Source organism: Streptosporangium fragile (genome assembly GCF_039534445.1).
In the GTDB taxonomy this organism is placed as follows: Bacteria; Actinomycetota; Actinomycetes; order Streptosporangiales; family Streptosporangiaceae; genus Streptosporangium; species Streptosporangium fragile.
The window spans coordinates 1-51316 of the sequence record NZ_BAAAVI010000012.1; the positions used below are offsets into that span (position 1 = coordinate 1).

The window sequence follows — 51316 nt, forward strand, 5'->3', positions numbered from 1 at the left end:
GCCGCCTCGGCGTACGCCCTGGGCCCGGCCTCGACCGCGTGGTGGGCGATGACGGTCACGTCGGTGCCGGGCCGGGCCGACAGGGCGGCCATGACGTCGCGGTGGACGGCCGCCCTGCGCAGCGGCGGGATGTCGCGCACGAGGGTCTCGCGGATCAGGTCGTGGGCGAAGGCCATCCGGTCGGTGTGGGCGACGGCCAGCCCGGCCCGCACGGCCCGGTCCAGCAGGTCGTAGACCTCGCCCCCGCCGATCTCGGCGACCTCGGCGACGACCGCGGGGTCGAACTCCCGGCCGATCACCGCGGCGATCCCGAGCACCTCGCCGGTCCGCGCCCCGAGCGCGCCGACCCGCTGGCGGATCAGCTTCGCGACCGCGTCGGGCACCGCGTCCAGGGGGCGGCCCTGGGCGAGCAGGCGGACGCTCTCCCGGACGAAGAACGGGTTCCCGCCGGTACGCGCGGTGAGCGTGTGGGCCGTCGGCTCGTCCAGGTCCATGTCCATCTCGCCCGCGATGGCTCGCACCTCGCGGGCGTCCAGGCCGGTGAGGCTCAGGCGGAGCAGGTCGTAGCCGGCCAGGCGGCCGAGCAGCTCGTCCGCCGACAGCCCGGCCACGCCACCGTGGACCACGTCCGGGGGAACGGCCCCGTGCCGGAACACCATGTCGCGGAAGGCGGTGACCAGGGTGAGAGAGGGGCCGTCCAGCGGCCCGCCGAGGAGGACGATCAGGTCTCTGAGCAGTTCCAGCGAGGCGGGGTCGGCCCAGTGCAGGTCGTCCAGGATGATGACCAGGGGCTGGTCCCGCGCCGCCTCGACCAACCATTGGGCGACGGCCTGGTTCCGGCGGAGCAGCGCGCCCTCGGTCGCCTCGGAGGATGCCCGGTCGTCCAGCAGACCGGCCAGGGCTTTCCGGTCGGGCGGCGGGAAACGCTGGGCGAGTGCGCAGAGTACCTGCGTCCACGGCCACAGCGGGGGCGCTCCCTGGGTGTCGTGGCATCGCCCCCAGAGCACCAGGTTTCCCCGGTCGGTGCAGTGATCGCGGAACGTCTCCAGCAGGAAGGTCTTGCCCATGCCCGGCTCGCCGCTGACCGCGGCGACGGCCATGCCGCTCATCGCCGCTCGGGCCGACAGCCTGCTCAACTCCGTGAGTTCCCTCTCCCTGCCGTGCAGAGCCCGCTGCGGAGCGGAGAGCGTCTGGGACACGAGAGCAGCGGCGACGTTGACAGGTTCGAGCGAATCGACCTGCCGGAGGATGTCGTCTTTCAGCGTCTGCAGTTCGGGACCGGGATCCAGCCCGAGCTGGTCGGCCAGGAGGTCGCCGGCGTCGCGTAGCACGGCGAGCGCGTCGGCCTGGCGGCCGGTGCGGTACAGGGCGAGCGCGAGCAGGCACCACAGCCGCTCGCGGAGCGGGTTGGCGGTCGTTTCGACCTCCAGTTGCGGGATCACCGCCTGCGGGCGGCCGAGGGACAGGAGGGCCTGGGCGCGCCGCTCGATCGCGACCAGGCGCAGCTCGTACAGACGGTTGATCTCGGTGATCGCCCATGTCTCGTCGCCGAACTCGCCGTAGGGCACCCCGCGCCAGAGGCGTAACGCCTCGTCCAGGCAGGTGAGCGCCTCCCCCGGCGGGCGGAGCTCCGAGCGGTTCACCAGTTCGGTGAAGCGGATCGCGTCGACGTCCGTGGCGGCCAGCAGGTAGCCGGGTGGCTGCCCGATGAGCAGCCGGGGCGGCGTCCGCGGGCTCCGGCCGGGCTCGATGACCCGGCGCAGGTTGGAGATGTACGACTGCAGCGTCGGCAGAGCGGACACCGGCGGCGCGCCGCCGTACAGATCGTCGATCAACGTGTCGGTGGAGACCACCGCCCCTTGAGCGACCAGAAGCCGTGCCAGCACGGTACGCGGACGCCGTCCGCCGAGATCGATAACGGTTCCATCATCATCGTGTACTTCCAGAGGGCCGAGAACCCGGAACTTCACCGGACCACCTAAACTCGGCACAACCGCAAGATCGTCACTGAAGACCATCCCCCGGCCGTGTGGCAGATACTGTCAGTAACGCGGTGAAGGGTGATCTTCCTGGGGTTTTCCCTAAGATCACCCCTGCAACCGAGACGATAGGTGTCCGTCATTTCCAGGCTCGTCCGCCGCCCGGGGGATATCGGGGCACATAAAATCACCCTTACGGGTGATGCGCTCCCTGTTTGAGGGAGTTCCTCAACCTCGGAAAGAGGCACTGAGTGCCGGAAGTGGCCTTTGTGAACCGTGGGACGTCCGGCCGGCGCTCCGGCGCCGGCCGGACAGGAGGTGACGGCGGCCGCACCGGTGAGGTTCGCCCGCGGGAATCCGCGCGTCCCGGCGCCGGCGGCGCGGGGATCGGCCGCATGCCCGACGGATGCCGGGGATGGCGGACTGCGACGGAGCCCTCCGGGGCTCGGGGCCTGCCGTGTGCCGCTTCACCTCACGCGGCGTGCTCCCCGACGAGGTGCAGGGCGGCCAGCCGCGCGGCCTCGCAGATGGCGACGGGCGTGTAGAGGTCCTTGTCCTGCCACAGGGCCGGGTGCCGGCCGGCGTCCTGCCTGCGGAGGAAGGCGCCGCCCCGGGCCGCGGCTCGCCGGGCTTCCGCGTCGGCCCGTCCATGCCGGGTGCGCAGCAGGATGTGAACGGCGTATGCGGTCTCCTCGCCGGTGCCACCCCATATCCCCCAGGAGCCGTCGGCGTTCTGGGTGGCGAGGACCCAGTCGATGGCCCGCAGCACCGCGCTGTCGGCGTGACCGCCCGCCATCCGGTCCAGGGCCAGAGCACAGTGGGAGGTCGCGTAGTAGGGGGAGGCGTGCCACTTGTCCGTCCAGGAGCCGTCCGGGTGCTGAACTCCGACCAGCCACGAGGAGACCTTGTCCATCGCGGCGCGGTGGCGGTCGGCATGGCCGGGTGCCCGCCTGGCGTGCTCCCCGAACGCCTCGAGGACGTGGGCGTTCGCCGTCGGCGACGGGGTCCGCTCCCCGAGCCAGCAGCAGAAGTGGTCGTCCAACTCGAACTCCCACAGGCAGTCCGGGCTGCGCGGACGGCCGACCCGGGACAGGAGGGCCAGCGCCGCGCTCGTGGTGTCGGCGTCCGGGGGCAGGCCCGGTGCCCCTCCCAGCGCGCCTGCGTCCAAGCGGTCTTCCAGGCCCGCGATGAGGGACGGCGGAACGCGCACGTCGATACCGGCTCCGATCAGGGTCCCCACGGTCCAGATCCGTTCGAAGGCCGTGACCGGCAGGACACTCGGCACCGCTCCCCCGTGGGGAGCCGCCGCGGCGTGGAGATAGGCGATGGAGGGGCCGAACCTCAGGGTGTCCGGCTGGGGGCCGAGCCATGCCGCCGTGGCGGCCGGGGAGCAGCAGACGGCACCGGCGACGGGCCGGACCGACCCGGCGGCGCCCGCCAGGCCACCCAGGACCTCCAGGGAGTGCCACAGCTTCGCCGGGATGTCCCCGCCCCCGCGCAGGTGCGCCCGAACCCGGCCCAGCGTCTCGGGGTCCGCGGTCCTCGGCGAAGACAGGCGGGCACCGGAGCCCCGCGCGTCGAGACCGGCGATCGGATCGTGCGTGAGGCGATCGAGATGCGCGTTCACCTCCGCCACCAGCGCCGGCGCGATGAGTTCCGCCGCCACCGTGTCCGGGAGGGGTACGGAGCCGCCCCGGTCCGGCAGCGCCAGCAGGGCGGACAGGCCCCGGCCGGCGGCGGCCGCCAACTTCCCGTACTCGACGCCCGAGGGGTCGGGAAGCGCCCGCGACTGCCATCGGCGCAGGGTGGTCAGCAACGCCTCCGTCGCGCTCAGCGTCGGGATGAGGGCGTACCCGCCGGGGGCGCCCCACGTGCCGTCGGGGTGCTGGGCGCGGAGAAGGAAGCCGAGCCTGCCGCCGAGACCCGGGAGCCAGGGAGCCAGCGTGGTGACACGGCTGGTTTCGTATACCGAAGGCGATATCTGTCCCCGGGGGTGGGCCGTCAACCCGGCCACCACGTCGTCCGCGGCGGACGGCGCGACGTGTGTCGCGAGGGGGGAGGATACCTCATCCATCATGCATGTCCTTCGTCGTATGAGCGCGTCGTGAGATGCGCGATCACGGCGGGCATGTTCAGCCGGTGTGACCCGCGGCGAACCGCTGGTACATGCGGACGCCCCAGACCAGGTGCCGCTCCAGGGCCAGGGCGGGACCGGGACGGTCCGGATCCAGCGACCGGAGCCGCGCCCGGCAGCGGTTCAGGTGCTCCGTCAGCAGCCCGGTGAGATCCCGGGGAGACAGCCCCAGGGCGAAGGCGTCGAGAATGCCCTCGGCCTGCTCGCGCTCGTGCCCGCGCGCGTCGTTGGCCAGCCGGAGGGCGATCGAGGCGTCCTGCAACGGCTGCCGTAGGGCCGGGAGCCGGGCGGGAAGGTCCGGTTCGTCCATGGCCGACCACGCCGCCGCAACGATCATCCCCAGGCCGATACTGCCGCCGGCGTGGCGCAGATACTCCTCGAACGACGGCGGCGTCCCCCCGTTCGCGACGGCGTCGGCGGCCTGCCGTTCGAAGCGTGTGCCCACCAGGGAGGCGACGGCGGCCTGCTGCCACCAGGGGTACACGGCGGCGGACGACGGCCCGCCGTGGACACGGTCGCGGATCTCGGCGAGCGCGAGCGCCAGCGGGTCATCGGTCTCGGGCGCCTCGCCCTGGACGATCGCCAGGTAGCGTGCCACGCCGTCCGCCACGGTGGCCGAATCACTGCCGGGACCGTCCGACCAGGCATCGAGCGCGAGCAGCCAGGCCGCCGTCTGAGCGACCGGGTAGCAGGCGGACGCGGACAGCCAGGGCGTGCCGTTGGCGGCGGTCAGACAACACAGCGGCGCCGTGCCCGGGTCGAACGGGGCACCCAGCCGCTCGGCCCATCCGCGCATGCGGCCGATCAGCTGGACGGTCACGACCCCCGTGTCCGCCGCCGCCACAATCTCCAGCGACCGGTGTGCCTCCGCCGGATCGGCAGCGGTCACCTCCAGGCCGAACCACCGCGTGTCCACCGGGCCGACGGCGGGAACCGGCCTCGCCCGGGTGACCCCGCTCACATCAGTGGTCACGGTGTACCGCCCAGGACGCGAACAGGCGGAGATCCTCGCACCGGGCGGGTGCCAACCCGGCCCGGTCCAGGCAGGCCAGGGCCATGCCGACCTGGCGCTCCGCCTCGGCGTCGACCGCGGTCCGGCCGCCGGCCTGCTCGATCAGATCGGCCATCAGCGCGCATTCCCGCTCGGCCGGCCGGTCCGCCCGGCGGTACATCTCGGCCAGGCGCCGGCCCGCGTCCCCGGGATCGGCCAGGGCCGCGAGAACGGGGAACGTCTTCTTGCGTGCCGCCACATCGCTCCCCACCGGTTTGCCGGTGCGCTCCGGGCGGCCCCAGATCCCCAGCACGTCGTCGGCGCACTGGAACGCGATCCCGAGGTGCCGGCCGAACAGCTCCAACTGCCCGGCCTGATCCGGCGACGCACCACCCAGGAGCGCCCCGAGCGCGCAGGCGCCCCCGAGCAGCGCCCCGGTCTTGTCCTCGGCCATCGACCGGTACTCGTCGACGGTGACGTCGTTGCGGCTTTCGAACGCCACATCCTCGCTCTGCCCGCGCATCAGATCCGCCATGGTGCGGATCAGCGTGCCGAGCGCGGTCGCGTTGCCGGCCTGGCCCAGCACCTGCAGCGCCAGCGCCCACAGCGCGTCCCCGGCCAGCACGGCCGCGCCCGTCCCGAACCGCACCCAGGCCGCGGGCCGGTGCCGCCGCATCCGGTCGCCGTCGATCACGTCGTCGTGCAACAGGGAGAAGTCGTGCACCAACTCCACGGCCACGGCCCCCGGAACCGCATGGCGCACGTCCCCGCCGACCGCGCGGGCCGCGGCGAGCACCAGCGCCGACCGCAACGCCTTGCCCCCGCCCGCGGAGCCGCTCGACCAGCCGGAGTGGTACTCCACCACCCGGCGCACCCCGTCGGGAAGCCCCGACACCGCCTGACGGATCGCCGGTCGTACCAGTTCGTCCACCTCACGCGCGGTGACGAGGGACGGAAACCGGACGCCGGATCGCAGGTCACGCGCTCGCGGGTCCGGTATCTCGCCCAGAACATCGGAGGATAGGGTTCTGCCTGGCTGAGGTGACATCGGCGGTCTCCTTCAGGAGCGGCCCCGTCTGGCGCGGAACCGGGTGAGTCAGACCCGGTCACGCTGACTTACCGTCCTTGTCAACCACTTGGGCCACCTGTGAATGATCAGTCTCGGCCCCTCCGGCGGGCGCGGTGACCGGCCGTGCGGCGTACGTCACCACGTCACCGGCCGTCCCGGGGCCGGAGACCCCCGGGACGGCCGGACCCCTTCCCCGATCACCGGGCGATCCGGTTCCCACACCCTCAGATGATCATCGGCAACTGCCTTCAATCAGGTCACAAGTGGTGGGAGCGAGCGTGGGCGGACCCGAATCGCTCACCTTCGCGGTCCGGGCGGGACGCCTCACCCGCGGGCGTCCCCGCCGGCGGGGAGGGAGCTGAAAGGAAGACATGCGATCGTGTTGGCCGATATTCGTTCACCTCGCGACCTGAAGGATCTGACACCCGAGCAGCTCGTCCCGCTGAGCGCGGAGATCCGTTCGTTCCTGGTGGAGGCGGTCTCGCGCACCGGCGGCCATCTGGGGCCGAATCTCGGCGTGGTCGAGCTCACCCTGGCACTGCACCGGGTCTTCGACTCCCCACGGGATCACATCCTGTGGGACACCGGCCACCAGGCATACGTGCACAAGCTGCTCACCGGCCGACAGGACTTCTCCCGATTACGGCGCCGGGACGGCCTGTCGGGCTATCCCAGCCGGGCCGAGTCCGCGCACGACCTCATCGAGAACTCCCACGCCTCCACCGCGCTGTCCTACGCCGACGGCCTGGCCCGGGCCTACCGGCTGCGCGGCCAGAGCGACCGCGCGGTGGTCGCGGTCATCGGGGACGGCGCGCTGACCGGCGGCATGGCCTGGGAGGCGCTGAACAACCTCGCCGCGGCCCGCGACCGGCCGGTGGTCATCGTGATCAACGACAACGGGCGCTCGTACACGCCGACCGTCGGAGGGCTCGCCGAGCATCTGGCCGCGCTGCGGGCCGGCGGCGAGCGCCGGGCGCCGTCGCTGTTCGAGAACCTGGGTCTGGCCTACCTCGGCCCCGTCGACGGCCACGACATCGCCGCGCTGGAGGCGGCGCTGCGCGCGGCCCGCGCGGCGGGCGGTCCGGTCGTCGTGCACTGCCTCACCCACAAGGGGCGCGGCTACCGGCACGCCGAGGACGACCCCCTGGACCGTTTCCACGGCATCGGCGTGATCGACGCCGCCACCGGCCGCCCCGCGACGGCGGCGGGTGCCCCGCGCACGTGGACGGCGGTGTTCGCCGAGGAACTGGCCCGCCTGGGAGACGAGCGCGCCGAGGTGGTGGCGCTGACCGCCGCCATGCTCCACCCCACCGGTCTGGATCGGTTCGCGCACGCCTACCCGGACCGGGTGTTCGACGTGGGCATCGCCGAGCAGCACGCGGTCACCTGCGCCGCCGGTCTGGCCGCCGGCGGGCTGCATCCCGTGGTGGCCGTCTACGCCACGTTCCTCAACCGGGCCTTCGACCAGGTCCTGATGGATGTGGCGCTGCACCGCGCGGGAGTGACGTTCGTGCTGGACCGGGCCGGGGTGACCGGTGAGGACGGGCCCAGCCACAACGGCATGTGGGACCTGTCCGTCCTGCAGGTGGTGCCCGGGCTGCGGCTGGCCGCGCCGCGCGACGCCGCGCAGCTGGGAGCACAGCTGCGGGAGGCGGTGGAGGTGACGGACGCGCCGACGGTGCTCCGCTTCCCCAAGGGCGGCGTGGGCCCCGACGTGCCGGCCGTGGACCGGATCGGCGGGCTGGACGTGCTGTATCGCAACGCCGCGTCCGGCGGGCACCGTGAAGCGCTGGTGGTGGCGGTGGGCGTGATGGCCGCCGTTTGCGTGAAGGTCGCCGAGCGGCTCGCCGCGCACGGGGTGGGGGTCACCGTGGTCGACCCGCGCTGGGCCAAGCCGCTCGACGCGGCGCTGGTGTCCCTGGCCGCACGCCACGACCTCGTGGTGACCGTCGAGGACGGCGTGCGCGCCGGTGGTGTGGGCGCCGCGCTCGCCCAGGCGGTGGGTGACGCCGGCCTCGACGTGCCCTGCCACAACGCCGGCATCCCGGCCGCGTTCCTGCCCGTGGCCGGCCGCTCCGAGTTGCTGGAGGAGATCGGCCTGAGCGCCACGGCGCTGGAACGGGAGATCCTGCGTCTCCTCGCCCACCGGACGGCCGACCCGCGGCGGACGGCGGAGAACGGCCTGGCCGTTTCGCGCATCCGACCCCCCGCCGTCGCCGGAGTGAACGGCCTGAAGCCGGAAAGAGAGGTACGGGCATGAGCAGCCCCGGAAAGCGTGTCCTGCTGGCCAGCCCGCGCGGGTACTGCGCCGGTGTGGACCGCGCGGTGCAGACCGTGGAAAAAGCCCTGCAGGTGTACGGGCCACCGGTCTACGTCCGCAAGGAGATCGTGCACAACCGGCACGTGGTCGAGACCCTCACCGCCCGCGGCGCGATCTTCGTCGACGACAACGACGAGGTCCCCGAGGGCGCCACCGTCATCTTCTCCGCCCACGGCGTGGCCCCCCAGGTGCACGCCTCGGCCGCGGCACGCTCCCTGAAGACCATCGACGCCACCTGCCCGCTGGTCACCAAGGTCCACCACGAGGCCCGCCGCTTCGCCGCCGCCGGCTACGACATCCTCCTCATCGGCCACCACGGCCACGAGGAGGTGATCGGCACCACCGGGCAGGCCCCCGACCGCATCCGCGTCGTCGACGGCCCCGACGACGTGGCCACCGTCACGGTCCGCGACCCGGCCAGGGTGGCCTGGCTGTCGCAGACCACCCTGTCGGTGGAGGAGACGCTGCAGACGGTGGACCGGCTCAGGGATCGCTTCCCCCTGCTGCAGTCTCCGCCCAGCGACGACATCTGCTACGCCACGCAGAACCGGCAGCAGGCGGTCAAACAGATCGCCCCCTCCTGCGACGTGATCATCGTGGTGGGCTCACGCAACTCCTCCAACTCCCAGCGGCTGCGCGAGGTGGCCCTCGACGCCGGCGCCCGCGCCGCCCACCTGGTCGACTACGCCCACGAGATCAACGACGCCTGGCTCACCGGCGCGACCACCGTCGGCCTGACCGCGGGCGCCTCGGTCCCCGGCAACCTGGTCGAAGACGTGCTCGCCCACCTGGCCGGACGCGGCTTCGCCGACGTCACCGAGGTGACCGCCGCCCGGGAGACGACCGTCTTCGCCCTGCCCCAGGAGCTCCGCGCCGACCTGCGCACCCCCTGATCCTGCCCCGGCCCGGCCCCGCAGCTAGCGGCCCGGCCCCGCGACCCGGAAAACGGCACCCCGGCCCTCTCACCCCGGAAACGGACATGGACCTCTACCAGATCCCGGAAGTCCTGCACGACATCGACGCGCGCCCGGCGGCGGTCCTGACCGCCGTCAGCCTGCTCTGCCTACGGCCGCTGACCCGCCACCCGGCCCACACCCCCGCCCGCGACCCGCACCCGGCTCCGGCGTCATGACAGCACCGGCACCCACCCCGCACCCGATGATTCCCCCTTACCGGCAGGTGACGTTTCATGACCGTTGACCTCGGCATGCCCAAGCGCCCCGCGCCCGCGCCCGCACCGCTCGCCACGTCCCGGCGGCCCTCCCGGCGGATCATGGTGGGCCCGGTCCCGGTGGGCGACGGCGCCCCCGTGTCGGTGCAGTCGATGACGACCACCCCCACCGCGGACGTCAACGCCACCCTGCAGCAGATCGCCGAGCTGACCGCGGCCGGCTGCCAGATCGTCCGGGTCGCGGTGCCCTCCCAGGACGACGCCGACGCCCTGCCCGTCATCGCCCGCAAAGCCCGCATCCCCGTCATCGCCGACATCCACTTCCAACCCCGCTACGTCTTCGCAGCCATCGACGCCGGCTGCGCCGCGGTCCGCGTCAACCCCGGCAACATCAAGAAGTTCGACGACAAGGTCGGGCAGATCGCCCGCGCCGCCGCCGACGCCGGCGTCCCCATCCGCATCGGTGTCAACGCCGGCTCCCTGGACCCGCGGCTGCTGGCCAGACACGGCACCGCCACCCCCGAGGCCCTGGTGGAATCGGCCCTGTGGGAATGCTCGCTGTTCGAGGAACACGGCTTCACCGATCTGAAGCTCTCGGTCAAACACCACGACCCCCGCGTGATGATCGCCGCCTACCGGCAGTTGGCCGCCCGCTGTGACTACCCCCTGCACCTGGGCGTCACCGAAGCGGGCCCCCTGCTGCAGGGCACCGTGAAATCCGCCGTCGCCTTCGGCGTCCTGCTCGCCGAGGGCATCGGCGACACCGTCCGCGTGTCCCTGTCGGCCCCGCCGGTCGAAGAGATCAAGGTCGGCCGGCAGATCCTCCAGGCCCTGGGCCTGCAAGAGCGCACCCTGGAGATCGTCTCCTGCCCCTCCTGCGGCCGGGCCCAGGTCGACGTCTACCGCCTCACCGAGCAGGTCTCCGCCGCCTTCGACGGCTTTCCCATCCCTCTGCGGGTGGCCGTGATGGGCTGCGTGGTCAACGGCCCCGGCGAGGCCCGCGAGGCCGACCTCGGCGTCGCCTCGGGCAACGGCAAAGGCCAGATCTTCGTCAAAGGACAGGTCGTCGCGACGGTCCCCGAATCGCAGATCGTCGACGCCCTCATCGAGGAGGCGCTGAAGCTGGCCGACGCGGGAGCAGAGGACCAGCCGGAAGAAGGCCGATGACCGGGACATGCGAACACGCCGGGCCGCCCCACGCCCAAGGCATTCCCCTCCGACCCTGGGCCGTCCGTGAGGCCGTCCTGACCTGGCGTTTCGTCTACCGTGACCTCAGCAGCACGATCATCCCCACCTCGCTGTTCGTCGGCGCGGCGGCCGTCCATCACGGGCTTCCCGCGGGCCCGGCGCTGTGGGCCGCCGGGAAGAACGCGCTGTGGACGTTCCTCTACCTGTACACGTTCTGCGTGTCCAACCAGATCGCCGGGGTCGAGGAGGACCGCGCCAACAAGCCGGACCGGCCCCTGCCGAGCGGTCTGGTGACCACCGCGGGCGCCCGGCGCCGGTGGGGCGCGGCGATGGCCCTGTTCACGGTCGCGGGTTTCGCACTCGACGTCCTGCTCTGGACGCTCCTGTGGCAGGCCGTAACGATCTTTCATAATTTCGGCGGCTGGGGCCGCTGGGGACCCACGAAGAACCTGTGCATGGTTCTCGGCACGATCGCCCAGCTGGCGGCCGCCTGGACGATGGCCGGCCCGCTGGACGGCACCGCCTGGCGGTGGATCCTGGCGATCTCGCTGATCATCGCCGGTGCCGCGGTGCACATCCAGGACCTGCGGGACATGGCCGGCGACCGCCTGGCGGGCCGGAGAACCCTCCCCCTGCTGCTCGGAGAGCGGGCGACGCGACGCCACCTGGCGGTGGGGGTGGCGGTGATGCCGATCCTGCTCGCGCTCATCCTCTACGTACCCGAGGAAGACCACATCGCGGCCGCGGCCTGCGCCCTCGTCCTCACCGCCGTCTGCTGGACCATCGCCTGGCGGGTCGTCCGGCGGCGCACGCCCGCGGACGATCACCAGACGTACCTGCTCTACACCTACATGTTCTGCTACGTGCTCCTGAGCGGAGTCGTCGTTCTCTGACCGTCTCCGGGAGGTTCCCGCCTCCCGGGGCCACTCCTCGAAGGAGGATCGAATGCCCGTTCACGTCCACGCCGCCCAGCCGCTCCCGCGGACCAGGACCGTACCCTTCCACCGCCTCGTCCCGATGCTCGCGCGCGGCCCGCTGGACGCGCTCACGAAGATCGCGGCGGAAGCCGGCGGTGGAGTCGTCCGGCTCGATCTCGGGCCGTTCCGGCCCTACCTGGCGACCCACCCCGATCACGTGCAGCAGGTCATGCGGGGCAACTGGTCGAACTATGCGCGTGAGGGCATGTTCTGGCGTCCGCTCCGGCGTGTCCTCGGCACCACCATCATCGGGGAAGGACCCGCGTGGGAGTCCAGCCGGAAGATCCTCCAGCCCTTGTTCACCGCCAGGTATGTCGCGTCCCTGTCGGAGGAACTGGCGAAGACCATCACGAAATCAGTCGAGGATCTCGACGAAGCGGCCCTGTCCGGACGTCCCGTCGACGCCGCCGAGACGATGGCGCGCATCGTGAACAGGGCCGTCATCCGGGTGCTGTTCGGAGAGAAGATCTCTCACGCGGAGGAGGAACGCCTCACTCCGGCGCTCGACACCGCGGCCTCGTCGATGGGCTTGCGGCTGCTCATGCCGTTCTTTCCCTATTCGATTACGTTGCCGGGCGACCGCGCGGTGGCAAGGGCCACCAAGGTGGTGGACGACGTGATGTACTCACTGATCTCCAACGCGCGGGCCGAGCCCGATGACGGCACCGATGTCGTCTCCGCGCTGTGCCGGGCCCGTGCAGGCGGCCAGGAGGAGGACCGGAGCCTGCGTGACGACGTCGTCGGCGTCTACAGCGGGGCCACCGAGACGACGGCGATGACCCTGACCTGGCTCTGGCCGGTGCTGGACGACCACCCCGAGGTGTACTCCCGGCTCGTCGACGAGGTCGACCGGGTCGTCGGCGACGGACCGGTCCGCCCGGCCCATGTGCCGGAGCTGCGCTACACGAAGATGGTCCTGCAGGAGCTGCTCCGCCTGTATCCGCCGGCCTGGCTCTGGTCGCGGGAGGTCGTCGAGTCCGCCGACCTCGGCGGGGTGCGGATCGCGGCCGGCTCGCAGGTGCTGGTCAGCCCCTATGCCACCCACCGGCTGGACGAGCTCTGGGACCGCCCGCTCGACTTCGACCCGGAGCGCTTCTCCCCCGACGCCGCCACGCGCCGGCACCGCTACTCCTACTTCCCGTTCGGCGGCGGCCCGCACCAGTGCCTCGGCCAGCATCTGTTCTACATCGAAGCACCCTTGATCATCGCCGCTATCCTGCGCCGGTTCCGCCCGGTGGTACGCGGGACCGGACCCGTCACACCTTTCCCAGCCATAACGCTGCGCCCCAGGCGGAGGGTCGAGCTGGAACTCGTCCGACGCGTCCCGCCTCCGGCCGGATGACGACCACGGCCGGGCGGGCTCGCTCACGGCCGGGCGCGGGGCAGCGGAGGGCGGACGGCGGCCACCTCGGGGCCGAAGGCGACCAGGAGGAGGCCCCCGGGGGTCCAGGCGAGGGCGCGGACGGGTTCGGGGAAGCGGGCCGGGGGGCCGACGGGTTCGCGGGTGCGCAGGTCGAACAGGCGTACCTCACCGTACGGGAGCGCGTAGCCGCCGGTCGCGACGAGCGCGCGGCCGTCCAGTTCGGTCGCGGCCAGGGCGTAAACCTCCCGGGTGTCCAGGGGCGGGTCGAGCCGGCGGCGGTCGCGCAGGTCCCATACCCGGGAGGGCCCTCCGGTGCTGCCGGTCACCGCGACGGGCCGCCCGTCGAGAAAGACGGTCTCGACCACGTTGACCGTGCTCGCCGGGCGTTCCGGGCGCGGCAGCCGCTCACCGGTGCGCAGCACCCACAGGTCCACCGACCCCGCCCGGTCGCCGGTGAACACGACGGGCACGCCGTCCAGCTCGGTGACGGAGACCGCGGGGATTCCGGCGAAGGGACCGAGGGGCGGCCCGAGCGCCTGGCCGGTGCGGGGGTCGTGCAGGGTCACCCGGTTGCCCTCGGCCCGCTCGACCCGGACGGCGCGGTTCTCGTCCACCGGATCGACCGGGCCGGCCGGCTGCCCGGTCAGCGCGTCCCGGGTCAGCGTCCCGCCCTCTTCGTCCCGGCTCACCACCGTCGTGCGTCCGCCGCCCGTCACGACCGTGAGCTCGCACACCTCGGCCGCGTGGCCGGGCAACGGCCGTCCCAGCGGCTCGGGGAACTCCCCCGGATCGTCCGGCCAGGGCTCGCACGGAGGCTCGTACGCCTCGCGCGCCTGGAGATCCCAGACCCGCACCCGCCCGTCGGGGGCGCCCGTGACGAGCACCTGCCGGCCCCGCAGGGTGGCGCGGGCCAGTCCCCACGGCACGTGGGCGAACGGCAGGGGCGGGCCGACCGGCGCGCCGGAGCGGAGGTCCCGCGGCACGACCGCCTCCCCGTCGGTCACCACGGCCGCGCCTGACCACGCGGGCGGCGGGGCCGGGCCGTTCGCGGGCGACGGCGGACGGTCCGCGCGCAACCACCAGATCCTGCGCTCGCCCGACCTGCCGGTGGTGACGACGACGGGGTCACCGCCCGGCGGGACCGTCCGGCCGTCTCCGGCGGGACGGCTCCCGCCGGGCGGGGCCACACCGCCGAAGGTGACGAGGGGACTCCAGCCGAACTCGGCGAACCCGCCGAAGGTGACGGGATGACCGTCGAGCGCGGCCGTCTCGACGGACACCGCGTCGGCGTCGAGCAGCGGCGGCAGCGTCATGTCCCCGGTGAGCAGGTCGCGGATCTCCACGTCGCCCTCCCAGCCGGTGCTGACGACCGTCGCCCGTCCGTTCACGGTCGCGGTGGCCACGGCCGCGACACCCCCGGCGTGGCCTGTCAGGATCGATCCGAAGTGCTCTCCCGTGGCGGCGTCCCACACCTCCACCGTGGGCAGGCTCCCGCCGGGGTCGCGGCCGTCGGCGACGACCACGGGACGGCCGCCGACCTCCGCGACCGCCACCGAGGTCAGCCCCGGGGGCCGCCCGGGAAGCGTGAGCGTCCGGCCGATCCGCTCACCGGTCTCCAGATCACGCAGCCATCCCCGGTCCCGGCCGGTGGTCACGACGGCCGTCCGGTCGCCGACCGGGATCACCGCGTGGACCGTCGCCCCGTCCTGGACGCTCTCCAGCCACGACAGCCGCAGGCGCTCGTCGGTCCGGGCGCCGGTCGCCCAGACCGGACGCCAGGACGGGGGCTCCCGGGCCGGGGTGTCCGTCAGCGCGGCGAGGAGGCCGACCGCACCCCAGCGGGCGGCGTCCAGGCCGAGCAGCCACCGGCGTTCCCCGGGGTGGGGGGCGTGGGCGTCGAACGAGGTGCGGTAGACCGCCGCCGCCAGCCTGGCCTCCGGCCCGGCCTCGGGGCGGTCGGCCAGGTCCAGCCGGGCGAGCAGGGGCCACGGGTCGGCGTGGAGCAGGGCCTCCGGCTCCCAGGGGCGGGCGTCCGCCGCGGTGCCCGCCCGGCAGGGGTTCTCCACGGTGCCCGCCAGGGCAGGGGCGTCCTCCCGGGAGGCGGTGTCCTCCCGTGCGGAGGGAGCGGTGCCGTCCGGGGAGGGGGTGCCGTGGCGGGGACCGGTGCCGTTCCGGGGGCAGACGTCATCGCGAAGGCGGGTGTCGTCCCGGGGGCCGGTGTCGTCCCCGGCGTGGACGTCGGGCATGGGGGCTTCCGATCGGGTCGTCGTTCTCGTACGGACGTGCCGGGCGGGCACGGGTCAGGGCGCGGTGATGGCGGTACCGCGGGCGAGGAGCAGGATGACGTCGACCGCGGCCACGGCGACGGCCGCGGCGAAGGGGATCCGGGGCGAGCCCCGGCCGAGCGCGAGCCCGGCGGCGGTGAGGACCCCGGCCGTCGTGAGGGCGGCCCAGCTCCCCGCGCCCGGCGGCTCCCCGGGGCCGAACACGAGCAGGGCCGTGGCCGCCAGCAGCGGTAGCGGGACCAGCAGGCGGACGCGAGCGACACCGAGCCGCTGCGGCCAGCCCCGGACCCCGGTGGCGAGGTCCGCGGGAATGTCGGGGAGCACGTTGGCCAGGTGCGCCCCGCAGCCGAGCAGCGCCGCCGCCAGGACCGCCCACCAGGCGGGCCACGGGTGTCCCGGCAGGCCCAGGGTCACGAACCCCGGCAGCGAGCCGAACCCCACCGCGTACGGCAGCCACGACAGCGCGGTCGCCTTCAGCCCGAGGTCGTAGGCCCAGGCCGCGGCGACCCCGGTGAGGTGGACGGCGCCGGCCGCCGGGCCGGAGGCCAGGGAGAGCGGGACGCACAGCGCCGCGGCCACCACCGCGGCGGTCCACACCGTCCGGGCGCTCACCGCGCCGCCCGCGACGGGCTTGCCGGCGCGGCCCGCGGCGGCGTCCCGCCCGGCGTCGACCGCGTCGTTGCACCAGCCGATCGAGAGCTGTCCGGCCAGCACGGCCGCGCCCACCAGGGCGCTCCCGGCCGTGCCGCGCCCGCTCGCCGCGGCCAGCGCGGTCACCAGGGCGGTGACCGCGGCGGTCGGGCCCGGGTGGCAGGCGAGCAGCAGCCCCCGGGCAGCCCGGAGCGCGGTGCCGGGGTCCGAAGACGGGTGCCCGCTTGTCGTCATCGCTCGATGGTAGGCGGGACGCCCTCCGGCGGGGCGCCGCCTCGGCCCGCGGGGAAGGCGCGAACCGGGAAAACGCAGATCAAGAAAGCGCGGGCGAAGAAAGCGCGAAGCGAGGGAACGCGGGGTGAGGAGACGCGGGGCCGTGGGAAAGCGCGAGGCGAGGGAACGCGGGGCGGCAGGGCGCGGGCGGGGATCGCGCGGGAAGGCCGGGGAGGCTGCGGCCCGGACCTCGCGTGAAGCCACCGCGGACACCTCCCGTGATCGTGTTCGTGCCGCCCGCGGAACCGTCGTCCAGGCCTCCGGGGCCACCGACGGACCTGCCCGGCGGCCGCCGCCGGAAACGTCCCGGGCAGCGATCATGCATGTCGCACAGGCAGTTGGGCACAAGGGGGGTGTCCGTTGTTCGCGAGCCGGGGGTAGCCGCCAGATGACGCGAATCGCCGCAGTTCACGGTGTACTTCCTCCCCACCGCTACTCCCAGGCGGAGATCACCGACGCGTTCGCGCGCGCGTGCCTGCCCGAGGGGGCCGACCGGCGGCTGCTCGACCGGTTGCACGCCTCCGCGCGGGTGGACTTCCGCCACCTGGCGCTCCCCCTCGACCAGTACGCCAAGCTGGACGGTTTCGGGGCGGCCAACGACGCCTTCATCGAGACCGCCGTCGAGCTGGGTGCCGAGGCGGTGGGCGGCGCGCTGGCGGCGGCCGGGATCGCGCCGGAGGACGTGGACATGATCCTCTTCACCTCGGTGACCGGCCTGGCCGCGCCGTCCGTGGACGCCAGGCTGGCCGGTCGGCTCGGGCTGCGCCCCGACGTCAAACGGGTGCCGGTGTTCGGCCTGGGGTGCGTCGCGGGGGCCGCCGGGATCGCCCGTCTTCACGACTACCTGCGTGGCTGGCCGGACCACGTGGCCGTGCTGCTCTCGGTCGAGCTGTGCTCGCTGACCCTGCAGCGCGGCGACGCGTCCGTCGCCAACATGGTCGCGAGCGCGCTGTTCGGCGACGGGGCCACGGCCGTGGTCGCCTGCGGCGACGCGCGGCGCCCCCGGACGGGGTGTCCTCCCCGCGGCGGGCCCGCGGTGGTGGCCTCGCGCAGCCGCCTCTATCCCGGTTCCGAGGGTGTGATGGGCTGGGAGGTGGGCGAGACCGGCTTCCGGGTGGTGCTCGACGCGAGCGTCCCGGAGGTGGTGCGCGCCTACCTGGCGGACGACGTCACCGGTTTCCTCGCCGACCACGGCCTGGCCGGCGGGGACGTGACGGCGTGGGTGTGCCATCCCGGCGGGCCGAAGGTGCTGGAGGCGGTGGCGGAGACGCTCGGGCTGCCCGAGGGCGCGCTGGACCTCACCTGGCGCTCGCTGGCCGAGGTCGGCAACCTCTCGTCCTCCTCCGTGCTGCGTGTCCTGCGGGACACCCTCGCTCTGCGCCCGCCGCCCCCGGGGACGCCGGGGCTCCTGCTGGCCATGGGGCCGGGATTCTGTTCCGAACTCGTCCTGCTGCGCTGGTGAGGGCCCATGTCCTGGCACCTGTCGTCCTGGTACCTGCTCCTGGTGCTGCTCGTCGGCCTGGAGCGCGTCGCCGAGCTGGTCGTCGCCCGGCGCAACGCGCGCTGGAGCGCGGCCCGCGGCGGGGTGGTGCACGGCCGGGGCCACTACCCCTGGATGGTCGCCCTGCACACCGGCCTGCTGGCCGGGTGCCTGGTGGAGGCGGGCCTGGCCGGCCGGCCGTTCACGCCGGCGCTCGGCTGGCCGATGCTCGCCCTGGTGGTCGCCGCGCAGGGACTGCGCTGGTGGTGCGTCGCCGCGCTCGGCCGGCAGTGGAACACCCAGGTGATCGTCGTACCCGGCCTGCCGCTGGTCGAGCGCGGCCCGTACCGGCTGCGGTGGTTGCGGCACCCCAACTACGTGGCCGTGGCCGTCGAGGGCGCGGCGCTGCCGCTGGTGCACGGGGCGTGGATCACCGCGCTGACGTTCACCGTGCTCAACGCGGTGCTAATGGCGGTGCGGATCCGGTGCGAGGAGGCCGCGCTGGCCTCGCTCGCCCCCGCGACCGCCGCCGGGCGGGCCCCGGCATGATCGACGTCCTGGTCGCGGGCGGCGGGCCGGCGGGACTGGCCACCGCGGTCAACGCCGCGCTGGCCGGGATGGAGGCGGTGGTGGTCGAGCCGCGGCCCGTCCCGGTCGACAAGGCGTGCGGCGAGGGACTGATGCCCACCGGGGCCGCCGCGCTGCGCGCGCTCGGCGTGCGGGTGGAGGGCCGGGCCCTGCGCGGGATCCGCTACCTCGACGGGCGGCGGGAGGCCGAGGCGCCGTTCCGCTGCGGGCCGGGGCTGGGGGTGCGGCGGACGGCGCTGCATGCCGCGCTGGCCCTGCGGGCGAAGGAGCTGGGGGTCGAGATCGTCCCGGGGAAGGTGACCGAGGTCCGGCAGGACGGCACCGGGGTGGAGGCGGCGGGGCTGCGGGCCCGCTGGCTGGTGGCCGCGGACGGCCTGCACTCCCCGCTGCGCGCCCGGCTCGGGCTGGAGCTGCCCTGCCGCGGGCTCCGCAGGTACGGCCTGCGCCGGCACTACCCCGTGGCCCCGTGGACGGACTTCGTCGAGGTCCACTGGGCGGCGGACGGGGAGGCGTACGTGACGCCGGTGGGTGACGAACTGGTTGGGGTGGCGGTGCTGAGCTCGCGGCGGCGCGGCTACTCGGAGCACCTGGCGGACTTCCCTGAGCTGATGGAGCGGCTGCGGGTCCCCGCGGTGACCCCGGTGCGCGGTGCCGGGCCGCTGCGCCAGCGGGTGCGCGCCCGGGTCGCCGGGCGGGTGCTGCTGGTCGGCGACGCCGCCGGCTACGTCGACGCGCTCACCGGCGAGGGCGTGTCGCTGGCGCTGGCCTCCGCCCGCGTGCTGGTGGGCTGCCTGCGCTCCGGCGCCGCCGAGTCGTACGAGGCCGCCTGGCGGCGGCTGTCGTGGCGGCACCGGCTGCTCACCGCGGCGCTGGTGGGCACGCGCCGCTTCGGGCCGGCCGCCCGGTTGATCGTCCCGGCGGCCCGGCGGATGCCCGCCGTGTTCGGCGCCGCGGTGCGCGCCCTGGCCTAGGGAACCGGTGCCGAGGTCCGGTGGCACCGGGTGAGGTCATTCCGTTCCGGGCCCGGGGTGGGCGGCCGTGCCGCCGGCCGTCACGCGGCAGTTCTCGCACCCGGTAAAGCAGCCGCGGCAAAGGCCTGCGTGTTGCGGGGAGTTTCTTGAGACTGGTGTTACGCGCGCCCGGGAATCATCGGGGGATACGGAGAAGGCGTCTGCATAGCCGACATCGGTGCCGCGATGAGGGGGTGGCGATCATGTCTGCTGTGATTCGTTCCGGGGGCGCGCCCCGTCTGGTGAAAGGGCTCACCGCCGCCGCGTTGACACTGGGAATCCTCGGAGGTACGACCGCCGCGGCGGTGCCTCAGGCCTGGGCGGGCGACACGCCCGTCAAAGTGATCGAGTCGGAGTTCTTCATCGCGCTCTCGAAGAAGAACTTCCACCCGGGAACCCACACGTTCAGGATCCGCAACGTGGGGTTCGCCCCGCACGCCTTGTCGATCAAGGGGCCCGGCGTCAGCACCACCTCCAAGGTCATCCCGGGCGGGGGCAGGGCGAAGCTCACGGTCTCCCTGAAAAAGGGGACGTACAGGGTGTGGTGCCCGGTGGACAGGCACCTCCAGAAGGGGATGGCGACGACGATCAGGGTGAGGTAGCCGACCCGCGGCTGACCGGCCGGCGGCCGGAGCCGCATGTCGCGGGAGCGCCGGCCGTGACGGCCGGACGGCCGGCCCCGCCGGGCGGCCCGGGGGATGGGGGCCCGGTGGCCGTCCTCCCCGGGTACCTCGTCCGGCCCGGTGGGAGAGACCTTCGCGGTCTCCCCCGCTTCTCGCCGGCCGGATCGTGACGCCCGGTGTGCTTGCCGGACTCCTGGCCGGCGAGGATCCGGATGCTCCGCCAGAGGCCTGATCGCTCCGAGGGCATGCCCCGGGGACGCCGTTCCGGAAGCCCGATCGCTCCGCGGACACGCCCCGGAGACGAGCTGCCGGGGCGGGGTCCTACGAGGACGGGATCCGGTGGACGGCGCTCAGGCTGGGGGCGTAGCGGTGCGACCCGTCGAAGCGGATCCGCCACTCGCCGCGCGGGCGGACCGGCAGGGTACGGCCGAAGCGGCCGTGAGCGTCGGTTGTGGTCGTGCCCATCTCCGTCCACTCCTCCCGTTCCGAGGCTCGGTGCAGGATCTCGACGGGCCGGTCGGGGAAGGGGGCGTAGTCCAGGTACCCCTGCGGGTCGACCCGGTTGAGCGCGCCGCGCACCCGCGTGCCCTCTCCCCTGCCGGTCGCCTGGACCGCGCTGAATTTGGTCTCGCGCTTGAGCCAGAAGCCCGCGTGCCCGGTGACAGTCCTGCCGCCGGTGCCCCTGGCGGTCACGGTGACGGTCCAGCGGCCGGCGGGGTACCAGCGGTCCAGGCTGTCCTCCGGCGCGAAACGCCAGGTCTCCCACCCGTCCGCGGCCCGGGAGACGACCGCGCCCGCGCCGGTCGCCGCGTGGCCCGGGACGGCGTGCCGGGGCGCGGCGAGACCGGCCAGCGGAGCCGGGCCGCGCGCGAGGAACGGGCCGGGCCGGGGCACCGCGCCGGGGCCGGGACGGACGGGAACGGGAACGGCGGGACCGGGACGGACGGGGACGGCGGCGTCCGGACCCGGACGGGCGGGAACGGCGGAGCCGGGTCCGGCGGCGTCCGGGGGCACCGCCGGACCCGGCCGCGGGGCCGGGCGCGAAGCGGGCGACGCGTCCGGCCCCGGTCTCGGCTCGGGACGCGGTCCCGGACGGGGACGCGGATCCGGAGCGGCCGGGTCGGGCACGCCGACCGGGAAGACCGTGGCCCCGGAGCCGGGCGGCGCCCCCGGCTCGACCTGGATCGTCACCCCCGCGGGGCCGGCCACACCGCGGGCGACGACCTCGATCACCAGGCGTACCGCGTCGGTCGGCCCGACCACCGGGGCGGCGGGGCGCAGCGTGACCGAGCGGATCACCAGATCCTCGACCGCGGCGGCCGGGGCCCCGGCGGGCACCGGCAGGGACACGGCCCCCGCGGCCAGGGACGCCAGCAGGACTCTCATGGCTCCTCCGCTCCCCGAAGAGAGCGGCCTCCCGCCTCCCCCGGCCGAGGTGGACGACGGCCGAGCCCCTGCCGTTCCGGACGGCCCGACCGTGATGGGGACGCGGTTCCCCCGCCCGGTGAGTCCGGCGGCCCTCTCGCCAAAGTTGATGGTCATGGTTCCGGACGCTAGGGAACCGCCGGTAAGGATCGGGTAGCCGACACACGCCCGGTTGGCAAAGCGGCACGGGGAAACGCCCGGCACCTCCACTTTCGCGGTGGAAGGCCGGGCATCGTGCGGGCCGGTCCCGGGCACCCCGCACCGGCGGGCGCCCGGGACCGGGACCCGGCTCAGTCGCCGGCGTACATGTCGTCGATGATCTCGGCGTACTTGGCGTGGATGACGCGGCGCTTGAGCTTCAGGCTCGGGGTCAGCTCCGCGGTCTCGGCCGTCCACTCCACCGGCAGCAGCCGCCAGCGCTTGACCTGCTGGACACGGGCGAGCTTCTCGTTGGCGGCGGCGACCGCGGCCTCGGCGGCCTTCAGGACGTCGGGGTGCTGGGCGAACTCGGCGAGGGTGGTGAACTCGATGCCGTGGCTCTGCGCCCAGCCCGGGGCCGCCTCACCGTCGAGGGTGAGGATCGCCACCGGGTACGGCCTGCTGTCGCCGTAGGCGAGGGCCTGGCCGATGAGCGGGTGCTCCTTGAGGAGGTTCTCGATGTTGGCCGGGGAGATGTTCTCGCCGCCGGCGGTGATGATGAGTTCCTTCTTGCGGTCGAGGATCCTGACGAAGCCGTCCTCGTCGACGGAGCCCACGTCGCCGGTGTGCAGCCAGCCGTCCTCGTCCAGCAGCTCGGCGGTGGCCTCGGGGCGGTTCAGGTAGCCGCGGGCGTTGGCGGGGCTGCGGGCGAGGATCTCGCCGTCCTCGGCGATGCGGACCTCGACACCCGGACCGGCCTGGCCGACCGTGCCGAGCTTGAAGCGGTCGGGGGCGTTGGCGGTGAACGCGCCCGTCGTCTCCGTCATGCCGTAGACGTCCAGCACCTTCAGGCCGAGACCGGCGAAGAAGCGCTGGACCTCCAGCGGCATGGGCGCGGCGGCGGTGGCCAGCCAGCCGGCGTTGTCGAGGCCGATCAGCGACCGGATGAGCGAGAGCAGGGAGGCGTCGGCCTGCTCGTAGGCCGCCCGCACCTCGGGCGAGAGCGTGCCGCCGTACTGGCTGGCCTCGATGTAGGCGAGCCCGGCGGCCATCGCCGTGCGGACGCTCTCCTGCTGCTCCTCCGGCTGGGTGGACAGCAGCGCCTGCAGGCGGGCCATCATCTTCTCCCACACGCGCGGGACGCCGAAGAACAGCACCGGCTTGACCTGGCCGAGGACCGCGCCGAGCTGGGCGAGGTCGGTGCAGAAGTGGACGTGGGAGAGCTTGAAGAGCGGCAGGTAGAGGCTGAGCACCCGCTCGGCGATGTGGGCGTACGTCAGGTAGGAGATCTGGGTGCCCTTGACGGGCAGGTTGGCCATCCGGTTGGTCGCCACGACCTCGTAGAAGACGTTGGCGTGGGTGAGCGGCACGCCCTTGGGGTTGCCGGTGGTGCCGGAGGTGTAGAGCACGGTGAGGGTGTCGTCGGCGGTGACCGCCCGCCAGCGGGCGTCGACGGTGCCGGGGTCGGTCGCGAGCCGCTCGCGGCCGAGGGCCAGGAAGTCGTCCCAGGAGACGAACCGGTCGCCGGACGGGGCGCCCTCAAGCACGATGATCTTGCGAAGGTCCGGGAGGCGGTCCAGGACCGGCTCCCACCGCGCCAGGTCCGCCGGGCCGCCGAGGACCGCGATCCTGGCCCCGACGTCGCCGGCGACGAAGGCCACCTGCTCGGGCGCGAAGGTCGAGTAGACCGAGCACGGGACGGCGCCGGCGTGCACCGCGCCGAGGTCCGCCAGCACGTGCTCACTGCGGTTGATCATCATGAGGGCGACCGCCTCGCCCGGCTCCAGCCCGAGGGCCACGAAACCCGCGGCGATCTCCAGGACGCGCCGCCGGGCCTCGGCGTAGGTCAGGGTGGACCAGCCCCCCTCCACCGGATCGGAGTAGGCCGGCGCGTCGGGATCGCTCTCGGCCGCCTCCTTCAGCTGGTCGCAGACCGTCCGGCCCGCGATCTCCCGCTCGATCTCCGCACGCTCCTCAAGGACACCGGTCATGACGCGCCTCCTGAAAGTGCTTACTTGCACGAGTGGCATGCATCGCACCACACACGGTTCCCCATGGACAAGACCTTGAAAGACAGAAGAAACACCACGGTGCTCAACCCTGTGGTCACGGCACGGCAGGAGGTGTACGGAAAGTCGCGGGACGATCACGTGAGGGGATCCCGGCGGGCGGCCCGCCACCGGAACCCTCCCGGACGCGCCCGGTGCGGGTCATGGGAGGGTTGACCCGTGAACCAGGTGCTCGACCTCGTCGGAATCTTCGTCTTCGCCCTCTCCGGCGCCCTCGTCGGCGTGCGCAGGCGGCTCGACGTGGTCGGCATGGCCGTGCTGGCCGAGATGACCGCGCTGGGCGGGGGCATCCTGCGCGACCTGATCCTGAACGTGCGGCCCGCCGCCTTCTCCAGCGTGGGCTACGTGCTCGTCCCGGTCGCCGCGACCGTGATCGTGTTCTTCTGGCACCCGCAGGTGGAGCGGGTGATGCCCGCCGTGAACGTGCTCGACGCCGCGGGCCTCGGCCTGTTCTGCGCGGTCGGCACCGAGAAGGCGCTGGACTACGGTCTCAGCCCGCTGCACGCGGCCCTGCTCGGGGTCACCACGGCGGTCGGCGGCGGCATCCTGCGCGACGTCCTCTCCGGGCAGATCCCGGCCCTGTTGTACGACCGCCAGCTGTACGCGGTGCCCGCCATGCTCGGCTCGGCGGTGATGGCGGCGCTGTACACGCTGGACCTGCACGGCTGGCCGGCCACCCTGTCCGCGGCCGTCCTCGCCTTCGGGCTGCGTGTGGCGGCCGTCCGGCTGCGCCTGCGCGCGCCACTGGCCAGGGGCGTCACCGCCGAGTAGGCCCCGCACCCCCGGTTCCGGCGAGTGGCGGAGTGGCTCAACCGCTGTTCCGGCCGGGCCGGTCCTGCTCACGCTGGTAGACGTCGGGGATGTCGTCCCGGTCGTGGTCGGCGGTCTCGGCCCGGTGAATGTCCCGATAGACGCGGTTGCGCAGGCGAAGGATCACCCCCGCCAGCAGTGCCGCGGTCAGCGAACCGGCCAGCACCGCCAGTTTGACGTGATCGTCACGGTCGCTGCCGATGCCGAAGGCCAGCTCGCCGATCAGCAGGGACACGGTGAAGCCGATCCCGGCCAGGATCGACAGCCCCAGCACGTCGATCCAGGCCAGACCCTCATCCAGCTCGGCGTGGGTGAAGCGGGCCACCAGCCAGGTCGCGGCCGCGATCCCGACGGGTTTGCCGACGATCAGGCCGACCACGATGCCGACGGTCACCGGGTCGCTGAACGCGGCGGTCAGCCCGCTGGCTCCGCCCAGCGGCACACCGGCCGACAGCAGCGCGAAGACCGGCACGGCCACCCCGGCCGACAGGGGACGGAACCGGTGCTCGAAGTGCTCGGCCAGCCCCGGCCCGGCCTGCGGTCCACCGGCCGCCCGGCTGCGCACCACCGGCACGGCGAAGGCCATCAGCACCCCGGCGACGGTGGCGTGCACCCCGGAGGCGTGCACCAGAGCCCACACCGCCAGCGCCAACGGCAACAACAGCCACCAGGCGCGCACCCGCTTCTGCACCAGGGCGGCGAACAACGCCAGCGGCACGGCCGCCGCCGCCAGCGGTCCCCAAGACAGCTGATCGGTGTAGAACACCGCGATGATCATGATGGCCAGCAGATCGTCGACCACGGCCAGGGTCAGCAGGAAGGTACGCAGCGCCGCCGGCAGATACCGGCCGATGACCGCCAGCATGGCCAGGGCGAAAGCGATGTCGGTCGCGGTGGGAATCGCCCACCCCACCGCCGCGCCGGCCGCCTGCCGGGTGACGAGCAGGTACAGCCCCGCCGGGACGATCACCCCGCCGAAGGCGGCCGCGACCGGCACCGCGGCCCGCCGGACGTCGCGCAGGTCCCCGGCGACGAACTCGCGTTTGAGCTCCAGCCCGGCGACGAAGAAGAAGATCGCAAGCAGTCCGTCGGCGGCCCAGGTGGCCAGATCCAGTCGCAGGTGCAGCGCGGCCGGCCCGACCTCGACGGCCCGCAGCGCCTCATACGACTCCGACCAGGGGGAGTTGGCCCAGATCATCGCCACCGTCGCACCGGCCAGCAGCAACGCGCCGCCGATGGTCTCCTTGCGCAGGATGTCGGCGATCCGCCGCGCCTCGGGCCACGAGCCCCGGCCGAACAACCCAGGCGTGCCGAACGTACTATTCATCGTGAACTACCCCAGGTCAGGTCGGAAACAGATCCATTGCTGCCGACCAGACTTCCCGGCACACCACCGACCACCCTACCGGCACGCTCGCCGGCGCCTCCCGGCCGCCCCTGCCGAGCTGGGGTGAATCCGCCGGCCGAGGCCCGGTCCCCGCCCGGGGCACGCCGGTCCGTTCGGCGTCCGCCCCGGGCCGGCAGCCGCACCTGCCGCGCCGGAACCCGTCCGGGAGAACCCGCCGCCGGGGCAGGAGACCGAAGCGTCACCTCCCGGGCGCCGAGGGGGCCGGGGAGCAACGCGGTCGAGGACATCGAGCTCGCCGACGGCTCGCCGGGCGCCGAGAGGGCCGGGGAGCAGCCCTGTCAGCCCTTTTCCGGCTCCTTGGGTCCGTCCTCCGGGTGATCCGTGCCGGTCGTCCTTTCCCGCGCGGTCACAGGGCCGGGGTGAGCGGCTTGGCCGGGCGGGCGCCGTACGCGCCCTTGACCCTGGCCTCGGCGATGCGTCGCACCGCCTCGGCGAGCACCCCCGGCGGCTGGGTGAAGGGGAGGCGCAGCCGGCCCTCCAGCGTGCCGTCCACGCCGAACCAGCGCCCGGGTGCGAGCCGCACCCCGTGGCAGGCCGCCGCGTCGGCCAGTGCCGTGGCCTCGGGGCCGGCCAGACGCACCCAGAGCGAGCCCCCGCCGCGGGGCACGGTGAAGCTCCAGTCGGGCATGTGCTCGGCCAGCTCGGCCGCCAGGACGTCGCGGGAGGCGCCGAGGGCGCGGGCACGCTCGGCGCGCGACTCCTCGATGCCCTCGAACAGCCTGACCACCACGAGTTGCTCGAAGAGCGGGCTGGCGATGTCGACGGCCGCGCGGAGCACGGCCAGGCGGCCGACCGTGGCGGCGGTGGTGCGGATCCAGCCGATGCGCAGCCCGCCCCACCACAGCTTGGACGCCGACCCGATGGTGATCACCCGCCCGTCGGTGTCGAAGGCGGCCAGCGGCGCGACCGCGGGCTGCTCGTCGATGGCCAGCTCGGCCCAGCTCTCGTCGACCACCAGGGTGGTGCCGTACTGCCTGGCCGCCTCCGCCAGCCCCGCCCGCGTGGCCTCGTCCATCACGTGGCCGGTGGGGTTCTGGAAGTCGGGGATCACGTACGCGAGCCGGGCCGCCGACTGGCGCATCGCGCAGGTCAGCAGGTCCAGGTGCCAGCCCCCGTCGGGGATGCCGACCGGGACGATCCTGGCGCCGCGCATCCGGGACAGGTCGATCGCGTGCGGGTAGGTGGGCGACTCCAGCAGCACCGGGTCGCCGCGCGAGAGCAGCATGGCGGTCACCAGGTGAATGGCCTGCTGGGCGCCGGTGGTGACCAGGATCTGCTCGGGGCGGGTGGCCAGCCCGCGCGCGGTGTAGCGGGCCGCGATCGCCCGGCGCAGCGGGGCGATGCCGACCGGGTCGTAGCCCATGCCGAGCGCGTAGCGCGGGTAGTGTTCGCTCGCGAAGGCGATCGCCCCCGGCAGGCTGGAGATCGCGCTCGGCGCGGCGGTGTGCAGCGGGAGCAGGCCGTCGTCGGCTGCGGCGATCCACGGGTTGTCGGTGCCCATGGAACCGGCGTCGGGCAGCGCGGTCCAGCTTCCGGCGCCCTGCCGGCTCTCCAGGTAGCCCTGCTCACGGAGCCGGTCGTAGGCCGCGGTGACGGTGGTGCGGCTGACGCCCAGCGCCTCGGCGAGGTGGCGCTCGGCGGGCACGCGCACCCGCACGGGCAGGCGCCCGTCGAGGATCAGCGACCGCATGGCCCGGGCCAGGGCCCGGTAGTACGGTCTGGCGCCCGGGCCGACCGCCACGAGGCGGGCGAGCTGGGGTCCGCTGAGATACCGGTCCACGCCGCCCAGCATAAGGCCACTTTCCATGATTGGCTCTTTGAAGAGACCATAATGGCCTGGACGATTAACGCCATTATGAGCGAACTCTCCCTACCGACCTTCGGCCCCCTGCCCAACCGTCTCCTCCGCCTGTACGCGGGCCTGGCCTTCTACGGCGTCGGCATCGCCCTGCAGATCCGGTCCCACCTGGGCGGCAGCCCCTGGGACGTCTTCCACCAGGGCCTCTCCGTCCGGCTGGGCCTGTCGGTCGGCACCTGGATCATCCTGGTGGGCGCCGCGGTCATGCTGCTGTGGATCCCCCTCCGGCAGAAGCCGGGCGTGGGCACCGTCAGCAACGTCGTCTTCGTGGGACTGTTCGCCGACGCGGCCATGTGGCTGATCCCCGCCCCGGACGCGGTGGCCGCGCGCTGGGCGTACCTGGTGGCCGGCGTCGTCGTCACCGCCGCGGCGACCGGCCTGTACATCGGCGCCGGTCTCGGCGCCGGCCCCCGCGACGGTCTGATGACCGGCCTGAACCGCCTCGGGCTGTCCATCCGCTCGGCGCGCACCGCCATCGAGGTCACCGTGCTGGCCGTCGGCTGGCTGCTGGGCGGGACCGCGGGCGTGGGGACACTGGTCTTCGCCCTGGTGATCGGGCCGCTGACCCAGTTCTTCATGCCCAGGATGCGTCCTCGGGCATGACCCGCCCGCCGGGGTCGCCGAGGCGTTAGCGTCGAGCCATGTGGATCGAGGACTACGCACTCATCGGTGACATGCAGTCGGCCGCCCTGGTCGGCCGGAACGGCTCCATCGACTGGCTCTGCCTTCCGCGCTTCGACTCACCCTCCTGCTTCGGGGCGCTGCTCGGCGGCAAGAACCACGGCCAGTGGTGGATCGGTCCCTCGCACGCCGAGCGGCCCCGGGCCACCCGGCGCCGCTACCGGGGTGAGACGCTCGTCCTCGAAAGCGAGTGGGACACCCCCACCGGCACCGTCCGGGTCATCGACTTCATGCCCACCCGGCACACCAACCCCGACCTGGTCAGGATCGTCGAGGGCGTGTCCGGGACGGTGGCCATGGCCACCGAGATCCGCATCCGCTTCGACTACGGCCGCATCGTGCCCTGGGTGCGCCGCAGCGACGGCCTGCTGCAGGCCATCGGCGGGCCCGACTCGGTGTGGCTGCACGCCCCCGTCCCGCTGCAGGGCGGCGACTACGCGCACCACGCGAGCTTCGAGGTCTCCGCGGGCGAGCGCATGGCGTTCATCTTCACCTGGCATCCCTCCCACGAGCCCAAGCCCGTCGAGATCGACCCGTACGAGCAGCTGGTGGAGACCGAGAAGCTGTGGGACGAGTGGGTGGCCCAGTGCACCTACCAGGGCCCGTGGCGCGAGGCCGTGGTGCGCTCCCTCATCACGCTCAAGGCGCTCACCTACGCCCCCACCGGCGGCATCGTGGCCGCCCCGACCACCTCGCTGCCCGAGGACCTCGGCGGGGTCCGCAACTGGGACTACCGCTACTGCTGGCTGCGCGACGCCACCATGACCCTGGACGCCCTCATCGGCGCCGGTTACCTGGACGAGGCCCGCGCCTGGCGGTCCTGGCTGCTGCGCGCCATCGCGGGCCGCGCCCAGGACCTGCAGATCATGTACGGGGTCGCCGGGGAGCGCCGCCTGACGGAGCTGGAGCTCGGCTGGCTGCCCGGGTACGAGAACTCCCGGCCGGTCAGGATCGGCAACGGCGCGGTCGAGCAGCTCCAGCTGGACGTCTACGGCGAGGTCCTGAACTCCCTGCACCTGTCGCGCGTCTCGGGCCTCGAGCCGGACCACCGGGCCTGGACCATCCAGTGCGAGCTCGTCGCCTACGTGGAGGAGCACTGGGACGAGCCCGACGAGGGCCTGTGGGAGGTCCGGGGGCCGCGCCGCCACTTCACCCACTCCAAGGTGATGTGCTGGGTCGCCCTCGACCGGGCCGTCAAACAGGTGGAGTCCTTCGGCAAGGCCGGCCCGCTGGAGCGCTGGAAGGAGACGCGCGACCGCATCCACGCCGAGATCTGCGACAAGGCCTTCGACCCGGTGCGCGGCACCTTCACCCAGTCGTACGGCTCGCGGGAACTGGACGCCGCCCTGCTGCTGATCCCGATCGTCGGCTTCCTGCCGCCGGAGGACCCCCGCGTGATCGGGACGGTGGAGGCGATCCAGCGCGAGCTGATGGCCGACGGCTTCGTGCTGCGCTACCCGGTGGCCGCCGACAACGACGTGGACGGCCTGCCGGGCGGCGAGGGCGCCTTCCTGGCCTGCAGTTTCTGGCTGGCCGAGGCGCTGGCGATGATCGGCCGCAAGGCCGAGGCCGTCGAGCTGTTCGAGCGGCTGCTGGAGCTCCGCAACGACGTCGGCCTGCTCGCCGAGGAGTTCGACCCCCGCTACGGCCGCATGGTCGGCAACTTCCCCCAGGCGTTCAGTCACGTCCCTCTGATCCACGTGGCGCGTGCGCTCAGCTGAGACTCAGGGTCCGATTTTGTGGCGTTTTATACAGTTTTGACCGCTTTTGGCGCTCTGTTGGGACATGATTTGAAAAATCCCCAAAAAATCTTGAACCAGTCTGCAACTATCAGGCCGGATCGTGACTCTCATCCTGTGTACGACCCACCCGGAAAGGAACGACCATGAGCGACTTCGACGTCACCACCACCGACTACTACGACACCAACGGCGACGGTGACACCGACGTGCAGTACATCGACTACAACAACGACGGCGTCGCCGACGTGGAGTACTACGACACCAACGGCGACGGCCGCACCGACGTGGAGTACCGCGACTACAACGCCGACGGCGTCGCCGACGAGGTCCTCGTCGACCTCAACGGCGACGGCTACGCCGACTACACCGAGACCGGCCCCTTCACCGCCTGACCACACGACCCGGCATGAGCCCGTGTGACCTCACCGAGGGGGGAACCCGGATCCGCGTCACACGGGCGGCCGACCAGGAAGGCGATCGATGAGGCATCGACGCGCGCTCCTCCCCCTGCTGCTCCTGGCCGTACCGGCACTGACCGGTTGCGCCGAGGGAGTGGCGGGTTCCCGCGGGCAGGAGCTCGGCGCGCCACCGGCGCCCCTGCGTGACGGCGCGGGCGCCTCCGTGCGCCCGCTGCGTCCAGGTGACGGCGATGGGGGGCTGCTGGGCGGGTTCGCCCCGCTGCCCCTGATGCTCGCGCTGGCCGCGGGTGCCCTGGTGCTGATCGCTGCCGCCGTCTACGTATGGCACCGCAACCGGCTCCCGGCCCCCCCGCCGGGGACCTGGCAGCCCGGCGCCGCCCCACCCGGGGGGCCGGGGGCGCCCGGGACGCCCCCCGGAACGTGGTCCACCGGGGCCTACCCGGCCGTGGGGACGCCCACCGCGGCCCACCCGGCGGCCGGAACGCCCACCGCGGCCCACCCAACCGCGGGAACACCCGTCACGACCCCCCCGACCACCACGACGCCCGAGGCGGAGCACCCGGCCGTGAGCACGCCCACCGCGGAGCACCCGGCCGCGGAAACACCCACCGCGGAGCACCCGGCCGTGAGCACGCCCACCGCGGAGCATCCGGCCGCGGAAACACCCACCGCGGAGCACCCGGCTGCCGGAGTGCCCACCGCGAGCACACCCGCCGCAAGCACGGCCACCGCGGAGCACCCGGCGACGGGAACACCCGTCACGGCCCCCCCGACCACCACGACGCCCGAGGCGGAGCACCCGGCGGCCGGGACGCCCACCGCGGCCCACCCGGCCCCGGAAACGCCCGCGCGGGAGCACCCGACGACCGGAACACCCACCATGGAGCACGCGCCCGCAACGACGCCCGCCGAAGTGCCGACCGCGGAGTACCCCCGGCAGCCCGCGCCCGCCGGTCCGCGGGCCCGGCGGGAAGCCGAGGCGCCCGCCGATCCCTTCCCGGAGGGACCCGCCAACCCCTTCCCCGAGGCGGGCGGCAGTCCCTTCCCCGAGACGCTCGGCGGTCCCCTCCCCGAGATTCCGCCGGTCCCGGCCGGCGACCCCGGGGCGCCGGCCGTTCCGGCTCCGGCAGGCGGGCCTGCGGAGGCGGGGGGAACGGCCGGGTCCGACCCGCTGGCGGAGGCCCTGACCGAGTTCGCCGCGAGCGGGATCAGCCCGGCGCTCGCGCAGCAGGTGGAGCGGCTCTTCGCCGACGGCCACCCGGGGCGCGAGGCGCTCATCGCGGCCTGCATCGGCTACCGGGACCAGATCGCCGAACGGCACCCGCGGATGGCCGCGACGCTGCTGGACGGGCTCAACCGGGCCGGCGTCCGGGAGCTCGTCGCGGACGGGCAGCGGTTCGACCCGCGCCTGCACGAGGCGTTCGGCACCGAGCCGACCGACCGGCCCGAGCTGCACGACACCGTGGCGGAGACCGTCAAGCGGGGGTACGCCGACGGCGAGCGCGTCATCCGTGTGCCGCAGGTCGCCGTCTACCGTCACGAACCCGCCGGCACGGGATCGGCGCAGTGAGCGCCGCGCCCGCGGTCCGGGTTCCCGGACCGCGCGGTGGCCCGGTTCCGTGCCCGGCCCGGGGCCCCGCTCCGGGCCGCGGGCCCGGCTCAGTTCTCGGCGAGCCCGGCCCGCAGGCGTGCCCTGCCCCGGTGGATCCAGACCCGTACCGTGTTGAGCGGCACCCCGAGCGAGGCCGCCACCTGCTCGTAGGTCAGCCCGCCCGCCCACAGCAGCAGCACCTCCCGCTGCGAGGGCGGCAGTGTGGCCAGTGCCCGGCGCAGGTCGGCCAGGCGTGCCACGGAGTCCTCGAAGGGTTCGGCGACCGCCGAGTCCTCGGCCACCTGGGCGTAGAGCACCCCGCAGGAACGGCGCCGCACCACCGTGTGCGCGGCGTTGCGCGCGATGACGAGGACCCAGGCCCGGAAGGACGCCCGTCCCTCGAAGGTGTGCAGGCCCCGCCAGGCGGCGAGCTGCGTCTCCTGGAGCGCGTCGAGCGCGTCGGCGCGGTTCTCCGTCAGGTGGTAGCAGACACCGAAGGCCGGGCGCTGCACGGTGGCCCACAGCGCGCGGAAGGCGGTCTCGTCACCTGCGCGCGCCTCGGCGACGAGAAGCGTCTCGTCGCCGAGGGCCGCGCTCAGCGACCCGGTCGTCATCGGCGTCCATCCTTCATGGGCGGAAAGTCAGCTAATGACACCACGCCTCACAAATGCCCGGTATGAGGCTACACACCCTGATATTGGACCGTAACAATTTCTGGTTGGGGTCAACGATGGAGGAGCCGGACGACCTGGCCGAGCTGCGTCGACTCCTCTTCGCGGCGATCCCCTACCCCACCGAGGAGGAGAATCTGGCGATGCTCGCCCAGACGCTCTCGTCGAGCACCCCCGGCCCGTGCCCGCCGCCCGACCCGGGCGGGCCCGGCTCCCCTCCCGCGCAGGGGGCGCGGGACCTGCCCGTACTCGTACCCGGTGCCCGGAGATCCCCGGAGCGCACGAACCGTACGGCGGGGGGTGGCGCGTGACCGCCGGACCGGCCGAGCTGCTGCGCGGCCTGTGCGACGCCACGGTGGCGAAGCTGGCCGGCGCCGAGCTGCGCGAACGGGTGGCGCAGGTGCGCGCCGACCTCGACGCGCCGCTGCGCGTGGCCGTGGCGGGCGCGGTCAGCAGTGGCAAGTCGACCCTGGTGAACGCGCTGCTCGGGCTGCCCGTCGCCCCCGTCGACGCGGGCGAGTGCACCTTCGTCGTCACCCAGTACGAGTACGGCGAGGACGACGGCCTGATCACGATCGAGCTCAAGGACGGCGGCGTGGCCCGCTCCCGGCTGCTGCCGGGCCACCGGCTCCCCTCGGAGCTCGGCGTCGACGTGGCCCGGATCAGGCGCCTGCGGGTCTCGTTGAACCTGCCGTCGCTGCGGACGGTCACCATCATCGACACGCCCGGCATGAACACGGTGACCGCCACCAACGAGCGGGCCGCCCGGAGCATGCTGTTCGGCTCGGGCGACGAGGACGACCGCGCGCAGGCGATGATCTACGTGCTGCGCTACGTCCAGAAGTTCGACGACACCACCCTGTCCGAGTTCCGCGGCCTGACCGACGCCTGCGGCATGAGCTGCGTCAACACCCTCGCCGTGCTCGGCCAGGTCGACCGGCGCGGCGACGAGGACGACCCCTGGCCGACGGCCAGGCGGCTGGCCGCCAAGGGCTACCAGGACCTGCGCACCTCCGTCTTCGACGTGGTCCCGGTGATCGGCCTGCTGGCCGAGACGGCGCGCGCGTGCCCGCTGGCCGCCGAGGAGGTCGAGGCGCTGTCGGTGCTGGCCGGGCTCGACGAGGACGACCTGGAGGACTACCTCCTCGACCTGGAGGACTTCCGCACCGCGCCCGACCTGCCCGTCCCGGCCGAGGTGCGGCACCGCCTGGTGGAACGGCTGCACCGCTACGGCATCGCCACCGCGGTGGCCGCGGTACGGAACGGGATCCGCGACGGCGCCGCGCTCACCGCCCACCTGCTGGAACGCTCGGGATACGCCTCGGCCGGCCGGGCCGCGACCGGCTCGGTGGCCGCGGGCATCGCCCACTTCGCCCGCCGCGCCGACCAGCTCAAGGCGCTGGACGCGCTGACCCGGCTGCGCAGGATCGCCCGCACGCCCGCGCTGGGCGCCGACCGCGCCACCCTGGACGCGCTGGCTGCGCAGCTCGACGAGAACCGGCCGATCGCGACCGCCCTGGGCGGCCTGCGGATCTTCGCCGCGGCCGAGGCGCTCGGCCGCGGCGCCCTCGTCCTGAACGAGGAGATGACCGAGGAACTGCTCCGCCTGGCCCGCCACGACGACCCCGCCGAGCAGCTCGGCCTGCCCGCCGGGGCCTCGCAGCAGGAGATCGCCGCCGCGGCGACGACGGCGTCGATGCGCTGGCGCACGCTCGCCATGATGAGCGAGGGACGCACCGCCGGGCACCGGGCCAGGGACGTGCTGACCGTGCTGGAGGACATCGTCCTGGCGGCGCTGGAGGAGGAGAGCGCCCCGCAGCCCGGCGGCGGCGAGGCACTGCCCCCGCTACGCATCGACCCCGCCGCGATCGAGGCCCTGCGCTCCTCCCCCATGGTCCCGGCCGACGACCGGCGGGCGCTGGAGCTGCTGCTCTCCGGCACCGAGCTCGCCACCCAGCTCGGCGCCCCGCCCGGCAGCCCGCGCGCCGAGGTGGCGGGCTACGCCGCCGCCCTGGGCGCCCGGTTCCGGATCCTCACCCACCGCCCGCTGTCCCTGCGGCAGCGCCGGGCGGCGGAGACCCTCTGCGAGGCCTACGAGACCATCTGGGCGCACTACCACCAGGACGCTTCCTAGGCGCCCCGGACCGCGCCACCGGCAAGGGACGGTGGCGCGCACGATCCCCCGACAGGAGACAAGGACAGACGATGACGACCCCCGACCCGACCAGCCCCGTGGCCCGGCTGCTGCGCTACGCCAACGAGGTCCACGCGCTGGCCGGACAGTCCGGCAGGAAGGACCTGGCGGAGGTGCTGGCCGCGTACGCGGGCCGCTGGAAGGACGAGTGCACCGACATCGTGGTGGCCGGGGCGCAGAAGCGCGGCAAGAGCCGGCTGATCAACACCCTGGTGGGCCGGCCCGACCTGGTGCCGGTCGACGCCGACGTGGCCACCAACTGCTTCCTGTCGCTGCGGCGCGGCCCGCAGCTGGCCGCCGTGGTCCATCGCAACACCGACAAGGGACTCACCCAGACCCCGATCACCGTCGAGTCGATCCCCGACTACGCCTCGATGCGCGGGGACATCGGCAAACGCCGCGATGTCGTCAGCGTGGACATCACCCTGGACACCCCCGTCCTGGACGGCCTGCGGCTGCTCGACACGCCCGGCGTGGACAGCCTCACCGTGGGGCACCGGCAGGTGACCGTGGCGATGCTCCAGCGGGCCGACGCGCTGCTCTTCACGCTCAGCGCGCAGGACCAGCCGGTGCTCCGGCACGAGCTGGAGTTCCTCGCCGAGGCCGCCGAGCGGGTCCGGGCGATCGCGTTCGTGCTGACCAAGGTGGAGGACTCGGCCAACTGGAAGAGCCTCATGGAGGAGAACAAGGCCCGGCTGCGGACCTTCGTCACCGAGGCGATCGCGGCCGACCCCGGCCGGTCGGTGACGCTGAGCCCGCTGCTCTCCGCGCCGTGGATCCCGGTGAGTGCCAAACTCGCCGAGGCAGCCGAGGCCAAGCGCCGCGAGGGACGTCAGGAGCGCGCGGACGCGCTGCGGGCCCGCAGCGGGATGGACGCGCTGGAGCGGCAGCTGCGGGCCTTCGCCGAGGGCAGGGAGTCCGCGCGGGGCGCCACCGTGGTGGCCGCCGCGCTGTCGGTGCTGAACTCGCTGTCGACCGGGGCGAAGGACGACGTGGCCGTCGGCTCCGACGACGAGGGCGACCTGACCGCCCGGCTCGCCGAGGTGGACGCCGACCTGGCGGCCCTCACCGAGCTGACCGCCAAGCGCAGGGCGGGCGCGGTGGCCAACACCTTCCTCGCACGCGAGGTCGGGAGCATCGTGGCGGCGCGGTTGACCGAGATCCGCCAGCCGTACGAGAACACGATCGCCACCCTGAAGAACCAGGCGCAGATCGACAAGTACATGGCGGAGCTGCCGGAGAGCGCGCAGCGCTCGCTGGAGGCGGCCTGGTCGCAGATCATCTACGACACGGAGGTCCTGGCCCGGACCACCCTGGACGCCTTCGCCCGCGATCTCGGTCTCGACCCGGTGCAGCTGACCGTCGACCGGCGGGCGATGCCCAACCTGTCAGCGGTGCAGGTGCGGGGCGACATGGCCGCCGACGCCCCGGTCAACGTGGACCTGGTGCGCGACGTGCTGCCGTCGGCGTCGATGGGCCTGTCGTTCGGCGGCCTGGCCGCGGCCGCGCTCGGCCCGGTGGGCTTCCTGCTGGTCGCCCCCGCCCTGGGTGCGGCCATCTTCCTGGGCCGGCGCAAGATGGAGCAGGTGCAGCGCAGCCAGGCGGCGATCAGAACCGCGCTGCGGGACCAGTTCGCCCTGGTCACCCGGGAGATGACGCTCGACCTGGAGCGGATGGTCACCACCTGGCGGGTGAACGTCGAGCAGGCCGCGGACGACAGCCTGGCCCAGCGCCGCAAGGAGCTGGAGACCCGGCGCGCCGAACTGAAGTCCGCCTCCGCGCGCTCGGCCGCCGAGCGCCGCAAGGCACGCGAGTCCGGCCAGGAGCGCATCGCCAAGATCGCCGCTCTCACCACCCGCGGCCACGAGCTCCGCAAGGAGCTCGGCGCCGCCGTGGCCGCCCTGGGCGCCGCCCCGGCGGCCCCCGAGGGAGCGCCGGGGGCGGTCCCCCCGGTTCCCGCCGGAGCCTGAGAGCCCTCCCGGCCCCCGGGGCCCCGGAAAGCACGGGAACCCGGGGGCCGGGAGGAGACAGGAAGCCCGGGGACCGGAGAGCCGGGGACGCTCTCCCGGGGCCGCGGCCGCCGGGAGAGCGTCCCCACAGGATTCCGGAGAAAGCCGCCGGATCCCCGGAGGGCAGAGGCCACCCCGCCACACGCGGGGTGGCCTTTCTCGTGTGTGCCCGCCCGCGGGCCCTGAAGGCCCCGTCCGGGGCCGCGGGGGCGGGGCCTGGCCCCCGGAGCTCCGGAGCGGGGGCCCGAGCCTCACAGAGGCATGTGCACCAGGGTGGCGGGCTGGTCGCGGGTGGTCCCGCTGGTGTCGGCGGGACGGTGCAGGCAGAGCAGGCCCGTGGCGACCCGGGCGACCGGCTCGAACATGCCCGGCGTGCGGTGCACCTCCCGCGCCCCGCCGGGGGTGACGTGCAGGAGTCTGCTGCGGCCGGCGTCCAGCATGGTCATCCACATCGAGTCGCCGTCGGCGACCAGACGCGGGCGCTCCCAGCGATAGCGGGAGGTGAGGTGGCCGGCGAGGGTCGCCGACTGCTTGCCCATCAGGAACTCCAGCGTCTGGGAGCGCTGGTCGAAGATGCCGACCGACCAGCCCCGGGCGGGGCTGAGCTGGTCCGTGCCGACCGCGTAGATCTGGCTCCCCGCCGGGAACCAGCGCAGGGCGCCCGCCCGGGGCCGCGGCATGACGAGCTTGGTCTGGCCGTTGGGGAGGTCGGCCTCCAGCCCCGCCGAGCTGGAGGTGAACCACCGGCCCCGGTGCAGGACCACCTGGTGGAGCCAGGGACGCCCGGGCTCGCGGATCGTCGGACGCACCACACCGCCGGGGTCGACCAGGCACAGCACCTGCCACGGCCGGAAATCCTGGTGCCGGTTCTGGAACATCGGCTTGTTGCTGCTGAACTGCCCGAGCACCACGGTGCAGCCGGGCGCCCCGACGGAGGGCGCGGGCTCGGTGCCGCTGGGCGCCTCCTGGTCGAGCAGGCGGCGGAGCCGGTTGTCCTCGTTCAGGAACCACTGCGCCTGCGCGCCGAGCTCCCGGGGCTGGGGAGGCTGGAAGGCGAACCCCCCGGCCAGGTCGAGCTCGATCATCGCCAGCTGCCCGGTCTCTCCCCAGGGCAGGCCCACCGTGGGGTCGGTCGGAGTGGGCTGCCGCGACTGGAAGAAGACCCAGGCGGTGCGGCCGTGCGCGATCACGCCGGGGTTGCCCCACATCTGCATCGGATAGGTGCCGCGGATGGCCAGGTCGGGGGTGAGCGTGCGGACCAGCACCTGCGCCGGGCCGACCTGCTCCACCGTCACGATGCCCTCGCGCGACGCCTCCCACTCCACCAGCCGGCCGAAGCCGAGCTCGCGATCGTGACGGCCGTCGACGCCGTCGAGCCTGCGCAGGAAGTGCCCGTTCTCGAAGGCCTGGTGGACGAAGATCCGCCCCGCCTCCACGCGCGCCTCCAGCACGCCGTCCACGACCTTCTCGATCCCCTGGACGGTGGGCCCGCCGCCCGCCGGGCCGGCGGGGACCGCGGGGCCGACGGGGCTCTGGTGCCCGGCGGCCGGGCCGCCCGCCGGACCGGTGAGGATCTGGTGCCCGCCGGTGGCGCCGTCCGCCGGTCCGGGGGCGGCCCGGTGCCCCCCGGTCGGCGTCACGGCCGGGCCCGCCGCGGGCCCGCCCTGCGGCCCCGCGAAGGCGTGCGGTCCCGGGCCGGGTGCTCCCTGCGGGACCGCGGCGGGACCGCTCGGCGCGGGGAAGGCGTGCCTGCCCCGGGCCGGCTCGGCGGCCGGGGCGGCCGGGTGGCCGGAGCTGGCCGGAGCCGCCACGGAGCCGGAGGACTGGGCGGGGTCGCGGGACTCGACCTTGAGCTTCCAGGCCAGCTGGGCCGCGCCGTAGGCCACAACGATCTTCGGGTCGTCGTAGGTCCGCACCCGCTCGCCGAAGCGCTCGCGGACGACCTTCTGGACCAGCGGCATACGGCTGGGGCCGCCGGTCATGAACACCGCGGCCAGCTCCTCGGTCTGCACCCCCGCGCCGCGGATCGTCTCGTCCAGGATGTCGACCGTCCGGACGATGTCCTCACCGATGAGGTCTTCCAGGTCGGCCCTGGTGATGTGCACGTCCTCGTTGATGCCGACCACGTAGTGGGAGGAGGTGTCGAACTTCGACAGCGTCTCCTTGGCCTCCCTGGCCATCTTGAGCAGGTCGGCGGCGTAGCTGACGTAGCGCCGCTCGGGGTTGGTGGTCACCTGCTGCCACCACTCGGCGTCGTGGCGCTCGATCTGGGTGCCGAGGAAGGCGAACACCTGCTCGTCGAAACCCTCGCCGCCGATCTCGTCGCTGCCGCCGGGCTCGCCGACGACCGCGAAGTCGCTCCCGTCGACGGTGAGCACGGCGGCGTCGAACGTGCCGCCGCCGAGGTCGTAGACGGCCAGATGCGACCCGCCGCCGGCCGCCCGTCCGGCGGAGGCGAAATAGCGCGCCGACGCGACGGGCTCGTCGACCAGTACGATCCGTACGCCCCGGACGACCTTCCTGGCCGCCGCCAGCAGCACCGCCTTGCGGTCGTCGCCCCAGGCCACCGGGTGGGTCAGCGCGATGCAGTCGGGGTCGGCCCCGTCGAAGCGCCGCCGCCCCTCGCTCACGAACAGTTCGAGCAGTGCCGCCATGGCGTCGGCCACGTCCACCGGCACCCCGCCCAGCAGCATCCGGCCGCGGCCGACGTAGCGCTTGGGATTGCGCTCGACCCGCTCGGGGTTGATCCCGATCCCCCGCTGGGCGATCCGGCCGGCCACAAGCGTCCCCCGCTCGTCGAGCATCACAGCAGAAGGGACGCGCCGCTCCCCCTCGACCTCCAGCACGTCGAAACGTCCGTCGGCCGCTATCACCCCGGCGGAGAAACTCGTCCCCAGATCGACACCGAGGCACCACTGCGCCATGTCACACTCCTCGCAAATCCAGACCCCATCATCCCGCATCCGGCGACCACATCACGGGCGTGGGCGGACACGCCGGGAACGATCCGGTAGGCGGATCAAGGGCCGTCGGGGTGAACGCGGGGGCGGGGACCGGCCCGGGCACACCTGCGACGCACCGGGGCCACCCCCGCGGCCCACCGTACATCCGCCGGGCGACTGGGACGCCCGCCGCCCTCCGCGCGGGCGGCGCGCTCGCGGTCGGTGGTCAGTTCCCGCCGGTCCCGGGGTCGGGGCGGACGGCCAGGGCGGCGAGGACGCGGGCGAAATCGGGTGGAGGCGCGACGACCAGGCGGATCTGGCCGTCCTGGCTGACCAGATCGGCCCGGATCAGGGCAAGCCGGTCGTCGTGCCACCAGTACACCTGCGGGCTGAGCGCCTCGTCGCGCAGGTCGAACTCCCGCTGGGCGAACAGCCGCAGCCGCTCGATGGCGCGGACCACGCCGATGCCCTCGACCGGGTGGACGATCAGCGTCGCCGGGTCGGGCAGCGCGACGAGCACGCCGTCGGCGGGGACGGGCAGGTAGTCGTCGAGCCTCCGCAGGTGGGCGGCCGCGTCCGCGGTGGGACCCGTCAGCCTGTGGATCGCCACCCCGCCGAGGTCGCCCTCGGTCATCGACAGCCGCTCGTCCCGACGGGCGTTGTCGAGGGCCAGGTCGAGCGCCTGGGCCGCGGTGATCGGCCAGCAGCCGACCTCCTCCGGCCGGACCGGGCGCCCGGCGGCGCCGTACCCGATGGTGAGCACCTCGACCAGGTCGGCGGTGAGATGGCGGCCGACCACGCGGGCCGGCTCCAGGTCGTCGTCGAGGTGGATGCGGGTGCGCAGCAGCGGGCGGACCTGGTCGAGATCGCACGCGTCGAGCGGCTCGTCGGCGGTGGCCAGCGTGTGGGACAGGTGCTCGGAGACGAGCATCGGCCAGTCTTCACGCGAGCGCCGGCGGGCCTCCGCGCGCAGCCCGGTCAGCCGGACCACGACGTGCCGGGGGCCGGTGAGCGTGAGCGTCTCCCCGCCGGGGTCGAAGGAGCAGGCGTATCCGAGGGTGTCCGCGACCAGCGCGAGCAGGGAGTCGAGATCGACCTCCTCGATCGGACGCGACGGCGACTTGGCCCCTCGGTCGCGGCTCCGCCGGAACAACCTCACGCGCGCGCCCCCCTGCCGGTTTCCTCCTAGGTTTCCCCTTAGAGTGCCTTGCTGGCATCCCGCAGTGAGTAGGTCAGAGAGCACGATTTAGCATCAATAGCACCAAGTGCCCCCAGCAGTACAGAGAACTGCGGCGATCCGTGTCCTACCGGTAACCCTGCGAGAACGGGCACCCCGAGCGGGGCCAGCAACTCCTCCAGCACCGGGTGGGGATCGCCGCAGTCGACCCAGGAGCCCAGCGCGAACCCGGCGGCGCCCGCCAGCGAGCCCGACTGGAGCAACTGGGTGAGCATCCGGTCGATCCGGTACGGCGCCTCGCCGACGTCCTCCAGCAGGACGATCCTTCCCCGCGCCGACAGCGCGTACGGGGTGCCGCAGAGCGCGGCCAGCAGGCTGAGGTTGCCTCCGGTCACCGGGGCGACGACGTCGCCGGGAACGATCATCCGGTCACCCGCGACGGACCCGGGCTCGCCGGCGAGCGCGGTCGTGAGGTGCCCGAAGGTGCGCGGCTCGGGCCCCTCGGGGTCGCTGATCGTGGCGCAGGCGGGCATCGGGCCGAACCAGGAGGCCAGGCCCAGCTCCACGGCGAACGCGCTGTGCAGCGCGGTGACGTCGCTGGAGCCGACGAGCGCCTTGGGACCGGCGGCCCGCATGGCGTCCCAGTCGAGGTGGCCGAGGACGCGGGTCGCGCCGTAACCGCCCCGGGCGCAGAACACCGCGGACACCGCCGGGTCGCACCAGGCCTCCTGCAGGTCGGCGGCCCGCGCGGCGTCGGCCCCGGCCAGGTAGCGGTGCCGGTCGAGCACGTGGGCGCCGGTGACGACCTTCAGGCCGAGACCCTCCAGGACGCGGACGCCGCGTGCCAGCCGGACGGGATCGGGCGGGCCGCACGGGGTGACCACGGCCACCGTGTCACCGGGCCGGAGCGGGGGCGGCGCCACCGCGGGCGTAGCCGGTTCGTTCACCCCGCAAACGGTGCCACACTGGGCTGACATATGCGACCTCCGCCCCACATCCTGGTGGTCAACGGCATCAAGGTCCGTCAGCCGGTGTTCGTGCTCGCCGCCCCGCACTCCGGCGCGGTCCCGGTGGCCCGCGCCCTGAAACGCTCCCCCGGCTTCCACGTCACCATGGGGCGGGCGGCCGTCTCGCACGTCGTCCACGCGTTCGCCCGGCGGCCCTCGATCGCGGGCCGCGGCATGGGCGCCACCCGGGTGCTCCGCGACGCGATGGCCGAGTCGTGGCAGATCCTCCCGGACGCGTGCCAGGAGTGCCCGGCCCCGTGCCGGGAGGCCGGCGGTGTGACGGGGACGGGCCCCTGCGTGGCCTCGGGCTCGGTCGCCAGATTCGGCGACGCCACCCCGGACCTGCTCTACAGCGCCCCGGTGCTGCTGCAGGCGTTCCCCGACGCCCGGTTCGTCCAGCTCATCAGGGACGGGCGCGACGTGGCCGCCGACATGCTGGCCGACCCCGAGGCCCTGACGTGGTTCAGGCCGGCCATGCTCAGCGAGGAGACGGAGTTCCCCAACCCGTTCCTGGGGGTCAACTCCGGCGAGCACCGCGAGCGCTGGAAGGCGATGCCGACCGCGGGCAAGTGCGCGCTGCGCTGGCGCGGCGCCGTCCGGCTCGCGGCCTCGCTCCACCGCGAGCTGCCCCGCGACCAGCTGCTGACCCTCCGCTACGAGGACGTGGCCGCCTCCCCCGCCGACGCCGCCGAGCAGCTCACCCGCTTCCTCGGCACGCGCGTGTCCGGGTTCGCCCTGTACGGCGGGAACGTGCCCAAGGTCGGCGTCTGGCGCACCCGCCTGCGCGGCACGGACGCCGAACTGGTGGCGAAGGTCGCCCGCGAGGAGCTCACCCGCCTGGGCTACACCTGAGCCCCGGCCGGCCCGGGTTCACGAGGGGGACTCACCCGGGGCCTGGTCGGCCTGGCTGAACTGGGTCCGGTAGAGCTCGGCGTAACCGCCGCCGGCGGCGAGCAGCTCCTCGTGGCGGCCCCGCTCGACGATCCGGCCGTCCTGGACCACCAGGATCTGGTCGGCCTCGCGAATCGTGGACAGCCGGTGCGCGATGACCAGCGAGGTCCGCCCGGCCAGGGCCGCCTTCAGGGCCCGCTGGACGGCGGCCTCGGACTCGGAGTCGAGATGGGCGGTGGCCTCGTCGAGGACGACCACGCGGGGCGCCTTGAGCAGCAGCCTGGCCAGGGCCAGCCGCTGCTTCTCCCCGCCGGACAACCGGTGGCCCCGATCGCCCACGACGGTCTCCAGCCCCTCGGGGAGCTCCTTGACGAGATCGGCGATCTGGGCGGCGCGCAGGGCGTCCCAGATCTCCTCGTCGGTCGCCCCGGGCCTGGCGTAGCGGAGGTTGGCCCCGATGGTGTCGTGGAACAGGTGGGCGTCCTGCATGACGACGCCCACGGTGTCGCGCAGCGAGGCCAGCGTGGCGTCGCGCACGTCGAGGCCGTTGACGCGGACCGCGCCCTCGCCGACGTCGTAGAGGCGCGAGACGAGACCGGTGATGGTGGTCTTGCCCGCGCCGGAGTGGCCCACCAGGGCGACCATCTGCCCGGGACGGGCGGTGAAGGAGACACCGCGCAGCACCTCCTGGCCGGGCCTGGTGTCGGGGCGGGCCACCGCCTCCAGCGAGGCCAGCGAGACCTCGGCGGCCGCCGGGTACCTGAACCGGACGTCGTCGAACTCCACGGAGACCGGCCCGTCGGGGATCGGCCGCGCGCCGGGCCGCTCGGCGACCATGGGCTTCAGGTCGAGGACCTCGAAGACCCGGTCGAAGCTCACCAGGGCCGTCATCACGTCGACGTGCACGTTCGACAGGCTCGTCAGCGGGCCGTACAGGCGCATCAGCAGGGCCGCGAGCGCGACCAGGGTGCCGAGCTCGAAGACGTCCGAGACGGCCAGCAGGCCGCCCACGCCGTACACCAGGGCGGTGGCCAGCGCGGCGACCAGACCGAGCGCGACCCGGAAGACGGTCCCGTACATGGCGACGGTGACGCCGACGTCGCGCACCCGGCCCGCCCGGCCGCCGAAGGCGGCGGCCTCGTCGTCGGGCCGCCCGTACAGCTTGGCGACCATCGCGCCCGCGACGTTGAACCGCTCGGTCATCATGGAGCTCATCTCGGCGTCGAGCTCCATCTGCTCGCGGGTGAGCCCGGACATCTTCCGGCCGACCCACTTGGCGGGAAAGACGAAGATCGGCAGGAGCACGAGCGCGATGAGCGTGATCTGCCACGACAGTGCCAGCATGGCGCCGAGCACCAGCACCAGCATGACCACGTTGGAGACGACCGACGACAGGGTGCTGGTCAGCGCCCGCTGAGCGCCGATGACGTCGGTGTTCAGCCGGGAGACCAGGGCGCCGGTCTGGGTGCGCGTGAAGAAGGCCACGGGCATGCGCTGGACGTGGTCGAAGACCTCGGTGCGCAGGTTGTAGATCAGGCCCTCGCCGATCCGCGCGGAGAACCAGCGCTGGACGAGGGTGAGCGCCGCGTCGGCGAGCGCCAGGCCGGCGATGGCGAGCGCGAGGCCGACCACGACCCCCGGCCGCTTCGGGATGATCCCGTCGTCGATGATCGCCTTCATCAGGAGCGGATTGGCGATCACGATGACCGAGCCGGCCACGACCAGCGCCAGGAAGGCGGCCATGTGCCGCGCGAAGGGCCGGGCGTAGCGGGTGATGCGCCGGACGGTGCCGGGGGTCAGGCGCGTCTTGGTCACCGAGCTGTCGCGCCGCATCGAACGCATCACCTGGGGCCCGAAGCCCCCGCCCATCATCGCCATACACTCTCCTCCCCCGGTGCGAGCGCCGGGGGAGGCATCCCCATTCCCCCATCAGCTTGAGGCGAACAACCACCGGCCCGCCGGGCCGGGCCGCGGCGAGCCCGGACCGCCGGCGGCCGGTGGCCGACGCGGGCTACGAGAAGCGCGCTTTGACACGCGCGGCCTGTTCGCGGGCCTCGGCCGCGCATTGCTCCTCCAGGGAGCGCCCCGAAGCGCCCTGGAGCAGCCTCTTGGTCGCCGTCGCGGCGTCGCGATCGGTCGCCAGCAGCGCGGCGGTCAGGTCGCGTACGGCGCCGTCGAGCTCGTCGCGGGTCACGACCAGCTCGGCCAGTCCGATCCTGGCCGCCTCCTCGGCCCCCACAGTGCGGGCCGTGAGGCAGATCTCGACGGCCCTGGACAGGCCCACCAGGTCGACCAGCGGCTTGGTGCCGGTCAGGTCGGGGACCAGCCCGAGAGCCGGCTCCTTCATGCACAGTCTGGCGTCGTCGGCCAGGATCCTCAGGTCACAGGCGAGCGCGAGCTGGAAGCCGGCGCCGATCGCGTGCCCCTGGACCGCGGCCACGGAGACGATGTCGGGACGGCGCAGCCAGAGGAAACCCCGCTGCGCCTGCGCCACCCGCTGCTCGAACGTCGAGCTGTCGAGTGTCGCGGAGGACGCGAACGATCCCTGCCCGGGAACCCCCTCGGGCGTGAACATCCGCAGGTCGATCCCTGCCGAGAAGGACGGCCCCTCACCTCTGACCACGACGATCCTCACCTGCTGCGGCAGGTGGTCACCGATGTCAGCCAGAGCCGCCCAGGTGGCGAACGTCTGTGCGTTCCGCTTCTCCGGACGGTCCAGCGTGATCGTCGCGATCTCGCCGTCCACCTCGTAGCGCAGACCGACCTCCTCCGGGGAGATCTTCTCCGCACTCCCCCCGAACGCTGCTTCCGTCATGACTCGCTCTCCCGCCTCTCCGTTGCACCTCGCCCGAGCCTATCGAGTCTCCAGAATGAGGTTCTACAGGTCCGGGCGGGACGATGCCGGCGTGGAGGACGAGCTGCTGCGGTCGCGCGTTCCGAGGCGGGGTCAGCGCTTGGACTTGCCTCGGGTGGCGCCGCCGCGCCCGCGCAGAGTCACTCCGGACTCGCTCAGGATGCGGTGGATGAACCCGTACGAGCGGCCGGTCGAAGCGGCCAGCGCGCGGATGCTCTCACCCGCGCTGTAGCGCTTCTTGAGATCGGCGGCCAGCTTTTCGCGGTCGGCCCCGGTCACCCGGGTGCCCTTCTTCAGAGTCTCGGCCACGAGTACCTCCTGTAGTGCCAGACTTCCGCAGCGTTACACACGCCATGATCAGTCATTTCAGCGAGATCGGCTACCTACTCCATGGGAAAAGATCCGTACCCGCTCAAATTAAGATCAGGCAAGTGCCACAAGATCGGAAAATTCGTCGCTCCACGCGTCTTCAACTCCGTCAGGTAGCAAGATCACCCTATCGGGTTGTAGTGCCTCCACAGCACCCTCATCGTGCGTGACAAGCACAATCGCCCCAGAATAGGACCTTAGCGCCGAAAGCACCTGCTCGCGGCTGGCCGGATCGAGGTTGTTCGTGGGCTCGTCCAGGAGCAGGACGTTGGCCGCGGAGAGCACGAGGGTGGCCAGGGCCAGCCGTGTCTTCTCCCCGCCGGAGAGCACCCCGGCGGGCTTGTCGACGTCGTCGCCGGTGAACAGGAACGAGCCGAGGACCTTGCGCAGCTCCACGTCGGGCAGCTCTCCCCCGGCCGAACGCATGTTCTCCAGCACGGTGCGGCCGGGGTCGATCGTCTCGTGCTCCTGGGCGTAGTAGCCCAGCTTGAGGCCGTGGCCGGGCCTGACCTCTCCGGTGTCGGGCTCCTCCAGACCCCCCAGGATGCGCAGCAGGGTGGTCTTCCCCGCACCGTTCAGGCCCAGGATGACGACCCTGCTCCCCCGGTCGACGGCGGCGTCGACGCCGGTGAAGACCTCCAGCGAGCCGTAGGACTTCGACAGCCCCTCCCCGGCGATGGGGGTGCGCCCGCACGGGGCGGGCTGGGGGAAGCGCAGCTTGGCGACCTTGTCGCTGCGCCGCTCCACCTCCAGGCCGGCGAGCAGGCGCTCGGCACGGCGCTGCATGTCCTGGGCGGCCTTGGCCTTGGTCGCCTTGGCGCGCATCTTGTCGGCCTGCGACATCAGCGCCGCGGCCTGCTTCTCGGCGTTGGCACGCTCGCGCCGCCTGCGCTTCTCGTCGGTCTCGCGCTGGGCCAGGTAGGCCTTCCAGCCGACGTTGTAGGTGTCGATGGTGGCGCGGTTGGCGTCGAGGTGCAGGACGCGGTTTACCGTCGCTTCAAGGAGCCCCACGTCGTGGCTAATAATGATCAAGCCGCCCTGGTGGGATCGCAAAAAATCACGAAGCCACCCGATTGAGTCGGCATCAAGGTGGTTTGTCGGCTCGTCAAGCAGGAGAGTCTCCGCCCCGCTGAAGAGGATGCGGGCCAGTTCCACCCGCCTGCGCTGGCCTCCGGAGAGCGTCTCCAGCGGCTGGCCGAGCACCCGGTCGGGCAGCCCCAGGCTGGAGGCGATGGAGGCGGCCTCCGACTCCGCGGCGTACCCGCCCAGCACGTGCAGGCGGTCCTCCAGGCGGCCGTAGGCGCGCACCGCGCGGTCCCTGGTGCGCTCGTCGGCCGACGACATGCCGAGTTCGGCCTGGCGCAGCTCGCGCAGGACCTGGTCGAGCCCGCGGGCCGACAGGATGCGGTCGCGGGCGATCACCTGCAGGTCCCCGTTGCGGGGGTCCTGCGGCAGGTAGCCCACCTCGCCCGTGATGGAGACGGTGCCCGCCGCGGGCAGGCCCTCGCCCGCGAGCACCCGGGTGAGGGTGGTCTTGCCCGCGCCGTTGCGGCCGACGAGCCCGATCTTGTCACCGGGGTTCACCCGGAACGACGCACCCTCGACGAGCAGCCGGGCACCGGCTCGCAGTTCGATGTCAGAAGCTACGATCATGATTGGAGAAGACTCCCAGGGGAGGAAACACACAGGCTCACATCACTGTGACCGAACCCGCCGCGCGCCTGTGTCTCCCGGCTCTCGGCTCGGCCGTCTCGTCTGCGTCGGGACGCCGGTCAATCGGGAGTGCGCATACCGATCAGTGTACGGGGCGCAACCGACCCGTCTCTCCTCGATTCCCGCCGATCAGGCGGGATCGCTGACCTTGATGCGGACCGCGCGGAACTGGCCGGGCGTGTCCTTGAGCACCACCAGCCGGGGGTCGGGGACCGTCAGGAAGGGCCCGGTCTCCAACGCGAAGATCGGAGCGAGCCTGCGGTCCGACCGCAGCGCGTCGACCGCCCGCCGGTCGCCGCCCAGCACGACCGCCTCCAGCTCCCCCACGTACGGGCCGAGCACCCGCAGCGCCACCTCGGCCGCCGCCTCGTGCGCCTGCCCCACCTGTTTCTCCCTGCGCCGGGCGAAACGCTGCTGGGACCAGCCGCCCGCCGCGCTGCGTCCGTGGACCGGACGTGAGCCGACCTTGGAGGAGAGCAGCTCGTCACCGTGGAAGATCCCGGCCGCGTGACCGCCCAGCCGCACCAGGAGCACACCGACCCGGCGCGCGGTCCGCGCATGGGTGATCAGGCGCCCCAGCGGTCCGCCCCCGGAGGCGGTCAGCGGCGGGAAGGGCACCTGGCACTCGGCCACCGCGCCGTCCGCGCCCACCAGGCGCACCACGTCGGCACCGGGGGAGACCGTGACCTCCGGCGGGCCGTGCCGGTCGACGAACCCGTCGATCCAGCGCCCCAGACGCTCGTGCCCCACCAAGACCCAGCGGCCTCCGCCCCTGGCCGGTCGCGATGTCGTGACTCCTCCACTCCATGAGAGGGGGTGGTCTCTCGCCCCCTCGGCCGAGGCGGGCGACGGACGGGCCCTGACCGCTCCGAACAGGAGAACCATAGCGGAGAGGCGATTCCCCGTCCCCTTCCGGGTGAACCCGGCGCTCCCCGCCGGGCGGGGCGGAACCTGGCACCCCGTGGCCTCCCCGGGCCCCGGCCCCGGCCCACCGACTTCAACGAATGGCGAAATATCGGTGAACATCACCGCACGCGTCTTATGCGGAGGCGAAGGCCTGGTTCATCCTCTGAACGTGTCGAGTAGAGCGCACGTCCTCACGCAGGCCTCCGCAGCGGCCACCGCGGGCACCACGCCGATCGTCGACCTCGACACCGGGGGCGTCATCGCGCTCCAGGGGAACGTCGAAGGCCACGGCAACATCTCCTCCACCGTCGAGACCCTCCGCCAGGCCGCCAGGAGCGAGGCGCTGCTCCCCCTGGTGCTCACCCTGCCCACGACGGCGGTGATCGGCGGCTCGGCCGCGATGGCGCCGCTCCACGAGGCGCTGCGCGCGTCCGGGCGCCGACCGCGGGAGGTGATCCTCATGGTCCGGGGCGACTTCGCCCAGATCGAGCGCCGCTCGCTGCTCACCGGGCTGGACGGCCTGCGCGCCATCGGCTACCTGATCGCGGTGGGCGACCTGGGCACCGGGCACGTCCCGCTGGACCTGCTGGCCGACGCGGCGCCGTACCTGGCGGTGCTCTCTCCGGACCTCGTCGCCCGGGTGCACCGCGACGCGCGCCGCGCCGCGCTCGGCGAGGGCCTGGCACGCCTGGCCCGGAACGCCGGCTCGCACGTGCTGGCCCCGGGGGTGACCGACGAGGGGCAGCTGGCCATGATCCGCGGCTGGGGAGTGCGGCTGGCCCAGGGACCACTGCTGGTCCCCGGGCCCACCGGCCGGGTCCACGTGCCGCTCCCGGTCGTCGCGCCGGAACCGGCCCAGGCCACGCTCGGCCCCCGCGTCCAGGAGTTCCTGCTGCCCGCGGTGACCCTGCCCTACGAGGCGACGGCAGAGGACGCGATCGACGCCTTCGGCAGCGAACCGTCGATCACCAGCGTGATCCTGGTCGACGAGTACCAGCGCCCGCTGGCCAGCCTCGACCGCAGCCGCTTCCTGCTCACGATCGCCAGCCGCTTCGGCCACGCGCTGCACAGCAAGAAGCCGGCGGCGCGTCTGGCCGACCCCGCCCGCACGGTCCCCAAGACCACCCCGGCCATCGCCGCCATGCAGGTCGCCGGCCGCGACGGCGAGCGCATCTACGACGACCTGGTGGTCACCGACGAGGTGGGACGCTGCATGGGCATCGTCCGCGTCGCCGATCTGATCCGCCAGGTCGCGGCCATGCAGCGCTGACCCCCCGGAAACAGCCCGGACCCCGGAGACGGGGCCACCCGCATGTCGTCCTTTACGTTGTAGATTTCTACCGCCTTTCCGGAGGGCGGGATCGGGGGAAGAGGTGGCGAAGGCCTTCGTCGCATTCGCGTGGCGTATGGTACGAGTTAGGGTTACCTAATTTGCACCTCTGGGAGTGTGGCATATGGCAGACGAGAAGCCCGCGCGCCGCGCGCGCACGGTGACACGCGGCCGGGTCGAGCGGGTCGAGCGGCTCAGCCCGCACATGATCCGGGTGGTGCTCGGCGGTGAGGGTCTCGCGGACTTCCACGCGGGCGAGTACACCGACCACTACGTCAAACTGCTGTTCGCCCCGCCCGGGGTGAGCTACCCGCAGCCGTTCGACCTGGAGGCGATCCAGCGCGACCTGCCCCGGGAGCAGTGGCCCACCACTCGCACCTACACCGTCCGCCGCTGGGACGCCGAGGCGCGCGAGCTGACGCTCGACTTCGTCCACCACGGCGACAGCGGCCTGGCCGGTCCGTGGGCCGACCGGGTCCGTCCCGGTGAGGAGATCTCCTTCTTCGGCCCCGGAGGCGCCTACGCGCCCGACCCGGCGGCCGGCTGGCACCTCCTGGTGGGCGACGAGAGCGCGCTGCCGGCGATCGCCGCCTCCCTGGAGCGCCTGCCCGCGGGCGCGCAGGCCTGGGCGTTCATCGAGGTCGCGGGGCCCGAGGAGGAGCAGCCGCTCGACTCCCCCGGCGACGTGAAGATCGTGTGGCTGCACCGCGGGACCGCGCCGGTCGGCGAGCGGCTGGTCAGAGCGGTCCGCGAGCTCGACTTCCCCTCCGGCGCCGTGCACGCCTTCGTCCACGGTGAGGCCGGATTCGTCCGCGACCTGCGCCGCTACCTGCGCACCGAGCTGGGCATCCCGCTGTCGCAGCTGTCCATCTCGGGCTACTGGCGCCTGGGCCGCGACGACGAGTCCTGGCGGTCCACCAAGCAGGAGTGGAACCGGCAGATCGAGGAAGAGGAGGCCGCGCCCCTGGCCGGCCGCGCCTCCTGAAGGCGCCGGGATCACCCCGGACCGC

The 51316-nt window shown here is 73.5% G+C and carries 40 protein-coding genes; 20 read left to right on the top strand and 20 right to left on the bottom strand.

Features of this window, described 5'->3' with window-relative positions; all coding sequences use genetic code 11:
* The 4 genes from ABD841_RS10245 to ABD841_RS10260 all read right to left on the bottom strand — a co-directional run.
* Positions 1-1886: ATP-binding protein (locus ABD841_RS10245; protein WP_344970075.1), on the bottom strand; the 1886-nt coding region annotated here is incomplete at its 3' end.
* Positions 1887-2451: 565 nt separating this feature from the next.
* Positions 2452-4056 (bottom strand): prenyltransferase/squalene oxidase repeat-containing protein, encoded by a 1605-nt coding sequence (locus tag ABD841_RS10250; protein WP_344970077.1) that lies wholly within the window; start codon positions 4054-4056, stop codon positions 2452-2454.
* A gap of 55 nt (positions 4057-4111) precedes the next feature.
* Positions 4112-5086 carry a terpene synthase family protein gene (locus tag ABD841_RS10255; RefSeq protein WP_344970078.1) on the bottom strand — a complete coding sequence of 325 codons (975 nt, stop codon included), beginning with the start codon at positions 5084-5086 and terminating at the stop codon, positions 4112-4114.
* Positions 5076-6035 carry a polyprenyl synthetase family protein gene (locus ABD841_RS10260; protein WP_344970080.1) on the bottom strand — a complete coding sequence of 320 codons (960 nt, stop codon included), beginning with the start codon at positions 6033-6035 and terminating at the stop codon, positions 5076-5078. Before ABD841_RS10260 ends, ABD841_RS10255 begins: the two co-directional genes overlap by 11 nt.
* 517 nt (positions 6036-6552) lie before the next feature.
* Between ABD841_RS10260 and ABD841_RS10265 the strand changes: the two genes are divergently transcribed.
* The 6 genes from ABD841_RS10265 (at position 6553) to ABD841_RS10290 (ending at position 13171) form a co-directional block, all read left to right on the top strand.
* Positions 6553-8433, top strand: coding sequence for a 1-deoxy-D-xylulose-5-phosphate synthase (locus ABD841_RS10265; protein WP_344970082.1), 1881 nt, complete (start codon positions 6553-6555; stop codon positions 8431-8433).
* Positions 8430-9386, top strand: a complete 957-nt coding sequence (locus ABD841_RS10270; protein WP_344970084.1) for a 4-hydroxy-3-methylbut-2-enyl diphosphate reductase — start codon at positions 8430-8432, stop codon at positions 9384-9386. Before ABD841_RS10265 ends, ABD841_RS10270 begins: the two co-directional genes overlap by 4 nt.
* Before the next feature lie 86 nt (positions 9387-9472).
* Positions 9473-9625 carry a hypothetical protein gene (locus ABD841_RS10275; protein WP_344970086.1) on the top strand — a complete coding sequence of 51 codons (153 nt, stop codon included), beginning with the start codon at positions 9473-9475 and terminating at the stop codon, positions 9623-9625.
* A 57-nt stretch (positions 9626-9682) separates the two neighbouring features.
* Positions 9683-10831, top strand: coding sequence for a flavodoxin-dependent (E)-4-hydroxy-3-methylbut-2-enyl-diphosphate synthase (ispG, locus tag ABD841_RS10280; protein ID WP_344970087.1), 1149 nt, complete (start codon positions 9683-9685; stop codon positions 10829-10831).
* Positions 10828-11745, top strand: coding sequence for a UbiA family prenyltransferase (locus ABD841_RS10285; RefSeq protein ID WP_344970088.1), 918 nt, complete (start codon positions 10828-10830; stop codon positions 11743-11745). The genes ispG and ABD841_RS10285 overlap by 4 nt, the downstream gene beginning before the upstream one ends.
* Before the next feature lie 52 nt (positions 11746-11797).
* Complete coding sequence (locus ABD841_RS10290; RefSeq protein ID WP_344970090.1) at positions 11798-13171, top strand: cytochrome P450; 1374 nt, start codon at positions 11798-11800, stop codon at positions 13169-13171.
* Between the two features lie 23 nt (positions 13172-13194).
* Here the strand turns inward: ABD841_RS10290 and ABD841_RS10295 are convergent, their stop codons facing one another.
* The gene (locus ABD841_RS10295; protein ID WP_344970092.1) at positions 13195-15438 is read right to left on the bottom strand and encodes a WD40 repeat domain-containing protein; all 2244 of its coding nucleotides are present in this window, start codon (positions 15436-15438) and stop codon (positions 13195-13197) included.
* A 54-nt stretch (positions 15439-15492) separates the two neighbouring features.
* Complete coding sequence (locus ABD841_RS10300; protein WP_344970093.1) at positions 15493-16362, bottom strand: UbiA family prenyltransferase; 870 nt, start codon at positions 16360-16362, stop codon at positions 15493-15495.
* Positions 16363-16789: 427 nt separating this feature from the next.
* Between ABD841_RS10300 and ABD841_RS10305 the strand changes: the two genes are divergently transcribed.
* From ABD841_RS10305 to ABD841_RS10315, 3 genes are read left to right on the top strand one after another with little or no spacing between them, the layout of a single operon-like run.
* Complete coding sequence (locus ABD841_RS10305; protein WP_344970095.1) at positions 16790-17863, top strand: type III polyketide synthase; 1074 nt, start codon at positions 16790-16792, stop codon at positions 17861-17863.
* A gap of 6 nt (positions 17864-17869) precedes the next feature.
* Positions 17870-18430 carry an isoprenylcysteine carboxyl methyltransferase family protein gene (locus ABD841_RS10310; RefSeq protein ID WP_344970096.1) on the top strand — a complete coding sequence of 187 codons (561 nt, stop codon included), beginning with the start codon at positions 17870-17872 and terminating at the stop codon, positions 18428-18430.
* A complete protein-coding gene (locus ABD841_RS10315; protein ID WP_344970098.1) occupies positions 18427-19440 on the top strand; it encodes an NAD(P)/FAD-dependent oxidoreductase in 1014 nt (337 codons plus the stop codon). The genes ABD841_RS10310 and ABD841_RS10315 overlap by 4 nt, the downstream gene beginning before the upstream one ends.
* Before the next feature lie 349 nt (positions 19441-19789).
* Here ABD841_RS10315 and ABD841_RS10320 read toward each other — a convergent pair whose 3' ends face one another.
* The 3 genes from ABD841_RS10320 to ABD841_RS10330 form a co-directional block, all read right to left on the bottom strand.
* Positions 19790-20119 (bottom strand): hypothetical protein, encoded by a 330-nt coding sequence (locus ABD841_RS10320; RefSeq protein WP_344970100.1) that lies wholly within the window; start codon positions 20117-20119, stop codon positions 19790-19792.
* A 304-nt stretch (positions 20120-20423) separates the two neighbouring features.
* Complete coding sequence (locus tag ABD841_RS10325) at positions 20424-21488, bottom strand: hypothetical protein (protein ID WP_344970101.1); 1065 nt, start codon at positions 21486-21488, stop codon at positions 20424-20426.
* A 329-nt stretch (positions 21489-21817) separates the two neighbouring features.
* Positions 21818-23656, bottom strand: a complete 1839-nt coding sequence (locus tag ABD841_RS10330) for an AMP-dependent synthetase/ligase (RefSeq protein WP_344970103.1) — start codon at positions 23654-23656, stop codon at positions 21818-21820.
* Between the two features lie 237 nt (positions 23657-23893).
* On the opposite strand from ABD841_RS10330, the gene ABD841_RS10335 reads away from it, so the two are divergent.
* Positions 23894-24505: a trimeric intracellular cation channel family protein gene (locus ABD841_RS10335; RefSeq protein ID WP_344970105.1), complete on the top strand. Its 612-nt coding sequence runs from the start codon at positions 23894-23896 to the stop codon at positions 24503-24505.
* Between the two features lie 37 nt (positions 24506-24542).
* On the opposite strand, the gene nhaA is transcribed toward ABD841_RS10335, so the two are convergent.
* Together nhaA and yczR are read right to left on the bottom strand one after the other, a co-directional pair.
* Positions 24543-25871 (bottom strand): Na+/H+ antiporter NhaA, encoded by a 1329-nt coding sequence (gene nhaA, locus ABD841_RS10340; protein ID WP_344970106.1) that lies wholly within the window; start codon positions 25869-25871, stop codon positions 24543-24545.
* 427 nt (positions 25872-26298) lie between these two features.
* Positions 26299-27759 (bottom strand): MocR-like transcription factor YczR, encoded by a 1461-nt coding sequence (yczR, locus tag ABD841_RS10345; RefSeq protein WP_344970108.1) that lies wholly within the window; start codon positions 27757-27759, stop codon positions 26299-26301.
* 48 nt (positions 27760-27807) lie between these two features.
* Between yczR and yczE the strand changes: the two genes are divergently transcribed.
* The 4 genes from yczE (at position 27808) to grpE (ending at position 32222) form a co-directional block, all read left to right on the top strand.
* Positions 27808-28413 (top strand): membrane protein YczE, encoded by a 606-nt coding sequence (yczE, locus tag ABD841_RS10350; RefSeq protein ID WP_344970109.1) that lies wholly within the window; start codon positions 27808-27810, stop codon positions 28411-28413.
* A 38-nt stretch (positions 28414-28451) separates the two neighbouring features.
* Positions 28452-30212 (top strand): glycoside hydrolase family 15 protein, encoded by a 1761-nt coding sequence (locus tag ABD841_RS10355; protein WP_344970111.1) that lies wholly within the window; start codon positions 28452-28454, stop codon positions 30210-30212.
* 164 nt (positions 30213-30376) lie between these two features.
* Entirely contained in the window at positions 30377-30625 is a 249-nt protein-coding gene (locus tag ABD841_RS10360) for a hypothetical protein (protein WP_344970112.1), read from the top strand.
* 88 nt (positions 30626-30713) lie between these two features.
* Positions 30714-32222 carry a nucleotide exchange factor GrpE gene (grpE, locus tag ABD841_RS10365; protein ID WP_344970114.1) on the top strand — a complete coding sequence of 503 codons (1509 nt, stop codon included), beginning with the start codon at positions 30714-30716 and terminating at the stop codon, positions 32220-32222.
* A gap of 89 nt (positions 32223-32311) precedes the next feature.
* On the opposite strand, the gene ABD841_RS10370 is transcribed toward grpE, so the two are convergent.
* Positions 32312-32857, bottom strand: coding sequence for an RNA polymerase sigma factor (locus ABD841_RS10370; protein ID WP_344970116.1), 546 nt, complete (start codon positions 32855-32857; stop codon positions 32312-32314).
* Positions 32858-32961: 104 nt separating this feature from the next.
* Between ABD841_RS10370 and ABD841_RS10375 the strand changes: the two genes are divergently transcribed.
* The 3 genes from ABD841_RS10375 to ABD841_RS10385 all read left to right on the top strand — a co-directional run bounded on the left by ABD841_RS10375 (position 32962) and on the right by ABD841_RS10385 (position 37078).
* Entirely contained in the window at positions 32962-33225 is a 264-nt protein-coding gene (locus ABD841_RS10375) for a hypothetical protein (protein ID WP_344970117.1), read from the top strand.
* A complete protein-coding gene (locus tag ABD841_RS10380; protein WP_344970119.1) occupies positions 33222-35048 on the top strand; it encodes a dynamin family protein in 1827 nt (608 codons plus the stop codon). The genes ABD841_RS10375 and ABD841_RS10380 overlap by 4 nt, the downstream gene beginning before the upstream one ends.
* Positions 35049-35119: 71 nt before the next feature.
* Positions 35120-37078, top strand: a complete 1959-nt coding sequence (locus ABD841_RS10385; RefSeq protein WP_344970121.1) for a dynamin family protein — start codon at positions 35120-35122, stop codon at positions 37076-37078.
* 290 nt (positions 37079-37368) lie between these two features.
* Here ABD841_RS10385 and ABD841_RS10390 read toward each other — a convergent pair whose 3' ends face one another.
* The 3 genes from ABD841_RS10390 to ABD841_RS10400 form a co-directional block, all read right to left on the bottom strand.
* Positions 37369-40041 carry an Hsp70 family protein gene (locus ABD841_RS10390; RefSeq protein ID WP_344970123.1) on the bottom strand — a complete coding sequence of 891 codons (2673 nt, stop codon included), beginning with the start codon at positions 40039-40041 and terminating at the stop codon, positions 37369-37371.
* A 244-nt stretch (positions 40042-40285) separates the two neighbouring features.
* Complete coding sequence (locus tag ABD841_RS10395; protein WP_344970124.1) at positions 40286-41218, bottom strand: hypothetical protein; 933 nt, start codon at positions 41216-41218, stop codon at positions 40286-40288.
* 38 nt (positions 41219-41256) lie between these two features.
* Positions 41257-42183, bottom strand: coding sequence for a S66 peptidase family protein (locus tag ABD841_RS10400; protein WP_344970126.1), 927 nt, complete (start codon positions 42181-42183; stop codon positions 41257-41259).
* A gap of 30 nt (positions 42184-42213) precedes the next feature.
* On the opposite strand from ABD841_RS10400, the gene ABD841_RS10405 reads away from it, so the two are divergent.
* Positions 42214-43095: a sulfotransferase family protein gene (locus ABD841_RS10405; RefSeq protein ID WP_344970128.1), complete on the top strand. Its 882-nt coding sequence runs from the start codon at positions 42214-42216 to the stop codon at positions 43093-43095.
* Positions 43096-43113: 18 nt separating this feature from the next.
* Here the strand turns inward: ABD841_RS10405 and ABD841_RS10410 are convergent, their stop codons facing one another.
* The 5 genes from ABD841_RS10410 to ABD841_RS10430 all read right to left on the bottom strand — a co-directional run bounded on the left by ABD841_RS10410 (position 43114) and on the right by ABD841_RS10430 (position 48820).
* Positions 43114-45012 (bottom strand): ABC transporter ATP-binding protein, encoded by a 1899-nt coding sequence (locus tag ABD841_RS10410; protein WP_344970129.1) that lies wholly within the window; start codon positions 45010-45012, stop codon positions 43114-43116.
* Positions 45013-45145: 133 nt separating this feature from the next.
* Positions 45146-45949: an enoyl-CoA hydratase/isomerase family protein gene (locus ABD841_RS10415; RefSeq protein ID WP_344970131.1), complete on the bottom strand. Its 804-nt coding sequence runs from the start codon at positions 45947-45949 to the stop codon at positions 45146-45148.
* 132 nt (positions 45950-46081) lie between these two features.
* Positions 46082-46297 (bottom strand): helix-turn-helix domain-containing protein, encoded by a 216-nt coding sequence (locus ABD841_RS10420; protein WP_030507271.1) that lies wholly within the window; start codon positions 46295-46297, stop codon positions 46082-46084.
* 114 nt (positions 46298-46411) lie between these two features.
* Positions 46412-48010, bottom strand: a complete 1599-nt coding sequence (locus ABD841_RS10425; RefSeq protein WP_344970133.1) for an ABC-F family ATP-binding cassette domain-containing protein — start codon at positions 48008-48010, stop codon at positions 46412-46414.
* Between the two features lie 189 nt (positions 48011-48199).
* Positions 48200-48820 carry an acVLRF1 family peptidyl-tRNA hydrolase gene (locus tag ABD841_RS10430; protein ID WP_344970134.1) on the bottom strand — a complete coding sequence of 207 codons (621 nt, stop codon included), beginning with the start codon at positions 48818-48820 and terminating at the stop codon, positions 48200-48202.
* Positions 48821-49145: 325 nt separating this feature from the next.
* Between ABD841_RS10430 and ABD841_RS10435 the strand changes: the two genes are divergently transcribed.
* Together ABD841_RS10435 and ABD841_RS10440 are read left to right on the top strand one after the other, a co-directional pair.
* Positions 49146-50246, top strand: a complete 1101-nt coding sequence (locus ABD841_RS10435) for an EAL domain-containing protein (RefSeq protein ID WP_344970136.1) — start codon at positions 49146-49148, stop codon at positions 50244-50246.
* A 184-nt stretch (positions 50247-50430) separates the two neighbouring features.
* A complete protein-coding gene (locus ABD841_RS10440) occupies positions 50431-51291 on the top strand; it encodes a siderophore-interacting protein (RefSeq protein ID WP_344970137.1) in 861 nt (286 codons plus the stop codon).
* The last annotated feature ends 25 nt before the right edge of the window (positions 51292-51316 follow it).

What these genes read in the sequence shown, in the direction of transcription:
- ABD841_RS10300 (WP_344970093.1), bottom strand. Translation starts at nt 16,362, where the DNA reads ATGACGACAAGCGGGCACCCGTCTTCGGACCCCGGCACCGCGCTCCGG.
- ABD841_RS10325 (WP_344970101.1), bottom strand. Translation starts at nt 21,488, where the DNA reads ATGAGAGTCCTGCTGGCGTCCCTGGCCGCGGGGGCCGTGTCCCTGCCG.
- ABD841_RS10270 (WP_344970084.1), top strand. Translation starts at nt 8,430, where the DNA reads ATGAGCAGCCCCGGAAAGCGTGTCCTGCTGGCCAGCCCGCGCGGGTAC.
- grpE (WP_344970114.1), top strand. Translation starts at nt 30,714, where the DNA reads ATGAGGCATCGACGCGCGCTCCTCCCCCTGCTGCTCCTGGCCGTACCG.
- ABD841_RS10360 (WP_344970112.1), top strand. Translation starts at nt 30,377, where the DNA reads ATGAGCGACTTCGACGTCACCACCACCGACTACTACGACACCAACGGC.
- ABD841_RS10425 (WP_344970133.1), bottom strand. Translation starts at nt 48,010, where the DNA reads ATGATCGTAGCTTCTGACATCGAACTGCGAGCCGGTGCCCGGCTGCTC.
- ABD841_RS10295 (WP_344970092.1), bottom strand. Translation starts at nt 15,438, where the DNA reads ATGCCCGACGTCCACGCCGGGGACGACACCGGCCCCCGGGACGACACC.
- ABD841_RS10290 (WP_344970090.1), top strand. Translation starts at nt 11,798, where the DNA reads ATGCCCGTTCACGTCCACGCCGCCCAGCCGCTCCCGCGGACCAGGACC.
- nhaA (WP_344970106.1), bottom strand. Translation starts at nt 25,871, where the DNA reads ATGAATAGTACGTTCGGCACGCCTGGGTTGTTCGGCCGGGGCTCGTGG.
- ABD841_RS10370 (WP_344970116.1), bottom strand. Translation starts at nt 32,857, where the DNA reads ATGACGACCGGGTCGCTGAGCGCGGCCCTCGGCGACGAGACGCTTCTC.
- ABD841_RS10405 (WP_344970128.1), top strand. Translation starts at nt 42,214, where the DNA reads ATGCGACCTCCGCCCCACATCCTGGTGGTCAACGGCATCAAGGTCCGT.
- ABD841_RS10315 (WP_344970098.1), top strand. Translation starts at nt 18,427, where the DNA reads ATGATCGACGTCCTGGTCGCGGGCGGCGGGCCGGCGGGACTGGCCACC.
- ABD841_RS10305 (WP_344970095.1), top strand. Translation starts at nt 16,790, where the DNA reads ATGACGCGAATCGCCGCAGTTCACGGTGTACTTCCTCCCCACCGCTAC.
- ABD841_RS10440 (WP_344970137.1), top strand. Translation starts at nt 50,431, where the DNA reads ATGGCAGACGAGAAGCCCGCGCGCCGCGCGCGCACGGTGACACGCGGC.
- yczE (WP_344970109.1), top strand. Translation starts at nt 27,808, where the DNA reads ATGAGCGAACTCTCCCTACCGACCTTCGGCCCCCTGCCCAACCGTCTC.
- ABD841_RS10390 (WP_344970123.1), bottom strand. Translation starts at nt 40,041, where the DNA reads ATGGCGCAGTGGTGCCTCGGTGTCGATCTGGGGACGAGTTTCTCCGCC.
- yczR (WP_344970108.1), bottom strand. Translation starts at nt 27,759, where the DNA reads ATGGAAAGTGGCCTTATGCTGGGCGGCGTGGACCGGTATCTCAGCGGA.
- ABD841_RS10410 (WP_344970129.1), bottom strand. Translation starts at nt 45,012, where the DNA reads ATGGCGATGATGGGCGGGGGCTTCGGGCCCCAGGTGATGCGTTCGATG.
- ABD841_RS10415 (WP_344970131.1), bottom strand. Translation starts at nt 45,949, where the DNA reads ATGACGGAAGCAGCGTTCGGGGGGAGTGCGGAGAAGATCTCCCCGGAG.
- ABD841_RS10275 (WP_344970086.1), top strand. Translation starts at nt 9,473, where the DNA reads ATGGACCTCTACCAGATCCCGGAAGTCCTGCACGACATCGACGCGCGC.
- ABD841_RS10385 (WP_344970121.1), top strand. Translation starts at nt 35,120, where the DNA reads ATGACGACCCCCGACCCGACCAGCCCCGTGGCCCGGCTGCTGCGCTAC.
- ABD841_RS10285 (WP_344970088.1), top strand. Translation starts at nt 10,828, where the DNA reads ATGACCGGGACATGCGAACACGCCGGGCCGCCCCACGCCCAAGGCATT.
- ABD841_RS10320 (WP_344970100.1), bottom strand. Translation starts at nt 20,119, where the DNA reads ATGCGGCTCCGGCCGCCGGCCGGTCAGCCGCGGGTCGGCTACCTCACC.
- ispG (WP_344970087.1), top strand. Translation starts at nt 9,683, where the DNA reads ATGACCGTTGACCTCGGCATGCCCAAGCGCCCCGCGCCCGCGCCCGCA.
- ABD841_RS10355 (WP_344970111.1), top strand. Translation starts at nt 28,452, where the DNA reads ATGTGGATCGAGGACTACGCACTCATCGGTGACATGCAGTCGGCCGCC.
- ABD841_RS10330 (WP_344970103.1), bottom strand. Translation starts at nt 23,656, where the DNA reads ATGACCGGTGTCCTTGAGGAGCGTGCGGAGATCGAGCGGGAGATCGCG.
- ABD841_RS10250 (WP_344970077.1), bottom strand. Translation starts at nt 4,056, where the DNA reads ATGATGGATGAGGTATCCTCCCCCCTCGCGACACACGTCGCGCCGTCC.
- ABD841_RS10310 (WP_344970096.1), top strand. Translation starts at nt 17,870, where the DNA reads ATGTCCTGGCACCTGTCGTCCTGGTACCTGCTCCTGGTGCTGCTCGTC.